The organism is Paenarthrobacter sp. NEAU-H11 (assembly GCF_050573415.1).
In the GTDB taxonomy this organism is placed as follows: domain Bacteria; phylum Actinomycetota; class Actinomycetes; order Actinomycetales; family Micrococcaceae; genus Arthrobacter.
The window spans coordinates 1-55770 of sequence record NZ_JBNZGA010000001.1 but is presented as its reverse complement, the minus strand read 5'-3'; the positions used below and the strand labels follow the sequence as shown (position 1 = coordinate 55770).

At 66.8% G+C, this 55770-nt stretch carries 54 protein-coding genes and 1 riboswitch (1 of these 55 only partly in view); of the genes, 40 read left to right on the top strand and 14 right to left on the bottom strand.

The features are described from left to right. Positions 1-838: the 3' end of a dynamin family protein gene (locus ACQ3DC_RS00270; protein ID WP_430751294.1), read on the top strand. The gene continues 956 nt to the left of window position 1, outside the view; 838 of the gene's 1794 nt are visible here — the last part of the coding sequence; the start codon falls outside the window, past its left edge; it ends in the stop codon at positions 836-838. After that, entirely contained in the window at positions 835-2451 is a 1617-nt protein-coding gene (locus ACQ3DC_RS00265; RefSeq protein WP_430751293.1) for a GTPase, read from the top strand. Before ACQ3DC_RS00270 ends, ACQ3DC_RS00265 begins: the two co-directional genes overlap by 4 nt. A 24-nt stretch (positions 2452-2475) precedes the next feature. Here ACQ3DC_RS00265 and ACQ3DC_RS00260 read toward each other — a convergent pair whose 3' ends face one another. Continuing rightward, complete coding sequence (locus ACQ3DC_RS00260) at positions 2476-3027, bottom strand: DUF1697 domain-containing protein (RefSeq protein ID WP_157241890.1); 552 nt, start codon at positions 3025-3027, stop codon at positions 2476-2478. Positions 3028-3082: 55 nt separating this feature from the next. Beyond that, the gene (locus tag ACQ3DC_RS00255; protein ID WP_009356552.1) at positions 3083-3802 is read right to left on the bottom strand and encodes an IclR family transcriptional regulator; all 720 of its coding nucleotides are present in this window, start codon (positions 3800-3802) and stop codon (positions 3083-3085) included. A gap of 113 nt (positions 3803-3915) precedes the next feature. On the opposite strand from ACQ3DC_RS00255, the gene leuC reads away from it, so the two are divergent. From leuC to ACQ3DC_RS00225, 6 genes are all read left to right on the top strand, one after another. After that, a complete protein-coding gene (leuC, locus tag ACQ3DC_RS00250; RefSeq protein ID WP_157241891.1) occupies positions 3916-5370 on the top strand; it encodes a 3-isopropylmalate dehydratase large subunit in 1455 nt (484 codons plus the stop codon). Between the two features lie 8 nt (positions 5371-5378). Continuing rightward, positions 5379-5990 (top strand): 3-isopropylmalate dehydratase small subunit, encoded by a 612-nt coding sequence (gene leuD / locus ACQ3DC_RS00245; RefSeq protein ID WP_157241892.1) that lies wholly within the window; start codon positions 5379-5381, stop codon positions 5988-5990. A gap of 140 nt (positions 5991-6130) precedes the next feature. Continuing rightward, on the top strand, positions 6131-7456 hold the full coding sequence (gene murA, locus ACQ3DC_RS00240; protein ID WP_157241893.1) for a UDP-N-acetylglucosamine 1-carboxyvinyltransferase: 1326 nt from the start codon (positions 6131-6133) through the stop codon (positions 7454-7456). Between the two features lie 9 nt (positions 7457-7465). Then, positions 7466-8239: a lysophospholipid acyltransferase family protein gene (locus ACQ3DC_RS00235; RefSeq protein ID WP_321213812.1), complete on the top strand. Its 774-nt coding sequence runs from the start codon at positions 7466-7468 to the stop codon at positions 8237-8239. Continuing rightward, a complete protein-coding gene (locus ACQ3DC_RS00230; RefSeq protein ID WP_323056515.1) occupies positions 8236-9288 on the top strand; it encodes an NAD(P)H-dependent glycerol-3-phosphate dehydrogenase in 1053 nt (350 codons plus the stop codon). The genes ACQ3DC_RS00235 and ACQ3DC_RS00230 overlap by 4 nt, the downstream gene beginning before the upstream one ends. A 2-nt stretch (positions 9289-9290) precedes the next feature. Next, the gene (locus ACQ3DC_RS00225) at positions 9291-10439 is read left to right on the top strand and encodes a D-alanine--D-alanine ligase family protein (protein ID WP_321213810.1); all 1149 of its coding nucleotides are present in this window, start codon (positions 9291-9293) and stop codon (positions 10437-10439) included. A 17-nt stretch (positions 10440-10456) separates the two neighbouring features. On the opposite strand, the gene ACQ3DC_RS00220 is transcribed toward ACQ3DC_RS00225, so the two are convergent. After that, on the bottom strand, positions 10457-10960 hold the full coding sequence (locus ACQ3DC_RS00220) for a DUF3515 domain-containing protein (RefSeq protein ID WP_157241895.1): 504 nt from the start codon (positions 10958-10960) through the stop codon (positions 10457-10459). 229 nt (positions 10961-11189) lie between these two features. Between ACQ3DC_RS00220 and thiL the strand changes: the two genes are divergently transcribed. From thiL to rsmD, 4 genes are read left to right on the top strand one after another with little or no spacing between them, the layout of a single operon-like run. Continuing rightward, the gene (gene thiL / locus ACQ3DC_RS00215) at positions 11190-12140 is read left to right on the top strand and encodes a thiamine-phosphate kinase (protein ID WP_430751441.1); all 951 of its coding nucleotides are present in this window, start codon (positions 11190-11192) and stop codon (positions 12138-12140) included. Between the two features lie 22 nt (positions 12141-12162). Then, positions 12163-13149 (top strand): DAK2 domain-containing protein, encoded by a 987-nt coding sequence (locus ACQ3DC_RS00210; RefSeq protein WP_430751292.1) that lies wholly within the window; start codon positions 12163-12165, stop codon positions 13147-13149. Next, positions 13139-15406: an ATP-dependent DNA helicase RecG gene (locus ACQ3DC_RS00205; protein WP_430751291.1), complete on the top strand. Its 2268-nt coding sequence runs from the start codon at positions 13139-13141 to the stop codon at positions 15404-15406. The genes ACQ3DC_RS00210 and ACQ3DC_RS00205 overlap by 11 nt, the downstream gene beginning before the upstream one ends. A gap of 45 nt (positions 15407-15451) precedes the next feature. After that, on the top strand, positions 15452-16075 hold the full coding sequence (gene rsmD / locus ACQ3DC_RS00200; protein ID WP_157241898.1) for a 16S rRNA (guanine(966)-N(2))-methyltransferase RsmD: 624 nt from the start codon (positions 15452-15454) through the stop codon (positions 16073-16075). Between the two features lie 30 nt (positions 16076-16105). Here the strand turns inward: rsmD and ACQ3DC_RS00195 are convergent, their stop codons facing one another. Then, the gene (locus tag ACQ3DC_RS00195; RefSeq protein ID WP_430751290.1) at positions 16106-16894 is read right to left on the bottom strand and encodes a spermidine synthase; all 789 of its coding nucleotides are present in this window, start codon (positions 16892-16894) and stop codon (positions 16106-16108) included. Further along, positions 16894-18123 (bottom strand): aminotransferase class I/II-fold pyridoxal phosphate-dependent enzyme, encoded by a 1230-nt coding sequence (locus ACQ3DC_RS00190; RefSeq protein ID WP_197432494.1) that lies wholly within the window; start codon positions 18121-18123, stop codon positions 16894-16896. The genes ACQ3DC_RS00195 and ACQ3DC_RS00190 overlap by 1 nt, the downstream gene beginning before the upstream one ends. Positions 18124-18166: 43 nt before the next feature. On the opposite strand from ACQ3DC_RS00190, the gene coaD reads away from it, so the two are divergent. The 7 genes from coaD (at position 18167) to ftsY (ending at position 26251) form a co-directional block, all read left to right on the top strand. Further along, a complete protein-coding gene (gene coaD / locus ACQ3DC_RS00185) occupies positions 18167-18667 on the top strand; it encodes a pantetheine-phosphate adenylyltransferase (RefSeq protein WP_157241901.1) in 501 nt (166 codons plus the stop codon). Positions 18668-18790: 123 nt separating this feature from the next. After that, positions 18791-19315 (top strand): YceD family protein, encoded by a 525-nt coding sequence (locus ACQ3DC_RS00180; protein ID WP_157241902.1) that lies wholly within the window; start codon positions 18791-18793, stop codon positions 19313-19315. Positions 19316-19351: 36 nt separating this feature from the next. Further along, positions 19352-19555 (top strand): 50S ribosomal protein L32, encoded by a 204-nt coding sequence (gene rpmF / locus ACQ3DC_RS00175; protein ID WP_009356569.1) that lies wholly within the window; start codon positions 19352-19354, stop codon positions 19553-19555. A 21-nt stretch (positions 19556-19576) separates the two neighbouring features. After that, positions 19577-20299: a ribonuclease III gene (rnc, locus tag ACQ3DC_RS00170; protein ID WP_321213802.1), complete on the top strand. Its 723-nt coding sequence runs from the start codon at positions 19577-19579 to the stop codon at positions 20297-20299. Between the two features lie 4 nt (positions 20300-20303). Further along, positions 20304-21284 carry a bifunctional DNA-formamidopyrimidine glycosylase/DNA-(apurinic or apyrimidinic site) lyase gene (gene mutM / locus ACQ3DC_RS00165; RefSeq protein WP_430751289.1) on the top strand — a complete coding sequence of 327 codons (981 nt, stop codon included), beginning with the start codon at positions 20304-20306 and terminating at the stop codon, positions 21282-21284. A 94-nt stretch (positions 21285-21378) separates the two neighbouring features. Beyond that, positions 21379-24966: a chromosome segregation protein SMC gene (gene smc / locus ACQ3DC_RS00160; protein ID WP_430751288.1), complete on the top strand. Its 3588-nt coding sequence runs from the start codon at positions 21379-21381 to the stop codon at positions 24964-24966. Positions 24967-25042: 76 nt separating this feature from the next. Continuing rightward, positions 25043-26251: a signal recognition particle-docking protein FtsY gene (gene ftsY, locus ACQ3DC_RS00155; protein WP_321213799.1), complete on the top strand. Its 1209-nt coding sequence runs from the start codon at positions 25043-25045 to the stop codon at positions 26249-26251. 26 nt (positions 26252-26277) lie between these two features. Here ftsY and ACQ3DC_RS00150 read toward each other — a convergent pair whose 3' ends face one another. Further along, complete coding sequence (locus ACQ3DC_RS00150) at positions 26278-27519, bottom strand: MFS transporter (RefSeq protein WP_430751287.1); 1242 nt, start codon at positions 27517-27519, stop codon at positions 26278-26280. 233 nt (positions 27520-27752) lie between these two features. On the opposite strand from ACQ3DC_RS00150, the gene ACQ3DC_RS00145 reads away from it, so the two are divergent. Both ACQ3DC_RS00145 and ACQ3DC_RS00140 read left to right on the top strand, forming a co-directional pair. Further along, positions 27753-29102 carry an ammonium transporter gene (locus ACQ3DC_RS00145; protein WP_321213797.1) on the top strand — a complete coding sequence of 450 codons (1350 nt, stop codon included), beginning with the start codon at positions 27753-27755 and terminating at the stop codon, positions 29100-29102. Further along, on the top strand, positions 29099-29437 hold the full coding sequence (locus ACQ3DC_RS00140; RefSeq protein ID WP_013601408.1) for a P-II family nitrogen regulator: 339 nt from the start codon (positions 29099-29101) through the stop codon (positions 29435-29437). The genes ACQ3DC_RS00145 and ACQ3DC_RS00140 overlap by 4 nt, the downstream gene beginning before the upstream one ends. 122 nt (positions 29438-29559) lie before the next feature. On the opposite strand, the gene ACQ3DC_RS00135 is transcribed toward ACQ3DC_RS00140, so the two are convergent. Next, on the bottom strand, positions 29560-30963 hold the full coding sequence (locus ACQ3DC_RS00135; protein WP_157241906.1) for a glucose-6-phosphate dehydrogenase: 1404 nt from the start codon (positions 30961-30963) through the stop codon (positions 29560-29562). Between the two features lie 118 nt (positions 30964-31081). On the opposite strand from ACQ3DC_RS00135, the gene ffh reads away from it, so the two are divergent. Beyond that, complete coding sequence (gene ffh / locus ACQ3DC_RS00130) at positions 31082-32665, top strand: signal recognition particle protein (protein WP_321213795.1); 1584 nt, start codon at positions 31082-31084, stop codon at positions 32663-32665. Positions 32666-32770: 105 nt separating this feature from the next. Further along, the gene (locus ACQ3DC_RS00125; protein ID WP_157241908.1) at positions 32771-33502 is read left to right on the top strand and encodes an alpha/beta fold hydrolase; all 732 of its coding nucleotides are present in this window, start codon (positions 32771-32773) and stop codon (positions 33500-33502) included. A 4-nt stretch (positions 33503-33506) separates the two neighbouring features. Here the strand turns inward: ACQ3DC_RS00125 and thiC are convergent, their stop codons facing one another. Next, a complete protein-coding gene (thiC, locus tag ACQ3DC_RS00120; protein WP_321213793.1) occupies positions 33507-35327 on the bottom strand; it encodes a phosphomethylpyrimidine synthase ThiC in 1821 nt (606 codons plus the stop codon). After that, positions 35322-35429: riboswitch (TPP riboswitch) on the bottom strand. It overlaps the preceding gene by 6 nt. A gap of 79 nt (positions 35430-35508) precedes the next feature. Here thiC and ACQ3DC_RS00115 point away from each other — a divergent pair. From ACQ3DC_RS00115 to ACQ3DC_RS00035, 17 genes are all read left to right on the top strand, one after another. Beyond that, positions 35509-36591, top strand: a complete 1083-nt coding sequence (locus ACQ3DC_RS00115; protein ID WP_430751286.1) for an amidohydrolase family protein — start codon at positions 35509-35511, stop codon at positions 36589-36591. A gap of 99 nt (positions 36592-36690) precedes the next feature. Next, positions 36691-37566 carry a VOC family protein gene (locus tag ACQ3DC_RS00110; protein ID WP_157241911.1) on the top strand — a complete coding sequence of 292 codons (876 nt, stop codon included), beginning with the start codon at positions 36691-36693 and terminating at the stop codon, positions 37564-37566. A 165-nt stretch (positions 37567-37731) separates the two neighbouring features. Continuing rightward, entirely contained in the window at positions 37732-38172 is a 441-nt protein-coding gene (locus ACQ3DC_RS00105; RefSeq protein WP_197432591.1) for a hypothetical protein, read from the top strand. A 217-nt stretch (positions 38173-38389) separates the two neighbouring features. Beyond that, positions 38390-38812 (top strand): 30S ribosomal protein S16, encoded by a 423-nt coding sequence (gene rpsP, locus ACQ3DC_RS00100; protein ID WP_321213791.1) that lies wholly within the window; start codon positions 38390-38392, stop codon positions 38810-38812. Between the two features lies 1 nt (position 38813). Further along, positions 38814-39056 carry an RNA-binding protein gene (locus ACQ3DC_RS00095; protein WP_018759999.1) on the top strand — a complete coding sequence of 81 codons (243 nt, stop codon included), beginning with the start codon at positions 38814-38816 and terminating at the stop codon, positions 39054-39056. A 110-nt stretch (positions 39057-39166) separates the two neighbouring features. Next, positions 39167-39715: a ribosome maturation factor RimM gene (rimM, locus tag ACQ3DC_RS00090; protein ID WP_157241913.1), complete on the top strand. Its 549-nt coding sequence runs from the start codon at positions 39167-39169 to the stop codon at positions 39713-39715. Beyond that, a complete protein-coding gene (trmD, locus tag ACQ3DC_RS00085; protein WP_157241914.1) occupies positions 39716-40540 on the top strand; it encodes a tRNA (guanosine(37)-N1)-methyltransferase TrmD in 825 nt (274 codons plus the stop codon). A 270-nt stretch (positions 40541-40810) separates the two neighbouring features. Then, on the top strand, positions 40811-41170 hold the full coding sequence (rplS, locus tag ACQ3DC_RS00080) for a 50S ribosomal protein L19 (RefSeq protein ID WP_050054723.1): 360 nt from the start codon (positions 40811-40813) through the stop codon (positions 41168-41170). Positions 41171-41255: 85 nt separating this feature from the next. After that, positions 41256-41933 (top strand): signal peptidase I, encoded by a 678-nt coding sequence (lepB, locus tag ACQ3DC_RS00075; RefSeq protein ID WP_430751285.1) that lies wholly within the window; start codon positions 41256-41258, stop codon positions 41931-41933. Further along, positions 41934-42761, top strand: coding sequence for a signal peptidase I (gene lepB / locus ACQ3DC_RS00070; protein ID WP_430751284.1), 828 nt, complete (start codon positions 41934-41936; stop codon positions 42759-42761). It begins immediately after the preceding gene. A gap of 2 nt (positions 42762-42763) precedes the next feature. After that, the gene (locus ACQ3DC_RS00065; RefSeq protein ID WP_157241917.1) at positions 42764-43564 is read left to right on the top strand and encodes a ribonuclease HII; all 801 of its coding nucleotides are present in this window, start codon (positions 42764-42766) and stop codon (positions 43562-43564) included. 50 nt (positions 43565-43614) lie between these two features. Next, positions 43615-43941: a DUF2469 domain-containing protein gene (locus ACQ3DC_RS00060; RefSeq protein WP_157241918.1), complete on the top strand. Its 327-nt coding sequence runs from the start codon at positions 43615-43617 to the stop codon at positions 43939-43941. 138 nt (positions 43942-44079) lie between these two features. Next, positions 44080-44436, top strand: coding sequence for a YraN family protein (locus ACQ3DC_RS00055; protein WP_430751283.1), 357 nt, complete (start codon positions 44080-44082; stop codon positions 44434-44436). After that, a complete protein-coding gene (locus ACQ3DC_RS00050; protein WP_430751282.1) occupies positions 44437-45981 on the top strand; it encodes a YifB family Mg chelatase-like AAA ATPase in 1545 nt (514 codons plus the stop codon). After that, positions 45978-47177, top strand: a complete 1200-nt coding sequence (gene dprA / locus ACQ3DC_RS00045) for a DNA-processing protein DprA (RefSeq protein ID WP_430751281.1) — start codon at positions 45978-45980, stop codon at positions 47175-47177. The genes ACQ3DC_RS00050 and dprA overlap by 4 nt, the downstream gene beginning before the upstream one ends. 90 nt (positions 47178-47267) lie before the next feature. Then, complete coding sequence (locus ACQ3DC_RS00040; protein ID WP_321213784.1) at positions 47268-48194, top strand: tyrosine recombinase XerC; 927 nt, start codon at positions 47268-47270, stop codon at positions 48192-48194. A 242-nt stretch (positions 48195-48436) separates the two neighbouring features. Continuing rightward, positions 48437-48940: a DUF3145 domain-containing protein gene (locus ACQ3DC_RS00035; protein ID WP_157241921.1), complete on the top strand. Its 504-nt coding sequence runs from the start codon at positions 48437-48439 to the stop codon at positions 48938-48940. A gap of 88 nt (positions 48941-49028) precedes the next feature. Here the strand turns inward: ACQ3DC_RS00035 and ACQ3DC_RS00030 are convergent, their stop codons facing one another. From ACQ3DC_RS00030 to ACQ3DC_RS00005, 6 genes are all read right to left on the bottom strand, one after another. Then, positions 49029-50264, bottom strand: coding sequence for a beta-ketoacyl-[acyl-carrier-protein] synthase family protein (locus ACQ3DC_RS00030; RefSeq protein WP_321213783.1), 1236 nt, complete (start codon positions 50262-50264; stop codon positions 49029-49031). 162 nt (positions 50265-50426) lie between these two features. After that, the gene (locus tag ACQ3DC_RS00025) at positions 50427-50672 is read right to left on the bottom strand and encodes an acyl carrier protein (protein WP_009359314.1); all 246 of its coding nucleotides are present in this window, start codon (positions 50670-50672) and stop codon (positions 50427-50429) included. 79 nt (positions 50673-50751) lie between these two features. Then, positions 50752-51813 (bottom strand): beta-ketoacyl-ACP synthase III, encoded by a 1062-nt coding sequence (locus tag ACQ3DC_RS00020; protein ID WP_157241923.1) that lies wholly within the window; start codon positions 51811-51813, stop codon positions 50752-50754. After that, positions 51810-52739: an ACP S-malonyltransferase gene (locus tag ACQ3DC_RS00015; RefSeq protein ID WP_370460683.1), complete on the bottom strand. Its 930-nt coding sequence runs from the start codon at positions 52737-52739 to the stop codon at positions 51810-51812. The genes ACQ3DC_RS00020 and ACQ3DC_RS00015 overlap by 4 nt, the downstream gene beginning before the upstream one ends. 88 nt (positions 52740-52827) lie before the next feature. After that, complete coding sequence (locus ACQ3DC_RS00010) at positions 52828-54072, bottom strand: PucR family transcriptional regulator (RefSeq protein WP_157241925.1); 1245 nt, start codon at positions 54070-54072, stop codon at positions 52828-52830. Positions 54073-54226: 154 nt separating this feature from the next. Then, positions 54227-55770: transketolase-like TK C-terminal-containing protein (locus ACQ3DC_RS00005; RefSeq protein WP_430751280.1), on the bottom strand; the 1544-nt coding region annotated here is incomplete at its 5' end.

The following is a 55770-nucleotide window of genomic DNA, read 5'->3' as shown; positions in this document are numbered from 1 at the left end:
GGAGCGTGTCTCTGCCGTTGCGCAGGCAGCACGGGAGCAGCAGCATGCGGCCGCGAACCTGGAGGGCGCCGCCGTCTCCGCCTATGAGGCCGCTGCGGACCGCATCCTGGACGCGACAAGGGATGGCGCGCTCCTGAGGGGCGAAGTGCTGGCCCGCTGGCAGGACTTCGTGGGCACGGGAGAATTTTTCCGGGCCCTCGAACAGAATGTGGGCCGCTTCCGTGACAGGGTGGGTGCCTTCTTCCGGGGTGAACCGGCGCCCGCGGTAAGGGTGGAAGCAGCCATCGAGACTGGCCTGCAGGCTGTCATTGTTGACGAAGCAGCCAACGCCGCCGAGGACACGGACCAGCGCTGGCGCAACGACCCCGCCGGCCGGCAGCTGCTGGGGACTGATGATCTCTCCGGCACGATGCCGGGCTTCGAGGACCGCGCGGCCGCCGAGATCCGGGCGTGGCAGGAAGCACTGATGGAACTGATCCGCACCGAGGGCCAGGGCAAGCGGACCCAGGCGCGCTGGCTGTCCTTCGGCATCAACGGGCTGGGCGCCGCGCTGATGATCGTGGTGTTTTCGATGACGGCGGGACTCACCGGACTGGAGGTGGGCGTAGCAGGAGGCACCGCCGTCGTGGGCCAGCGGCTGCTCGAAGCGGTTTTCGGCGAGGACGCCGTCAGGCGGATGGCCGAACAAGCGCGCAAGGACCTGCACGCCCGCTGCCAGCGGCTGCTGCAGGAGGAGAGACGCAGGTTCCTCGCCCGGCTGCCGGAATACGACGGAAGCGCGCCCGAAGCCCTCGCCGCCCACGCCGCATCACTGCTCCGGCTGGCGGACAAGGCATGAGCCGCCACAGCGATACCCGCGAGTCGTCCCGGCTTGACCGGCGGCTCTCAGCCCTCAACGATGCGCGGGAACTTGGCGAAGGAGTCCTTCCGGATGAGTCCCTGCAGGAGGTCTTTAGCGTCCTGGAACGCGCAAGTTCACGGCGCTCCCTCTCCGCCGACCACACCGTGGTGGGCTTCTTTGGCGCCACAGGAAGCGGAAAGTCCTCCCTCTTCAACGCGGTCAGCGGCGCGGAAATTGCGACGGCGGCAGCCCGCCGTCCCACCACATCGGAACCTTTGGCAGGGGTGTGGGGGGCGGAAGGCAGCGAGCCGCTGCTCGACTGGCTCGAAGTCCGCAACCGCCATCACGCCGCCGCCGTCGATGGGTTCGCGGACGAAGGCACTGGCCTGATCCTGCTGGACCTGCCGGACTTTGACTCCACCAAGGCGTCCAACCGCGAAGTGGTGCAGCGGATGGTGGGGCTGGTGGACGTGCTGGTGTGGGTCCTTGACCCCCAGAAGTACGCGGACGCTGCCGTGCACAACGACTTCCTGTCCCGCCTGGCCTCCCACGGAGCCGTGACCCTGGTGGTCCTCAACCAGGTGGACAGGCTGCCGGAGCGCGATGTGCAGCCCGTCCTGGAATCCCTGCGCTCCATCCTTGCCCGGGACGGACTTGGCAAGGTCCAGGTGCTTGCGGCCTCCGCCTTGACGGGGGCCGGGGTGGACCAGGTCCGTGCGGCCATCCGTGGTGTTGCGGTCAAGCGGAAAGCCCAGGCCCAGCGGCTTGCAGCGGATATCTCAAAGGCGTCGGCCGACCTTGGTGCCGTGTCGGGCGAGGGGACTGCTGCCGGTGTCCGGCCTGCAGCCAGGACACGCCTGGCTGATGAGCTGGCCATCGCAGCGAACGTGCCGGTGGTGGTGCAGGCGGTGGCGCAGTCCTACCGGCTGGAGTCAGTGAAGCGCACGGGGTGGCCGGTGACCCGGTGGTTGTCCAGGTTCCGTGCGGATCCGCTGCGCCGGCTCAACCTGCGCAGCGCGGCGCCGTCGGAGTTGAACCGGACGTCGCTGCCGCCGGCAGGGGCGCCGGAACGGGCGCGCACGGACGCAGCGGTGCGGGAGTTCGCCGACGCCGCCAGTGCCGGTGCCCCCGGCCCCTGGCGTGCAGCCATCCGGGGGGCCGCCCGGGAAGGCAGGGAGCGGTTGCCTGATGCCCTGGACCAGGCCATCGCCGGAACGGACCTCGCCGCGAACCGTAAATCCTGGTGGTGGGGAGTCTTTAACGTGGTGCAGTGGCTGGCCCTGCTGACTGTGCTGGGTGGCTTGGGCTGGCTAGGTGTCCTGGCGGCACTGGGATACTTCCAGATGCCCGTGCCGGAGGTGCCCCGGGTCGAAGGATGGCCTGTGCCCACGCTGATGATCGCTTTTGGGGTGGCCTTGGGGATCTTCCTTGCCATCACGGGCCGCATTATTGCAGCCGCCGCGGCCAATGCACGGGCGGCGAGGGCACGGAAGCGGTTGAATGCCGCAGTGGCCGCGGTGGCGCAGGAACTCGTCGTGGAACCCGTGGAGGTGGAGGTCAGCCGGCTGGCCGGCTTTAACTCCGCGCTCCGGACGGCTGCGGCCGGATAGGGCCTGCGCGGCCGGGCAGGCGAGCTAAGCCCCGCTCGCCGCGAGTTCGGCGGCGGCGTCCCTTACCTTGAGCAGGGTGCGCAGGTTGCGCGTAGTGGTCGCGGCTTTGAATTTGGCTTTCGCGGAAATCTTGCTGAAGGGGCTGTCCAGCGTTCCGCCGGCCGGTGCCAGCCAGGCGAGGGCCTCCGGACCCAGCCTCTCCTGTTCGTTTCCCTCCAGCGCCGCCCCTGCCGCATCGAGTTCATCGAGGACCCCCGTGTCCGAGGAGAGCGTGATGTAGCTGTGGGTGGTTTTGTCGTCCTCGGGGTAGGGGCAGGCGGCCACGAGGTCCGACAGCCGGGCTGACTCGAGGACCACCACCCAGGCGTCATAGCCGAACGTGTCCCGCAGGCATTTTTCGCATTCGCGTTTGACGGCGTCCGCGTCCAGGGGGCTGGCCAGGACCACATTTCCGCTGGCAAGCAGGGTGCGGGCGTCAGCAAAGCCTGCGGCCTTGAGCGCCTCCCGCAGATCAGCCATCTTGATGTTGATGCCGCCCACGTTGATGCCGCGAAGAAACACTGCGTAGCTGCCCATGCCGAAAATCCTAGCCCGACGGCGCCGGTACGGGCCGCCGGTTGGTGTCAGCGCGTCAGTCGTTGTTCTTCCGCAGGGCCTCGGTGAGGATGCGGCCGGCATTGCAGACCACTTCCGCATGCAGCCTGCCGGGCTGGCGGGTGAGCCGCTCGATGGGTCCGGAAATGGAAACTGCCGCGATCACCCGGCCGGACGGCCCGCGCACCGGCGCCGAAACTGAGGCCACCCCGGGCTCGCGTTCGCCGAGGCTCTGGCCCCAGCCCCGCCGTCGTACACCAGCCAGGACGGTAGGCGTAAAGCGGGCTGACTGCAGCCCCTCGAGCAGGCGGTCGTGGTCCTCCCAGGCGAGCAGCACCTGGGCGGCTGATCCTGCCTTCATGGACAGCTGCGTGCCTACGGGAATGGTGTCACGAAGGCCGATGGGCCGTTCGGCCGACGCCACGCATACCCGCCAGTCACCCTGGCGGCGGAAAATCTGGGCGCTTTCGCCGGTGGCGTCGCGCAGCTGCATCAGGACGGGCCCGGCGGAGGCGATCAAGCGGTCCTCGCCCGCGGCGGAGGCCAGTTCAACCAGCCGGCTCCCCAGGACGAACCGGCCTTGGATATCACGGCTTACCAGCCGGTGGTGCACCAGGGCGAGGGCAAGCCGGTGCACAGTGGGGCGGGCCAGGCCGGTGGCCGCCACGAGCTGCGCGAGGGTGGTGGGGCCGGCTTCCAGTGCATCAAGCACCTGGGCCGCTTTATCAATGACACCGACTCCACTAGAATTGTCCATGTAATGATATTGCCGTCTCAATATCTGAGATGCAAATCTTTCGGCTGGCGCAGTGCGGAGCCGTCCTGATTCAGTTGATCTCATCAGCCAAACAGCAGTGAAGGGAGATGGCCATGGCAAAGACATTGGCCGAGAAAGTCTGGGACGCACACGTGGTGCGCAAAGGTGATGGTGATGGAGCCAACGCCCAGCCCGACCTTCTCTTCATCGACCTCCACCTGGTCCACGAGGTCACGTCTCCGCAGGCATTCGAAGGCCTGCGGCTGGCCGGCCGCAAGCTGCGCCGGCCGGACCTGACCATCGCGACGGAGGACCACAACACTCCCACGCTGGACATCGACAAGCCTATCGCCGACCTGACCAGCCGCACCCAGATCCAGACGCTGCGCAACAACTGCGCAGAGTTCGGTGTGCGGCTGCACAGCCTCGGCGACGCCGAGCAGGGCATCGTCCACGTCGTGGGCCCGCAGCTGGGCCTCACCCAGCCGGGCATGACCGTTGTCTGCGGTGACTCGCACACCTCCACCCACGGTGCCTTCGGTGCGCTGGCCATGGGCATCGGCACTTCCGAGGTGGAGCACGTCATGGCCACCCAGACCCTCTCCCTGAAGCCGTTCAAGACGATGGCCATCAATGTCGAGGGAACGCTGCGTCCCGGCGTGACGGCGAAGGACATCATCCTGGCCGTGATCGCCAAGATCGGCACCGGCGGCGGCCAGGGCTACGTCCTGGAATACCGCGGCTCCGCCATCCGGGCGCTGTCCATGGACGCGCGCATGACCATCTGCAACATGTCCATCGAAGCGGGTGCCAGGGCCGGCCTCGTTGCGCCGGACCAGACCACCTACGACTACATGAAGGGCCGCCCGCACGCGCCGGAAGGCGCGGACTGGGATGCCGCCGTCGAGTACTGGAACACCCTGCGGACCGACGACGACGCCGTCTTCGATGCCCAGGTGGACCTGGACGCCGACACCCTGGAGCCGTTCGTCACCTGGGGCACCAACCCTGGCCAGGGCGTCTCCCTGTCCGAGTCCGTCCCGTCTCCGGAGGATTTCGGTGACGAGAACGCCAAGGCAGCGGCCGAGCGGGCACTGCAGTACATGGGCCTCAAGGCTGGCACGCCGATGAAGGACATCCGGGTGGACACCGTGTTCCTGGGTTCCTGCACCAACTCCCGGATGGAGGACCTGCGTGCCGCGGCGGACATCATCCGCGGGCGCCGGAAGGATCCCAACATCCGCATGCTCGTGGTGCCGGGGTCGGCACGCGTGCGGCTGGAAGCGGAGGCCGAAGGCCTGGACCGCGTGTTCAAGGATTTCGGCGCTGAATGGCGCTTTGCCGGCTGCTCCATGTGCCTCGGCATGAACCCGGACCAGCTGGACGTGGGGGAGCGCTGCGCGTCCACCTCCAACCGCAACTTCGAAGGGCGCCAGGGCAAAGGCGGCCGCACCCACCTGGTCTCCCCGGTGGTTGCCGCAGCCACTGCCATCCGAGGCACGCTGAGTTCGCCGTCGGACCTCGATCCGGCTCCCGAATCCGCCGCCATCCGCACCGACGCAGCCTAGGACACGCCATGGAAAAGTTCACCACCCACACCGGAATCGGCGTCCCGCTGCGGCAGAGCAACGTGGACACGGACCAGATCATCCCCGCCGTCTACCTCAAGCGGATTACCCGGACCGGCTTCGAGGACGCGCTGTTCTCGGCGTGGCGCAAGGACCCGTCCTTCATCCTGAACAAGGAGCCGTTCAACGCCGGGTCCGTCCTGGTCGCAGGCCCGGACTTCGGAACAGGATCGTCCCGCGAGCACGCCGTCTGGGCGCTGAAGGACTACGGCTTCAAGGCCGTCCTCTCTTCCCGCTTCGCCGACATCTTCCGTGGGAATTCCGGCAAGCAGGGCCTGCTGGCCGCCGAGCTCTCCCAGGATGACATCGAGCTGATCTGGAAAGAACTGGAGAACGCTCCGGGGACCGAAGTCACTGTGGACCTGGTGTCCAAGACCGTGGTGTGCGGAAACATCGTTGCGCCCTTCGAGATTGACGACTACACGCGCTGGCGCCTGCTCGAGGGCCTGGACGACATCGGGCTGACCCTGCAGCATGAGGCGGACATCACGGCCTACGAGGCGACCCGTCCTTCGTTCAAGCCGAAAACCCTGCCGGCACGCCTTTCCTCCAACGGCTGAAGCAGCCGCGCAGGGCCGACGGCGGCACGCCACGCCCTGCCGCCGTCGCCCGCGTATTTCGGTTAGGTAACGCAACCTCCTATGCTTGGTTGGAGCCTTTGCAAGGATTTGGGGGCGAGTGATCGTAAGGAAACCGGTATATGAGTAGTGTTCTGACAATCCGCGGCGGAGTCCCGCTTACAGGCCGCGTCAGCGTCCGGGGAGCAAAGAACCTTGTTCCCAAGGCGATGGTGGCAGCGTTGCTGGGCAACGAACCGTCGGTGTTGCGGAACGTGCCGGAGATCAAGGACGTGGAGGTCGTCACCTCCCTCCTGCAGCTCCATGGCGTGACCGTGGTGAAGGACCCGGTGACCGGCGACCTCACGCTGGACCCCAAGGCCGCCAAGACGGCGTCCAGCACCGCCATCGACGCCCACGCGGGCGACTCCCGGATCCCCATCCTGCTTTGCGGGCCGCTGATCCACGCGATCGGCGAGGCGTTCATCCCCGACCTCGGCGGCTGCAAGATCGGCGACCGGCCCATTGACTACCACCTGGACGTCCTGCGCCAGTTCGGTGCCGTGGTGGAGAAGCGGCCCGGCGGCATCCACATCTCAGCCCCCAAGGGCCTGCACGGCGCCAAGATCTCCCTGCCCTACCCTTCCGTGGGCGCCACCGAGCAGGTGCTGCTGAGCGCCACGCGCGCCGAGGGCATCACCGAGCTGTCCGGTGCTGCAACAGAGCCGGAAATCATCGACCTCATCGCCGTGCTGCAGAAGATGGGCGCCATCATCAGCGTCCAGACTGACCGCACCATCCGCATCGAGGGCGTCCGCGACCTCGGCGGCTACAACCACCGGGCGCTTTCGGACCGCAACGAATCGGCGTCGTGGGCTTCTGCGGCACTGGTGACCAAGGGTGACATCTTCGTTGAAGGCGCCTCCCAGCGGGACATGATGACCTTCCTGAACACCTACCGCAAGGTGGGCGGCGGCATGGACATCGGTGAAGACGGCATCCGTTTCTACCACCGCGGCGGGAAGCTCAATCCGCTGGTGCTGGAGACTGACGTGCACCCCGGCTTCATGACGGACTGGCAGCAGCCGCTGGTGGTGGCCCTGACCCAGGCCGAAGGCGTCTCCATCGTCCACGAGACGGTCTACGAGAACCGCTTCGGCTTCACGGACGCGCTCATCCGGATGGGCGCCAGCATCCAGGTGCACCGCGAGTGCCTGGGCAGCGTGCCGTGCCGTTTTGGCCAGCGCAACTTCCTGCATTCCGCGGTGATCTCCGGACCCACCCAGCTCAAGGGCACCGACATCGATGTTCCGGACCTGCGCGGCGGCTTCAGCCACCTGATTGCCGCCCTCGCGGCCACCGGCACCTCCCGCGTCACGGGGATCGACATCATCAACCGCGGCTACGAGCGCTTCACTGAAAAGCTGGCCGGCCTTGGCGCCGACTTCGACATCACCACAGAGAAGTAGCAGGCAGCCGTGAAGGAACCGGCCAAGAGCCGCGCCACCCTCGCTGTGGTCGCCGGCATAGTCCGCCCCCTGTTCAACCTCATGATGGACAAGAAGTGGGAGGGCACGGAAAAGCTGCCTGCGGGCGGTTTTATCGCCGCGCCCAACCACTGCACCGAGATCGATCCCCTGATCGTCGGCCACCTCCTCTACAACCACAAGATTGCCCCGCACTTCCTTGCCAAGTCAGGGCTCTTCAAGGTTCCGGTGCTGGGCTGGGTCCTGCGGGCAACAAAGCAGATCCCGGTGGAACGTTCGTCCGCGGGGGCGAACCGCTCCCTGCAGCTCGCGCAGGAGATCGTTGCCGAAGGCGGGGCCATCATCATCTACCCCGAAGGCACCCTGACGCGTGATCCGGCGCTGTGGCCCATGAAAGGCCACACGGGTGCTGCGCGGCTTGCCCTGGAGGGCGGCATTCCGGTGGTTCCGATTGCCCATTGGGGCGCCCACGAAGTTTTCCCCCGTTACGGCAAGCGGTTCCACCTGTTCCCGCGCAAGAAGTCGACCGTAGTGGTGGGCGAGCCCGTTGACCTCAGCGCCTTCAGCGGCCGTCCGCTGGACAAGGCAACCCTTGCCGGGGCCACCGACGCGATCATGGATGCGATCACTGGACTTCTGGCCGAAATCAGGGGAGAAGAGCCTCCGGCTGAGCGGTGGGATCCGGCCAAGAAGCAGCAGGCCCGGCACGGCAGGTTCGTGGAGCGCGGGCAGCAGCAGACCGGTACCGGAACGGAAGCTCCGTGACCCCTGGGGGAAGGCAGACGGGCTCGGCCCGCTCCGTTGCTGTTCTCGGCGCCGGCTCCTGGGGAACAACCTTTGCGAAAATCCTCGCTGACGCCGCGGCTGCTGCGGGCGAGCCGCGCAGCATCAGGCTGTGGGGCAGGCGTGCTGAAGTGGTGGACCGGATTAATGCGGACCACCGCAACGAGCAGTACCTGAAGGACATCCCGCTGCCGGAGAGCATCTCCGCGTCAACAGACGTCGCCGCTGTCCTGGAGGGCGCTGACCTTGTGGTCATCGCGGTCCCGGCGCAGTCGCTCCGGCCGCAGCTGCGGGAGTGGAAAAGCCTGATCGCTCCGGACGCCATGGTTGTCTCGCTGATGAAGGGCCTGGAGCTCGGTACGGACGCCAGGATGAGCGAGGTCATCAGCGAGGAACTGGGCTTGCCCGCCGAGCGCATAGCCATTGTGTCCGGCCCCAACCTGGCCATGGAAATCGCCCGCGAAGAACCCACTGCCTCTGTGGTTGCCTGCACCGACTCCGCCGCCGCAGGCTGGATCGCCAGGAGCTGCACGGCCCCCTACTTCCGGCCGTACACCACCGCCGACGTCGTGGGCGTGGAGATCGGCGGGATCGTCAAGAACGTTATTGCCCTGGCCGTCGGCATTTGCGAGGGCAGGCAGATGGGGGACAACACCAAGGCGTCCGTCATCACCCGCGGACTCGCGGAAACGTCCCGCCTGGCCCTTGCCCTTGGCGGAGAAGCCAAGACGATGGCAGGCCTCGCAGGCCTGGGCGACCTTGTGGCCACCTGTTCCTCCCCGCTGTCACGCAACCACACCGCCGGGCGGCTCCTGGGGCAGGGCCTCACGCTTGAGGAAGTGGGCCAGAAGATGACACAGACCGCCGAAGGCATAAAATCGGGTCAGGCGGTCCACGAGCTGGCAGGCAAGCTGGGCGTGGAGATGCCCATTACAGCCGCCGTCGTTGCCGTGCTGGCCGGCAAGCTGTCCGTTGACCAACTGGGGCCCGTCCTGCTGTCCCGGGAACTGAAACCTGAAGGCGAATACTGACGATGTCCCATGAAAACCTGGCTGCAGGGGAGCCCGCGCGCAGGGCCAAACCCCGGGTGGCGGTCCTTTTCGGCGGCCGCTCGAGCGAGCACGCCGTGAGCTGCGTGACAGCGGCCGGTGTCCTCGGCGCGATCAACAAGGACAAGTACGAAGTAATTCCCATTGGCATCGCCAAAACCGGGCAATGGGTCCTCGCGTCAGCCGATACGGCCCAGTGGTCCCTCGCGGGAACATCCCTCCCTGAGGTGGCGCCTTCGCCGCAGACCGTGACCCTTGCCGAGATCGGGGGCGAGCACCAGCTGATCGTCACGGCCCCGAACGAGGTACCCCAGGAGCTCGGCACGGTGGACGTGGTTTTCCCGCTTCTCCACGGCCCGTTCGGGGAGGACGGAACCATCCAGGGGCTCCTGGAACTCTCGGATACCCGCTATGTCGGCGCCGGCGTCCTGGCCTCGGCCGTGGGCATGGACAAGCACTTCATGAAGGTGGTGTTCGAGGCTGCCGGGCTGCAGGTCGGTCCGTATGTCGCGGTGACGGACAGGCAGTGGCGCAAGGACCCGGAGTCAGTGCGCAAGCAGGTGGACCGGCTGGGATTTCCCGTCTTCGTCAAGCCGGCGCGGGCAGGATCATCCATGGGTATCTCCAAGGTGGATTCCCTGGAACTCCTCGATGCAGCCATCGAGGAAGCCCGGCGGCACGACCTGAAACTGGTGATCGAGGCCGGCATCACCGGCCGGGAGATCGAATGTGCGGTCCTCGAAGGCAGGGGCACCGACGCGCCACGCACCTCCATGCCCGGTGAAATTTCCGTGGCGGGCGGAACCCACGAGTTCTACGACTTCAACGCCAAGTATGTGGAGGACGACGCCGCCTCCCTCAGCTGCCCTGCCGACATCCCCGAGGAAGCCATAGCCCGGGTCCGGGAGCTTGCCGCGGCGGCGTTCGACGCCGTGGGGGCCGAGGGCCTGAGCCGGGTGGACTTCTTCTACACGCCCGCCGGGGAACTCATCATCAACGAGATCAACACCATGCCCGGCTTCACGCCCAAGAGCATGTATCCGCAGATGTGGGCGGCTTCCGGCCTGGGTTACGCCGACCTCATCGACGAACTGATCTACCTCGCGCTGAACCGCAAAACCGGGCTGCGCTGAGAGTCAGCCGCCACCGCCTACTGGCTCGGCGGCAGGTTCTGGAGATCCTCCTGCCCCACGCAGTTCCTGGCGGCCGGCACCTTGCCGGCCGCTGCCGCAAGGTCGGCAAGGACAGTGGCTGAACTGATTTTGTCAGGGTCCAGGAGGATCTCCGTTGCCGGTTCGCGGCCGTAGGTTGTCAGGGTCCACACCGGATCCCCTTCCTTGATGACCCAGTCGATCCCGTTCACGGTCACGCAGCGGTCCGTGGTGGGCCCGGGCACATTCACGCCGCAGCGCAGGATCACCAGGGACGGATCGCCCCACGCGGCCGTGGCCTGGCTGTTTGTCTTTCGCAGCGCGTACTCGCCGATGGCATCAGGCAGGCCCACCATCATGGGCGCGCACGCCGGGTTGGCCGCGTCCTTGGCCGCCGGAACATCCACGGCAGGCGAGCACGAGGTTAAAGAAACGGCCGCAAGGCTCCCAATCAGTGCCAGCCTGGCAACGCGGGCGGGCAGGGAAAGCTGGGGACGGTGCATGTCTCCAGCCTATCGCCGCGGTGGGCTCCGCCCTGACGCGGCACCGTGGGCCGGCAATGTCGGAGTACCGCGATAGCGTAGTGGAGTGCCTGAGAATCCCATCACCCACCACGGGCGGCCCCACCCTGAAGGCGCTGCCGCCGTCGGGGAGCCGCAGACCGTCTCCGCCCTGACCGTCTCTGCGCTCTCCGAGGCCGGGCTGCTGGCCCGGATTTTTCCGCGCCTGGCCATGGACGGCGCGCACAGCGACGCTACGTTGCTCGGCCCGGGGGACGACGCCGCCATAGTGGCTTCTCCTGACGGCAGGACCGTCATCAGCATCGACACCCAGGTCCAGGACCAGGACTTCAGGCTGCAATGGCCCAACGGCTACCGGACTACCGGCTTCGACGTCGGCTGGAAAGCTGCGGCGCAGAACCTGAGTGACATCAACGCCATGGGTGCGCGCGCCACGTCGATGGTGGTAAGCCTTACCCTTCCGCCCGAAACGGCTGTGGGCTGGGTGGAGGACCTGGCGGACGGCCTCACCGCGGGCATCAGGGAACTGGGCGCGGCATCCTGCTCGGTAGCGGGCGGGGACCTGGGGCGCGGGCGCGAAATCTCCGTCACGGTGGCCGTGCTGGGAACGCTCGACGCCGGCGCGCCGGTCCTCCGGTCCGGGGCCAGGCCGGGGGACGTCCTGGCCCTTGCGGGCACCGCCGGCCATGCTGCCGCAGGCCTTGCACTGTTGGAGTCGGACGTGCCTGTTGATGCCCTCAGCGACGGTCAACGCGCCTTGGTGGAACTGCAGTGCAGGCCACGGCCGCCCCTGGCGTCAGGGCCCGCCGCGCGTGCCGCCGGCGCCACCGCCATGCTGGACGTCTCAGACGGGCTGCTGCGCGATGGGCTGAGGCTGGCAACAGCCAGCCGTGTCGCCGTCGACCTCAATCCAGGCCCGCTGAAGCGGCTGGCGGACGCCCTTCGGCCGGCCGCTGAGCTGTTGGGCATGGACCCTGGAGAGTGGGTCCTCGGCGGCGGGGAGGACCACGGACTGCTTGCCACCTTCCCTCCTGGTTCGCCGCTGCCTCACGGATTCACTGCGATAGGCTCAGTACAAGCACTGGGAATCAATGAAGGCCCGGGCGTCAAAATTGCGGGCCGGTCCGCGGACACCGGGGGATGGGATCACTTTGCACACTAAGGTTGCCGCTAACGCGCAAGCGATGAAGAGATGGTTGGGCAAGGCTGAGACCGCCATTGGCAACCACAGCGACCGCCTGAATGCCATCAACATCTTTCCCGTGGCCGACGGCGACACCGGCACCAACCTCTACGTCACCGTGCGCGCCGCAGCCCGTTCCCTCGCTGCCACGGGTGACCACCCCGCGCAGATGGACGTCGGTGCCGTCCTTGCCGCCGCGGGCCAGGCCGCCATGGAGGAAGCGCGGGGCAACTCGGGGACCCTTTTCTCGGTGTTCCTGTGCGCAGCCGCCGAGCCGCTGGCAGGCCACACCCGGCTGACCTCCACCCTGCTGGCGGCAGCCCTCAACCGTGCCCAGATCCGTGCCTGGTCGGCATTGAGCGATCCCGTGCCGGGAACCATGCTGTCCGTCATGGAAGCGGCAGCCCGGGCCGCGGCCGCTGTCGACGCCGGACAGAACGGGGACGACAGCAACCACGCCCTGGGCCTTGCCCTGGACGCCGTTGTGGAGGGCGCCCTCGCCGCGGTGATCCACACCGAAGACCAGTTGGACGTTCTGACGACCGCCCATGTGGTTGATGCGGGCGGAGTGGGGATGCTGCTGATCCTCGATTGCCTTCGCTCAGCGATCCTGGGTGAAGAGCTCCAAAGCGAACTCCTTGACGGCCTGCACGGCTACGACGTGTCTGACCCGCACATCCATACGGCCATGCCGGATGACGACGGCGTGGAAGTCATGTGCACCATCAGCCTGTCACCCCTCAACGCGGCAACCCTCCGCCAGCGGCTGGACGAGGTGGGCGAGTCCGTGATCATGAGCCAGGTTGGCAGCGTGCCCGATTCCGACGGCAACTACCGGTGGCGCGTCCACGTCCATGTCCCCGAGGCGGATCCCGCCGTCCACATCATCCGGTCCCTGGGGGAGCCGGCCAACATCAGCATCAGTGAACTCGCGCTGCCGCGGGACCCTGCAACGGATGCAGTGAACTCCAGTGGGCATGAGCGCTGAACTGGACCTGGCGCTGGAACGGCGGCTTGGCAAGCGTTCCGCAGCGGTCATAGAAAAGCATCTGGGCATCACCACAGTCGAGGGGCTGCTGAATTACTACCCGCGCCGCTACATGAGCCGGGGAGAGCTGACGCCCATCAGCGAGATTCCCCGGGACGAAGAAGTCACCCTGATCGCCCGGGTGCTCTCCAGCAACACCCGCCGGATGCAGGCGCGCCGCGGCACCATCACCGACGTCGTGGTTTCCGACGACGACGGAAGACAGGGCCTCCGGGTGGTAGGCGGCACGGAGTACCGGGGCAAAGCGCCGGGTACGCTCAAGATCAGCTTCTTCAACGGCTACAAGGCCCAAGCGGACCTGCTCCCTGGCCGCCGGGCGCTGTTTTCCGGCAAGGTCACGTTCTTCAAGGGATCCCTTGGACTCACCAACCCCGACTACCAGCTGCTGGACGATGATCCGTTCAGCGAGGGCGGCCGGGATCCGGAAAAGCTGGCCGCCATGCCCATTCCCATCTATCCGGCCACCGCCAAGCTTCCCAGCTGGAAGATCCAGAAGGCTGTCTCAACCCTGCTCGAAACTGCTGACCTTGGCTCCCTGCCGGATCCCGTGCCACCCGCCATCGCGGCCCGGGAGAAGTTCCTGCCGATCGCCGAAGCCTACCGGCTGATCCATGAGCCGGAGTCGGCCACGGACTGGCAGCAGGCACGTCGCCGCTTCCGTTACCAGGAGGCACTGGTGCTGCAGTCCGCCCTGGCCCGCCGCCGTGCACAGCTGGCCTCGGAAGAAGCCACCGCCCGCCGGCCCGCTCCGGAGGGCCTGCTGGCCAGTTTCGACCGGAGCCTTCCGTTCACGCTCACGGCCGGGCAGGCCGCCGTCGGGGAAACCCTGGCGGCAGAACTCTCCCGGGACGTCCCCATGAACCGGCTGCTGCAGGGAGAAGTGGGCTCCGGCAAGACCATCGTGGCGCTCCGTGCCATGCTGCAGGTGGTGGATGCCGGCGGGCAGGCGGCCCTGCTGGCGCCCACGGAGGTCCTCGCTGCCCAGCATTTCGAATCGATCCGCCGGACCCTGGGCCCTCTCTCCGGAGACGGCCTGCTGGGCGGGATGGACGGCGCTTCCGTCCAGGTTTCGCTGCTCACTGGCTCCCTGCCGACGGCGGCGCGCCGGCAGGCCCTGCTTGATGCCGCCTCGGGGACGGCCGGGATCATCATCGGGACCCATGCCCTGCTGAGCGACAACGTCTCATTCTATGATCTCGGCCTGATCGTGGTGGATGAGCAGCACCGCTTCGGGGTGGAACAGCGCGATGCCCTGCGCGCCAAGGCGCGGAAGCCGCCGCATCTGCTGGTGATGACGGCCACGCCCATCCCGCGGACCGTCGCGATGACAGTTTTCGGCGACCTCGAAACGTCGGTCCTGGACGAACTGCCGGCCGGCCGTGCCCCTATCGCCACCCACCTGGTGGGACTTGCCGAGAACCCGGCCTGGGCAGGCCGCATCTGGGCCCGCGCCCGGGAGGAGATTGACAGGGGCCATCAGGTGTACGTCGTCTGCCCCAGGATCGGAACGGACGACGACGGCGACTTCAGCCCCGGGGAGGCGGAGCCTCCGGCGGGGGATGCGGAAGGGGACGGCAGCCGGGAGCTCGCCTCGGTGACGGCCGTCGTCGAGCATCTGCGGGAAGAGACCACACTGTCCGGAGTTCCCCTGGCGCCGCTCCACGGACGGCAGGAACCGGACGTGAAGTTCGGCGTCATGGAAGACTTTGCGGCCAACCGCATCAAGCTGCTTGTCTCCACTACGGTGATCGAGGTGGGCGTGGACGTTCACAACGCAACCCTGATGGTCATTCTGGATGCGGACCGGTTCGGTATTTCCCAGTTGCACCAGCTCCGCGGCCGGGTGGGCCGGGGCGGGCTGCCAGGGACCTGCCTGCTGGTCACCGCCCTTGAACCCGGGCATCCCAGCCGCCGCCGGCTGGATGCCGTGGCGGCGACTACCGACGGCTTCGTCCTGTCCGAAGAGGACCTGAAGCTGCGGCGCGAGGGCGACATCCTGGGAGCCTCGCAATCAGGCGGTCGCTCCACCCTGAAGCTGCTCCGCGTCCTGGAGCATGGCGACGTCATTGCGCGGGCAAGGGAAGACGCCCAGGAGATTGTGCGCGAGGACCCTGCCCTGTCCGCTCGCCCGGAGCTTGCCGAAGCGATCGACAAATACCTCAATCCCGAGAAGGAGGCGTTCCTTGAACGCGGCTAGCATGGTGGGTGCCGGATATCCTGGCGGCCAAGACAGGAGCGTTGAATGAGCCGGATTATTGCAGGTGCCGCCGGCGGCACTCCTTTGACCGGCGTCCCGGGATCCCTCACCAGGCCCACCACGGACCGCGTCAAGGAAGCGCTTTTTTCCCGCCTTGATGCCTTCAACGTCATTACCGGCGCCCGTGTGCTGGACCTCTATGCGGGTTCCGGCGCCCTGGGGGTCGAGAGCGGCAGCAGGGGCGCCCGGACAGTGGACCTGGTGGAGTCCGATGGCAGGGCCAGCGCCGTTTGCCAGCGCAATGCCGATCTCGTCAACGGCGTCCTGGGCCGGAAAGTGGTAACCGTCCACCGCTCAAAGGTGGAATCCTTCCTGGAACGCGCATCGGAGGCGGCAGTCTGGGACCTTGTTTTCCTGGACCCGCCGTATTTGCTCGAGGAGGTTGGCTTGCAGGCAGTGCTCCTGAAGCTGTCCACCCACCTGTCGCCGGCGGCGGTGGTGGTGGTGGAGCGCTCCTCCCGCTCGCCCGAGCCCCGGTGGCCCGAGGCCCTCACCCGGTTTGCGGAGAAGAAATACGGGGAGACCAGGCTGTGGTTCGCGGAGCCTTTCGTGCCCGATGCAATCGACGATGACGACATTCCCGAGGCGCCGGAACCGGCCGGACGCTAGCCCGGGCGCGGGAACTTTGGCCTCCCGGAGTCATCCTGCAAAGGGGTCGAGGTCCACTCCGGCCAGCACTTTTGCCGGGTGCGGCCCGCGGGCGGTCAGTTCAGTGGTCCATTCCGGCGGCCACGGGGTGAGGGTGCCGGCGAGGATGATGTTGCCGGGGTAGCGGCCTTCGAACATGCCTGTTTCCGCGACGGCGGCCACATCCGCCATGGCCTGCCGCATGGCGGACACCTGGCTTCGGACCAGGGTCAGGCCCGGCTCGTCGCCGACATTGACGATCAGCAGTCCTGCAGGGTTGAGCCGCTCCCTCACCTCCCGGTAGAACGCGCCGGTGGTCAGGTGCGCGGGCGCGTCCGGCCCGGAAAAGATGTCCAGGCTGACGACGTCGAACCGGACTTCGGGGTCAATCCGGACAAGTGACTCCCGGGCATCGCCGATGATGGTCTGCAGGTCCGTCCCCTCGGGCAGGGGCAGCTCCCGCAGGACGAAATCGAGCAGCTCACGCTCCAGCTCCACCGCATACTGCACCGACCCGGGCCTGGTGGCCTGGATGTACCGGGCCAGGGTCAGCGCTCCCGCGCCCAGGTGCAGCGCACTGACCGGAACCCCGGGGCTTGCCGCCAGGTCCACCAGGTGTCCGATCCGGCGCAGGTATTCGTAGAAGATCTCCTCGGGCTGCAGCAGGTTCACGTGGGACTGTTCCGCGCCGCCGATGCTGAGGACGTAGCTGCCGGCTGTGAAGGCGTCGGGTTCTATGGACGCGTGCTGTCCGGTGGTGCGCAGGAACCGGGACGCCCGGACTTCCCGCCCGCCGGGCATCAGAGCCTGCCGCTGAGTGCAGCCAGCCGCCCGGCAGCCTCTTCCAGGACCTCGGCCTTCTTGCAGAAGGCGAAACGGAGCAGGCTTCGGGTGCGCTCCGCTCCCTCGGCGTGGCAGAAAACCGGGACAGGGATCGCGGCCACGCCCACCAGTGCCGGAAGCTTCCGGGCCAGGTCCACGGAGTCGCTGATGCCCAAGGGGGCGGTGTCCACATTGACGAAGTACGTGCCCTGCGGCGAGAAGACCTCGAACCCCGCGGCACGCAGGCCTTCACTCAGGATGTCCCGCTTGTGCTCAAGGGACGCCGCGATGCCCTCATAGAAGGAGTCCGGCAGGGCCAGGCCCGTGGCGATGGCCGACTGGAACGGCGTGCCCGAACTGTAGGTGAGGAACTGCTTGACCGTCCGGGCGGCCGACACCAGCTCTTCGGGTCCCGTGAGCCAGCCGACCTTCCAGCCAGTCAGGGAAAAGGTCTTGCCGGCCGAGGAAATGGTGATGGTTCGGTCCGCCGCTCCGGGCAGGGAAGCCACCGGTACGTGCCGGACGCCGAACGTGAGGTGCTCATAGACCTCGTCCGTGATGATGATGCTGTCATGCCTGCGGGCCAGGTCAACGACCCGTTGGAGCACGTCCCGCGGGAAGACCGCCCCGGTGGGGTTGTGGGGGTTGTTCAGCAGCACCACCTTCGTCCGCGCGCTGAAAGCGGCCTCGAGGGCGGCCATATCCGGCATGAAGTCCGGGGCCAGGAGCGGTGCAGTCACGTGCGTCGCACCGGACAGGCCGATCACGGCGCCGTAGGAATCGTAGAAAGGCTCCAGGGTGAGGACCTCGTCGCCGGGACCGGCGAAGGCCAGGAGCGAGGCCGCGATGGCCTCGGTGGCTCCGGTGGTGATGATGACTTCCGTCGCCGGGTCGGGGGAGAGGCCGTAGAACCGCTGCTGGTGGGCCGAGACTGCCTCCCGCAGTTCCGGGATGCCCTTGCCGGGCGCATACTGGTTCGCGCCCGCCAGGATGGCAGACCGGGCGGCCTCCCTGATTTCCGCCGGGCCGTCCTCGTCCGGGAACCCCTGGCCGAGGTTAATGGCGCCTGTCTGCACGGCCAGGGTGGTCATCTCTTCGAAGATGGTGACGCCCAGGCCTCCGTCGGGGGCAAGGAGGTTTGCTCCGAGGGCGGCGCGCTGCCACGGAGCAGGGGCCATGGGGGTGGAAAGTTCCCGTGGTGGATGCATCCAGTCATGGTATCCCGGTGTTCCCATGGGGTAGGTTCGGAGCATGAGACGCGCTGTCTGCCCCGGATCCTTCGACCCTATCCACAACGGCCATCTCGAGGTTATTGCACGTGCCGCCGGCCTCTTTGACGAGGTCATCGTGGCCGTGTCCACCAACCAGGCCAAGCAGTACAGGTTCACCCTCCAGGAGCGCCTGGACATGGCACGGGAAACCCTCGCCTCACTCAAGGGCATCGTGGTGGAACCAGTCGGGGAGGGCCTGCTGGCAGAGTATTGCCGGCAGCGCGGTGTTTCGGCCATCGTCAAGGGACTCAGGTCGTCCTCGGACTTCGACTATGAGCTGCCCATGGCCACCATGAACCGGCAGCTCAGCGGCGTTGAAACGGTCTTCCTGCCTGCAGAGGCCCATTACCTCCACCTTTCCTCCACCCTGATCAAAGAGGTGGCCGGCCTGGGCGGAAATGTGTCCGAATACGTGCCCCGGTCGGTGCTGCGGCGGATGCTTGCGGGCGAGTCGGGCCCCGGCCAGCAGCCGAGGGGGTAGGCTGGTCCGGTACTTCGGCACTCCCTGCCGGCCGGTTTGAGTCCCTGTGGCTCTTCAGGCTAAGATAGTACGTCGGTCATATGTTCAACAGGAGTTCTCATTAAAAGAGATGCTGGTTCGCCCCTGGCGTTCGACGTCAAGGACCTCGGGCGCAGCCCGGGAAGCATGCGGACACTGAAGGAACATGTACCCGCGCCAGGTGATCTTGGCGTGGCGCTCATTGGCGTTCAGGAAGGCTCGGATATCGAGCTGGATCTGAGGCTTGAAGCCGTACACGAAGGAATTTTGGTATCAGGAACCGTGCTCACCGAGGTAACAGGTGAATGCGGCCGATGCCTGGATCCCCTTGCGTATGACCTCGAGGTCAATGTGCAAGAACTTTTCTTCTATGAGGGCGTGGAGCTCTCGGACGGAGAAGATGATGAAGAGCAACGTCGAGTCGAGCACGATGTAATCGATCTTGAACCGGTGTTGCGGGACGCAGTGGTGACCGCGCTGCCGTTCCAGCCGGTGTGCCGGGAAGACTGCCAGGGCCTTTGCTCCGAATGTGGAGTTCGCCTGGAAGACGAGCCGGGGCACCACCACGAGGTCTTGGATCCTCGCTGGGCTGCCCTAGCTGATATGGCTAAGCCTGACCGGCAAAATTGATTTGTACGTGTTTGTCTAGAGAGAAATGAGTTAGCCGTGGCTGTTCCCAAGCGGAAAATGTCTCGCTCGAATACCCGCGCCCGCCGCTCCCAGTGGAAGGCGACCGCCCCCCACCTGGTGAAGACCGTCGAGAACGGCCAGGTCACCTACAGCCTGCCGCACCAGGCAAAGGTCGTCACCGACTCGGCTGGCACTGCGCTGTTCCTTGAGTACAAGGGACGCAAGGTCGCGGACGTCTAATCGGCCCCTGAGGCTGACATGATGTCTTCAACTGAAGAGCTTCTGAAGCGTCTCGGTGTCTCTATAGACGCCGGGACGCTTCGTCTTGCGCTCACACACCGTTCCTACGCCTACGAAAACGGCGGCATCCCCACCAACGAGCGGCTCGAATTCCTGGGTGATTCCATCCTCGGGTTCTCCGTTACCGATGCCCTGTACCGGGACAACCCGGAACTGCCCGAAGGTGAGCTCGCAAAGCGGCGCTCCGCCGTCGTCAGCACCCGTGCGCTTGCCGGCATCGGACGCAGCCTGGGCATCGGGGAGTACATCTACCTTGGCCAGGGCGAAAAGCTCACCCACGGCAACAACAAGGCTTCCATCCTCGCCGACACCATGGAAGCACTGATCGGTGCCACCTACGTGTCCAACGACATCGAGACCGCACGCCAGCTGGTGATGCGCCTGATCGGCCCTTTGCTGAAGGACGCGGCCGCCCTGGGCGCCGGAACGGACTGGAAGACCAACATCCAGGAACTCGCTGCAAGCCGCCAGCTCGGCACCATCCACTACGCAGTGGACGGCTCCGGGCCGGACCATGCCCGCACTTTCACGGCTGTCCTCCATGTGGGCGGAACCGCCTATGGCAAGGGTTCCGGCCACTCCAAAAAGGAAGCGGAGCAGGAAGCCGCCGCGGACGCGTGGCGGGTGCTCTCCGGAGCAGCAGCGGGAACAAAAAAGTCCGCCGGTTCCGTCCCCGCCAAGTAGCGCCATGCCTGAACTTCCCGAGGTTGAGGTGGTACGCCGCGGCCTGGTGAGCTGGGTCCGCGGCCGGACCATCACCTCGGTGGAGGTCCTTGATCCACGGTCGGTGCGCCGCCACGCCCTGGGCGTGGAGGACTTTACCGGCAACCTGGAAGGCGCCACGGTTGCAGACGTCGTCCGGCGGGGCAAGTTCTTGTGGATGCCGCTGGTGGAAGGCGGCCACGGGGACGGCGCCGCCGGGGACGCGCCGGCGCCGGCCGTGGAACGCCCCCGCGTTGCCCTGATGGCCCACCTCGGGATGAGCGGCCAGCTCCTGATGCAGGACCGGGACGTCCGGGACGAAAAGCACCTGAAGGTCCGTTTCCGGCTCAGCCCCGGTGACGGCAAGCCGGAAGAACTGAGGTTCGTGGACCAGCGGATCTTTGGCGGGCTGTTCGTCACGGCGATGGTTCCCACGGACGACGGCGGCCCCGGCGGCCTCGCCGAATCGCCCCTGCCCTTGATAGCTGAGGAAGCGTCACACATTGCACGGGACCCCCTGGACCCCGCTTTCTCCTTCGACGTTTTCTACCGGCGCCTCCGCAAGCGCAAAACCGGCCTGAAGCGGGCGCTGCTGGACCAGGGACTGGTCTCCGGGATCGGAAACATCTACGCGGACGAAGCGTTGTGGAGCGCCCGGCTGCACTATGCCCGGCCCACCGACACCCTGCGCCGTGGCGATGCGGAAAGGGTGCTCGCCAGCGCCCGGCAGGTCATGCTGGATGCCCTCGCGGCCGGCGGAACGAGCTTCGACTCGCTGTATGTGAACGTCAACGGCGCCTCCGGGTACTTTGACCGGTCCCTTAACGCCTATGGCCGGGAAGGTCAGGCCTGCAAACGCTGCGCCGCAGCTGGAATCCACGCCGTCATCCGCCGCGAGCAGTTCATGAACCGGTCCTCGCACACCTGCCCCGTCTGCCAGCCCCGTCCCCGGAACGGGCGCTGGTGACAATGCCCGCGGGAATCCCGGATATTGGGCCCCCACGCAGTAGATTGAGGACAGCGAAGCAGCCGCCTCAGCCACTCAGGAGATCCGAAAAGCCTTGCACCTCAAAAGCCTGACCGTCCGGGGGTTCAAGTCATTCGCGTCCGCCACCACCTTCAATTTCGAGCCAGGGGTCACCGCGGTGGTTGGCCCCAACGGATCCGGGAAGTCCAATGTGGTGGACGCCCTGGCCTGGGTCATGGGCGAACAGGGGGCCAAAACGCTCCGCGGCGGAAAGATGGAGGACGTCATTTTCGCCGGGACGTCAGGCCGGCCGCCCCTTGGCCGGGCCCACGTTTCCCTGACCATAGACAACACTGACGGCGCCCTGCCCATCGAGTACACCGAAGTGACCATTTCGCGGACGCTTTTCCGTACGGGCGGATCGGAATACGCCATCAACGGCGCAGGCTGCCGCCTGCTGGACATCCAGGAACTGCTGTCCGATTCCGGGCTGGGCCGCGAGATGCACGTCATCGTCGGCCAAGGCCAGCTGGACCGCGTCCTCCATGCCACGCCGGAGGACCGGCGGGGCTTCATCGAGGAAGCGGCCGGAATCCTGAAGCACCGCCGGCGCAAAGAACGGACCGTGCGCAAACTGGAGGCCATGCAGGCCAACCTCCAGCGCCTCACGGACCTCACGGGAGAAATCCGGCGCCAGCTCACGCCGCTGGGGAAACAGGCGGAAGTGGCGCGCCGGGCCCAGCGGGTCCAGTTCGATGTCCGCGATGCCCGCGCCCGTTTGCTGGCCGACGATCTGGTCCAGCTCCAGCTGGCACTGGAACAGGACGTGGCGGACGAAGCCGCCTTGAAAGAACGGCGGGCCCTCGCCGGCCGGGAGCTTGAGGCCGGCCGCCGCCAACAAGCCGAGCTGGAGCAACTCGCAGCTGAAGCAACCCCCCGGCTGAATGCCGCACGGGACGCCTGGTACCGTCTGTCCGCTGCCAGGGAGCGGCTGCGTTCACTGGGCTCCCTGGCACAGGAACGCAGCCGCCTCCTCGGTTCCGTGGAGGCACCGCCGCCGGGCCGGGACCCGGAACAACTGGAACGCCAGGCGGCCAGGGTCCGCGAGGAGCTGGTTGAGCTCGAGCGCAGCATCCTTGACCGGCGCAGCGCCCTGGACACAGCAAGCGCCGCAAAGGCCGAGGCTGAGCATGCCGCGCTCGAAGAGGACAAACGGCTCACGGCAGAGCTGCGGGCCGCAGCTGACCGGCGCGAAGGCCTGGCCCGGCTGGCAGGCCAGGTTGCGGCGGCGAGGTCCCGCGTTGAGTCCGCCCAGGCGGAACTGGGCAGGCTCCGTGAATCCCTTGCGGCGGGGACCGAACGCCGGGCACGTGCCCAGGCCGAATTCACGGCACTGGAAAACCAGGTGGCCGGTGTGGAGGAGGGAGAGGAATCCCTTGACGCCGACTACGAGGCCGCCAATGAGGCCCTCGACACCGTGGTCCAGGAAATCGCCGGCCTGAAGTCAGCCGTCAGTGAGGGGGTCCGGAAGCGCGACGCCCTGGCGGCGCGCCGTGACGCGTTGAAGCTGGGCCTGGAACGGAAAGACGGGGCGAGGCACGCGCTGCACGCGGGCCTCGATGGAATCCTCGGAACCCTGGCTGCCGGGCTCACGGTGGAAGCCGGCTTCGAGACTGCGATAGCCGCGGCATTGGGGGAGGCCTCCGAAGCAATCGTGGTGCGGGACGCGGAGACGGCAACGGCGGTGCTCCAGCTCCTCAAGGACGACGACGCCGGGCGGGCGTCACTGCTCCTCGGATCGGCAGGGGCTGCAGCTGGACCCACAACCGGCACCGACATGTCCCTCCCCCCGGGCGCGCGCTGGGCCGCGGACCTCACCAGCTGCGACGCCTCCTCCGCCAGCCTGGTTGCGGACCTGTTGGCCGGCACTGCCGTTGTCCCGGACATCCAGGCAGCGGCCGCCCTGGTGGCGGAACACCCCGGGCTGACGGCCGTCACCACCGGCGGAGACGTTTTCACCGCAGTGTCGGTCACCGGCGGCTCGGCCAAGGCACCGTCGCCCCTCGAGGTGCAGGCGGCGGTGGACGACGCCGAGAGCCGGCTTGCGGCGGTCACGGCAGCCTTGGAGCGGAACAGGTTCGCCCTCGCGGCCACCGAGGCAAAGCGCGCGGAGGCGCAGGATCGGGCCGACGCCGCCCTGGAAAGGCTGCACGAATCCGACGCGAAGCTGGCCGCCGTGGCTGAGCGCCTCGGCCACCTGAACTCCGTGCTCCGCAGCGCCGTCGGCGAAAGCGACCGCCTGGCGTCATCGCTGGCCAGGGCGGAGGAGAACGTGGCGGCAGAGGAGGAAGCGCTCGCAGCTGTGGCCGCACGCCTGGCGGCGGCACAGGAAGCGCCCGCGGAGCAGGAGCCGTCAACTGAACACCGCGACGCCCTGGCCCAGGCGGCGGCCCACGCGCGCGCTGCAGAGGTTGAGGCACGGCTGGCGCTTCGCAGCGCCGAAGAGCAGCTCTCAGCCACCAGGAACCGGGTGGCCTCACTGGAGCGGGCGGCCGCCACTGAGCGCCGGGCCCGGGAGGAAGCCGCCGAGCGCGCCCGTGTCCGCCGCATCCAGGCGCGGCGCGCAGCCGCCGTGTCCGCCGCCGTCGACGTGGCGCTCCGCCACGTTGACGTGTCCGTGGATCTGGCACGGCATGAACGTGACCTTGCCGAAGACAACCGTGAGCAGCGGGACCAGGCACTTGGGGAAATCCGGACCGCCAATGAACTCCTGGCGAGGAAACTGGCCGACCTCACGGACAACGTCCACCGCGACGAACTCGCCCGGGCCCGGCAAAGGGCGCAAATCGACGCACTGGAAACCCGCTCCATCGACGAACTGGGCATCACCCCGGACGCCCTGGCAGCCGAGTACGGACCGGACGTTCCCGTTCCCGTTCCGGCCGAAGAAAGCGGCGACAAATGGGCTGCCCTTCGTGCTCCGGTGGACGGCGCCGGCGCGGAAATCGTCGAGGGAAAGCCTTACGTCCGCGAAGAGCAGGAGAAGCGCCTGCGGAAGGCTGAACGCGACCTCGCCAGCCTGGGCCGGGTGAACCCCCTGGCACTGGAGGAATTCGCCGCACTCGAGGAGCGCCATCAGTTCCTCAGCACCCAACTCGAGGACCTGAAGGCCAGCCGGAAGGACCTGCTGGACATCATCAAGGAGGTGGATGACCGCGTCCAGCGCGTCTTCACCGAGGCCTTCGAAGACACCCAGGCCCAGTTCGTCAGGGTCTTCGCCCGGCTCTTCCCGGGCGGGGAGGGGCGGCTGGTGCTCACCGACCCTGCCGACATGCTCACCACCGGTATCGAGGTGGAAGCCCGTCCCGCCGGAAAGAAGATCAAGCGGCTCTCGCTCCTGTCCGGCGGGGAACGCTCGCTGACTGCGGTGGCGCTGCTGGTGGCGATCTTCAAGGCACGGCCCTCGCCCTTCTACGTCATGGACGAGGTGGAAGCTGCCCTGGACGACACCAACCTGGGCCGGCTCATCACCATCTTCGAGGAACTCCGGGAATCCAGCCAGCTCATTGTCATCACCCACCAGAAGCGGACCATGGAAGTGGCGGACGCGCTGTACGGCGTCACCATGCGCGGCGACGGCGTCTCCACAGTGATCAGCCAGCGGCTCGGGGCCGACGTATGACCGGCCGGGTGTAACGGCAGGTCAACTGCACGCCTGCCCCGGAAGGCCGCCCCCGCGCGTATGAGAAGCTAGGGGAGTGAATGACATCCTTCCCATAATCCTGTCCATTCTTGCTGCCCTGGTGGTTATCGGCGGGCTGATTCCGGTCCTGATGAAGACCCGGAAGAACATCACCCGGTACCCTGGCACACGCGATGCCAACGACCCCGTACTGCCGCAGGGCGGGAGCACTGCCGTTGAGGACAGGCCCGGCGCGGTTGCGGACCGTACGGCCCCGGGCCCGGTGGACCTGGAGGGGCTGGAAACCGCTGAGGTCCCGGATAACGCCGCGGGGCTGGAGGTCATTCCGGTTGAGACTCCGCTTCCCGTGGCGGGCCGGCTGGTCCGCCTGCGCGAGCGCCTGGTCCGGTCCAACAACATCATGGGCAAGGGACTCCTGGCGCTGCTCTCAAGCGACAAGATCGACGAGAACGTGTGGGACGAGGTGGAGGAGACCCTCCTCCTGGCGGACCTGGGCACCGAACCCACCATGCAGCTCGTGGACGCCCTCCGTGAACGGGTCAAGGTCCTGGGCACCCGGACCCCCGAGCAGGTCAAAGAGCTGCTCCGCGAAGAACTCATCAAGCTCGTGGACCCCACCATGGACCGCTCCCTCAACGTCCAGCGCCACGCGGACAAGCCGGCCGTCATGATGGTGGTGGGCGTCAACGGCGTGGGAAAGACCACCACCGTGGGCAAGCTCGCCCGCGTCCTGGTTGCGGAGGACAAGGATGTCCTCCTCGGCGCTGCGGACACCTTCCGCGCCGCGGCCGCCGAACAGCTGGCCACGTGGGGCCAGCGGGTTGGCGTTCCCACTGTGAAGTCGGACATCGACGGCGCCGATCCTGCCTCCGTTGCCTACGAGGCAGTCAAGGCCGGCATTGACCAGGAAGTGGACGTGGTCATGATCGACACTGCCGGCAGGCTGCAGAACAAAGTGGGCCTCATGGACGAACTGGGCAAGGTCAAGCGCGTCATTGAGAAACTGGCCGAGGTGGACGAGGTCCTCCTGGTGCTGGATGCTACTACCGGCCAGAACGGCCTGAACCAGGCCCGCGTCTTCTCGGAGGTCGTGAACATCACGGGCATTGTCCTGACCAAGCTGGACGGAACCGCCAAGGGCGGCATCGTCGTCGCCATCCAAAAGACCCTCGGAGTCCCGGTCAAGCTGATCGGCCTGGGTGAGGGAGCGGATGACCTCGCCCCCTTCGACGCAGAGGCCTTTGTGGACGCGCTGCTGAACTAGCCCGCTGCTGAACTGGCCCGGAGGACTTAGGACCGGGCTGTCCGCAGGGTTTCCCGGGTGGCGGCCCAGGCCACCGCGGCCACGAGCATGATGCCGCCGGTCACCCCGAAAGCCCAGCCGTAGCCCAGCCGGTCGGCCAGCACACCTGCCAGGACGGGCCCAACGATCGCGCCGACGTCGGACGTCATCTGATATACGGCCAGGACCTTGCCCCCGGACCGGCCGTTGCCGATCACGTCCGCGACGGCGGCCTGCTGGGCCGGGCCGAAGAGGCCGGAGCCGGCCCCGGCCAGGGCCGATGCCGCAAGGAACCAGCCCAGCCCGGACGTAAAACCGATGGCAGCGGTCGCGGCCCCGGCAACAATCAGTCCGGCAATCATCATGGGTTTGCGGCCCAGGGTGTCAGCCAGCCGGCCCGAGAAGGTAAGGGCTGCGGCGTTCCCGGCAGCAAAGACTGCCAGTGCAAACCCGGCCGCCTCGGGTCCGGCTCCGAGGGCCGCCACCGCGAAGAGCGGAACAGTGGCCATCCGGACCCCAAAAGTCGCCCAGCCGTTCACGAAGCTGGACAGCACGGCGGTCCGGTAGGTGCCCATGGCAAGCGCTTCGCCCAGGGGCATGTCCGGTGCGCGGTCCTGCCCGTCCCCGCCGCCCCGGCGCTGGTGGCTGAGCTGTGTCTGGACCACGACGGCGGCCATAACCAGGGCGGCCGCGTACGCCAGGAAGGGAACGCGCAGGCCGAAGCCGGCCAGCAGGCCGCCGACGATCGGGCCGCACACATTTCCGATGAGGAAGGCGGACGCGTAGGCGCCGGAAACGCGGCCCCTGCTCTCCGGCGGCGCAAGCCGCACCACCAGCGCCATCGAAGCGACCGTGAACATTACCGATCCGGCTCCGCCAAGCCCGCGGAAGAGCAGGAGCTGCCAATAGTCCTGGGCGAACGCGCAGGCAGCGGTGGAGGCGGCGACGATCAGCAGGCCCATGACGTAGACGGGCCGTTCGCCGATCCTGCCGATGAGGGCACCGCCGGCGGGCGCGAAGACCAGCCGCATGAACGCGAAGATCGCCACGATCACCGAAGCTTCGGTATTTCCCACGCCGAAGGTTGTGGCGAACTGTGGCAACACGGGCGCAACAAGACCGAATCCAAGGGCAATAAGGAAGGCCGCGGCCAGCATCACCTTGATGTCGCGCGGCAGCTTTTGCCTGCCGGGACGCAGCAGGGAAAAAATCCGCGCTGTGGCGCGGCTCACGCGGGGTTCTGCCGTCATGGTCGAGGGGTCCTTGCGTACTTGTCCGAGGGGCGTCGGCGGGAGAGGTGAAACATAACCGTAACAAGCCAGATATGCACCATTTACTTCCTAGAGGTTGTTGTAACAGCCCCGCAATAAAAAACCTCCGCGGCCGAAACACAGCGCCGACACACTCGTTACAGGACGCAAAAGGCGTTGGCAGGCGGATCATCTCCGCAATTTCGACCAATTCGATAAGAGAGGCGTGCACCATGGAACTTACCGCAGGTCACGTATGGATCATGGTGTCGGCGGCGCTTGTGCTGTTCATGACACCGGGTCTGGCATTTTTCTACGGCGGCATGACCCGGGCCAAGGCCGCGCTGAACATGATGATGATGAGCTTCATCTCCATCGGCATGGTTGGCGTTGTCTGGGTCCTCTGGGGCGCCTCCATGAGCTCCGGCGAGGGCTTCTTCCAGATTGTGGGCAACCCGTTTGCCACGTTCGGCCTTGAGGGCATCGACACCCCGGACGGACTGATCAAGGTCGGCTACGCCGCCACCTTCGCCATCATCACCGTCGCACTCATCAGCGGCGCCATCGCTGACCGCGCCAAGTTCGGCGCCTGGTCTGTCTTCGTGCCCGTCTGGGTCACGCTTGTCTACTGCCCGCTGGCCTACATGGTGTGGGGCGGCGGACTGTTCGGTCCTGAAGGTGCAGTGGGCCAGGCCCTCGGCCCGGCCATCGACTTCGCCGGCGGCACCGTGGTCCACATCAACGCGGGTGTTGCAGCCCTGGTCCTGGTCCTCATCATCGGCAACCGCAAGGGGTTCGGCAAGGACCCGAACCACCGCCCGCACAACATCCCGTTCGTTATGCTCGGCGCAGCCATCCTCTGGTTCGGCTGGTTCGGCTTCAACGGCGGTGCCGCCACCACCGCTGAGCAGGGCGGCCTCATCTGGGTGAACACCCTTGCCGCCCCGGCCGCCGCGATGCTCGGCTGGCTGGTCACCGAGCGCATCCGCGACGGCCACCCCACCTCCCTGGGTGCCGCCTCCGGTGTTGTTGCCGGCCTCGTCGCCATCACCCCGGCCTGCGCCAACGTGAGCCCCGTCGGTGCCCTCGGCCTCGGCATCGTGGCCGGCGTGGCTTCCGCCCTCGCGGTGGGACTGAAGTTCCGCTGGGGCTTCGATGACTCACTGGACGTTGTCGGTGTCCACCTTGTCTCCGGCATCATCGGCACCGTGGCCCTGGGCTTCATTGCACTGCCCACCGACGGCGTGGGCGGCGGCCTCTTCTACGGCGGCGGCATGACCCAGATGTGGGCGCAGCTCGCAGCGGCCGGCATCGCCATCGCCTACTCCGCCATCCTGACGGCGATCATCGCCCTGGCCATCCACAAGACCATGGGCTTCCGTGTCTCGCAGGAACAGGAAACGGTGGGCGTGGACCTCAGCCTGCACGCCGAGACCGCCTACGAGTTCGGCGTCGGGGGACACGGCGGAAGCTTCCAGCCCCTGCACGACATGATCACCGGCAAGACCCAGTCGGACGCGGCACAGAAATCAGGAGCCGCGAAGACCGAATCAGCAACAGGTAAGGAAAGCGTGGGGGCATGAAACTGATTACTGCGATCGTCCGGCCGGAAAAGCTCGAGGCCATCCGTGAGGGGCTGGAGGCCTACGGCGTACAGGGCCTGACGGTCAGCGCGGCGAGCGGCTACGGCCGGCAGCGCGGCTACACCGAGGTCTACCGCGGCGCGGAGTACAACGTGGACCTGCTGCCCAAAATCCGCGTGGAGGTCCTCGCCACGGACGAGCAGGCAGACGACATCCTGGATGTCATCATCGCCAGCTCAAACACCGGCCGGGCCGGCGACGGCAAGGTCTGGACCGTGGATGTCTCGGAGGCGGTGCGGGTCCGCACCGGTGAACGGGGCGTTGCGGCAATCTAGGCCGGCAAAGCACTAACTAAAAGACGGAGCGGGCAGGAAAACCGGAAGGTGTTCCTGCCCGCTCCGCTGTGCTGTCCGATACCCCGCCGCCAGCGTGGATGCAGCTGCGGCGGAAGCTGGCCTTAGTCTCCCGGCACCGTGCCAGGCCAGCCCGCGGGGCCGGCCGATCCGGCGTCGTACTCTTCCAACGGGACAGAATCCTGCTGCCAGGCCTTGAGCACAGGCTCAACAATGCGCCAGCATTCTTCCGCGGTGTCGCCGCGGACGGAAAGCAACGGGTCGCCCGCGAGGACGCCTTCCAGGACTTCACCGTAGGGGAGGAGGTCCGAAGCGCTCAGTTCCGCGCCGAGGGTGATGCGGCCCAGGCTGAAGATGTTGCCGGGACCATTGACATCGACGTCGAACGCCAGGGTGTCCGGCCCGAAGCCGATCCTTAGCTTGTTCGGCGAGTCAACGCCGGTAAAGCCCCGGGGAAGGTGGGGCACCGGGCGGAACGTGACCACGGCTTCCTTGCGCTTAACGCCCAGCGCCTTGCCGGAACGGAGGATGAAGGGGACGCCCTTCCAGCGCCAGTTGTCGATGTTCACCTGGATCTCGGCCAGGGTCTCGGTGCCGCGTGCCGCGTCCACACCGTCCTCCCGCGCGTAGTCCGGGACCTCCTTCCCCGCCAGTTCACCCGCCGTGTAGCGCGCCCTGCGGCTGGAACCGGCGTAGGGCTCCGGGACGCTGCTGGCGCGCAGGACCGTGGAAATGGCGTCGCGCAGGTCCCGTTCGCCGATCGTGGCCGGCGGTTCGATGGCCATCAGCGCCATGATCTGCAGGAGGTGGCTCTGGATCATGTCCCGGAGCGCGCCGGCGCCGTCGTAATAACGGGCGCGTCCCTCCAGCGCGAGGTCCTCGTCAAAGATGATTTCCACTTTTTCCACGTGGTGGCGGTCCCAGACGGGTTCCAGGAAGTTGTTGGCGAACCGCAGGCCCAGGATGTTCAGCACGGTGGCCTTGCCCAGGAAATGGTCCACCCGGTGGATGTGGTCTTCCGGAACCAGCCGGACCAGTGTCTGGTTGAGCGACCGGGCAGACTCCTCGCTCGAGCCGAAGGGTTTTTCCATCACCAACCGCGTGCCGGCCGGAACCTGGTCGGGCCTGAGCGCTTCACAGGCGAGCTGGCTGATCTTGGGCGGGAGGGCGAAATAGACGGCCGTTGGGCCGTCCAGCGCAGCAAGGAGCGAGGCCAGGGCGCCGTCGGCGGTGACATCCAGCTGGTGGTAGACCGTCTCCTTTTCAAGGGACTGCAGGGCGTCCTTTCCCTCGGGACCTGCGGGCCCGGCTGCTGCTTCGAAGGAGGTGTGAACCCTTTCCCGCCACTGTTCCGGGGTCCAGGGATCTGACCCGGCACCGACGAGCCGGAGATCCGTGGCGTGGCCCTTCGCCACCAGGCGCGCCAGGCCCGGCAGGAGCAGCCGGCCCGTCAGGTCCCCGGAAGCGCCGAGGATGAGGAGGGTTTTCACAGATGCTTGGCTCGTCATTTTGCCAGCATGCCACCTTGGGGGTCCGACTTGGTACCCTAGATAGTCGAGTCCCGATCATCCACAGCCTTTGATTATTCATAGCCTTTGATCATCCACAGAAAGAAGTGCACGTCGCGTGTTCAATTCACTCTCTGACCGGTTGACAGCAACCTTTAAGAATCTGCGGGGTAAAGGCAGGCTCTCCGAGGCCGACGTCGATGCCACAGTCCGCGAGATCCGCCGTGCCCTCCTGGATGCCGACGTTGCCGTTCCAGTTGTCCGTGAATTCACCGGCCGGGTACGGGAACGCGCCCTGGGTTCCGAGGTGTCCGGTGCGCTGAACCCGAGCCAGCAGATCGTCAAGATCGTCAACGAAGAACTGGTGGAGATCCTCGGCGGTGAAACCCGCCGGATCCGCCTCGCCAAGAACGGCCCCACCATCATCATGCTGGCCGGCCTCCAGGGTGCCGGTAAGACCACCCTCGCCGGCAAGCTGTCCAAGTGGCTGAAGGCCCAGGGCCACAGCCCCATGCTGGTGGCATGCGACCTGCAGCGCCCCAACGCGGTCACCCAGCTCCAGGTGGTGGGCCAGCGCGCCAAGGTGCCGGTGTTCGCGCCGCACCCGGGAGCCACGTCCTCCGAACTCGAGCACCCTGCCGGCGACCCCGTGGCCGTTGCCCGCGCCGGTGTGGAGGAAGCCCGCCAGAAGCTGCACGACGTCGTCATCGTGGACACCGCCGGCCGGCTCGGTGTCGACGCCGACATGATGGAGCAGGCGCGCCAGATCCGCCGCGCCATCGTGCCCAACGAAGTCCTCTTCGTCATCGACTCCATGATCGGCCAGGACGCCGTGAACACGGCGCTCGCCTTCGATGAGGGCGTCAACTTCACGGGCATCGTGCTCTCCAAGCTCGACGGCGACGCCCGCGGCGGTGCCGCGCTCTCGGTGGCGTCCGTCACCGGCAAACCCGTCATGTTCGCCTCCACCGGCGAAGGCCTTGACGACTTCGAGCTGTTCCACCCGGACCGGATGGCATCGCGCATCCTGGACATGGGTGACGTCCTGACGCTGATTGAGCAGGCGGAGAAATCCTGGGACAAGGACGAAGCCGCCCGGATGGCGAAGAAATTCGCCGACCAGGAAGACTTCACCCTTGAGGACTTCCTGGCCCAGATGCAGCAGATCCGCAACATGGGCTCGATGAAGAAAATGCTCATGATGATGCCGGGTGCGCAGAACATCCGCCAGCAGCTGGAGCAGTTCGACGAACGCGAGATCGACCGCGTCGAGGCCATCGTCCGGTCCATGACCCCGCACGAGCGTGTTGCGCCCAAGATCATCAACGGCTCCCGCCGCGCCCGTATTGCCCGCGGCTCCGGCGTCCACGTCTCCGAGGTCAACGGCCTCCTGGAGCGCTTCGCCCAGGCCCAGAAGATGATGAAGAAGATGGCCCAGGGCGGCATGCCGGGCATGCCCGGGATGCCAGGCATGCCGGGTGCCGGCGGCGGGGCGCGGAAGAACGCCAAGAACGCCCCCAAGAAGAAGGCGAAGTCAGGCAACCCCGCCAAGGCTGCCCAGGAGCGGAAGGACGCCGAGGCCCGCCGGGCCAACGCGGCCAAGGCTCTGCCGACCGGCGCCGCCTTCGGCCAGCAGCCGGGCGACTTCGATCCGTCCCAGCTGAACCTGCCCAAGGGCTTCGACAAGTTCCTCGGCAAGTAAGCACGCCTGGCCCAACTAAGTAGCGCCAAGTGTCGTTTTGACGGTTCATAACGACACTTGGCGCTACCTAGTTGGGATGTCGGGGCTGTGGATTAGGGTTGGGTCATGTTCAAGCAGAGGGTAGTGTTCGTGCACGGCGCGGGCAGCTTCGGCGCCGCGGCCTGGCCCCGCCAGCATGGCCTGGCACTGTCCTATGACGCACTGTTCCTGCGCCGCCACGGCTACGATCCCGTGGCAGAGCCGGTGGAATCATCCTTCGAAGAGGACGCGGGGATCCTGCTGCGGTCACTGGCCGACGACGGCAGGGGCGCCGTCGGCGGGCACGTCGTGGCACATGCCCAAGGCGCCGTCGCAGCGATGATGGCCGCCGTCGAACGCCCCGACCTTGTCTACTCGCTGACGCTGGTGGAGCCGGCCTGCCTATCGCTGACCGCGGAACTGCCGGCGACGGCGGCGCACATTGCGCTGATGAAGCCGCTCCTGGACGTCCGGCACCAACTCGGCGACGAGGACTTCCAGCGGGAATTCGTGCGCCGGGTCTACGCCACGGACCTGCAGCACCCGGTCACCGTGGAAGAGAAGCGGTCCGCCCGGCGGCTCCGGCTGCAGGTGCCGTCGTGGGAAGCTCCGCTGCACATCGTGCCGGGCGTGCCTACGCTCGTCCTCACGGGCGGCTGGGAGCCGCTCTACGAAGAGATCGCGGGCTACCTCCGGGAGACCGGCGCCCTCCACCGCACTGCGGCGGGAGGGCACCGGCCCCAGGATTCAGTAGAGGGGGACCGCATCATCCGCTCGTTCATCGGCGATGCCAGCCGGGTCCGGGCACGCGCCTCCTGACGCCCTAGCTTCCGGCGGCAACACGGGGCTCCGGCAGGTACACCTTGCCGCCGGCTGCCCGGAATTCCTCGCTTTTCCCCTTCATCCCCGCGGCCGCCGCCAGGGCCGCCTGCGACTCCGCCGAGCCAAATTCGTCCCGGATGTCCTGGCTGATCCTCATGGAGCAGAACTTGGGACCGCACATGGAACAGAAGTGCGCGGTCTTGGCAGGTTCTGCGGGCAGGGTCTCATCATGGAAGGCTTCCGCCGTGACCGGGTCCAGGGACAGCGCGAACTGGTCGCGCCAGCGGAATTCGAAGCGTGCCTTGGACAGCGCATCATCGCGCTCGTGCGCCCCCGGGTGGCCCTTGGCAAGGTCTGCCGCGTGTGCGGCGATCTTGTAGGTGATCACCCCGGTCTTGACGTCGTCCTTGTTGGGCAGCCCCAGGTGTTCCTTCGGGGTGACATAGCAGAGCATGGCAGTGCCGTAGCGTGCGATCTCCGTGGCACCGATGGCCGAGGTGATGTGGTCGTAGCCCGGTGCAACGTCGGTAACCAGGGGCCCGAGTGTGTAGAACGGCGCACCCTTGCACAGCTCCTGCTGGCGCTCTACGTTCTCGCGGACCAGGTGGAACGGGATGTGCCCCGGACCTTCCACCATCACCTGCACGTCGAATTCCCAGGCGCGCGCCGTCAGCTCAGCCAGTGTGTCCAGTTCGGCGAACTGGGCAGCGTCGTTGGCATCCGCCGTCGCCCCTGGCCGCAGCCCGTCACCCAGGGAGAAGGCGACGTCGTACTTCGCGAAGATTTCGCACAGCTCATCGAAGTGCGTGTAGAGGAAGTTTTCCTGGTGGTGGGCCAGGCACCAGCCTGCCATGATCGAACCGCCGCGGGACACGATGCCTGTCACCCGGTTGGCTGTCAGGGGCACGTAACGCAGCAGGACGCCGGCGTGGATGGTCATGTAATCCACACCCTGCTCGCACTGTTCAATGACGGTGTCGCGGAAGATCTCCCAGGTAAGGGCATTGGCTTCCCCGTTGACCTTCTCGAGGGCCTGGTAGATGGGGACGGTGCCGATGGGGACGGGGGAGTTGCGGAGGATCCATTCGCGGGTGGTGTGGATGTCATCGCCGGTGGAAAGGTCCATGACGGTGTCGGCGCCCCACTGCGTTGCCCACTGCAGTTTGTCCACCTCCTCCGCGATGGAACTGGTAACGGCCGAGTTGCCGATGTTGGCGTTGATTTTCACCAGGAAGGCCTTGCCGATAATCATCGGCTCGGACTCGGGGTGGTTGATGTTGCTGGGGATGATGGCGCGGCCCGCGGCCAGCTCGCTGCGGACCAGTTCAACATCGCAGTTCTCGCGCAGCGCCACAAAGCGCATCTCCGGGGTGATCACGCCCTGCCGCGCGTAGTGCATCTGCGTCACGGTCCTGCCGTCGACGGCGCGGCGGGGCACCGGGCGCGCTCCCTTCCACTCGGCGCTGGCGGCGCCGCGGCGGACAGCCGAGCGGCCGTCGTCGAGCAGGTTCCGTTCCCTGCCGCTGTACGCCTCGGTGTCTCCGCGTGCTTCGATCCAGTCCGTCCGGAAGGGCGGGAGGCCGATGACGGGGTCGCTGCCAGGTCCCGCCGTCCGGTAGGTCCGGAACGGCCTGTTCGGCGTCCCGTTCGGGGAAGGTTCCAGCGCAATCTCCGTCACCGGGACCCTGATCCCCGTGCCGGCATCCTCAAGGTAGGCCAGTGAATGGGATTTCAGGGACTGGGTCACCGGTGGCTGGTTGCCGGCTGCTCCCATGGCCGGACGGTCTTGGGCAGGGTTCAGCTGTGCATTTTGTGTACTCAAGGAATACTCACTTCCTTCGCCGGCATTACCCGGACAGGTTCAACGGTCGCAGGCTGCGTCAGCCCGATCTCAGCCCCTGCAGGGGCACCCGTGTGGTCAAGATGTAAGCTACCACACGCCCCCGGAAGGGCGGCGTCACATTTGCGGGTGCTAGCCTGACCGGGCATCGAAAGGAAGCCCGATGGCAGACATCATTCACTTTCGCGGACCCGTCCTGACCGCACCGGACCGGGTACGCCATGGACTCTGGTCGGTGGACGGCAAGCTCACGTTCAGCCGGCCAACTGCCCCTCCGGCGCGGGAGCTCGGCGGCTGGGTGCTGCCGGGATTCGCTGACGCCCACTGCCACATCGGACTGGGCCCCGCCGGCCCGGTCGAACCCGCCCTTGCACGGGAACAGGCGCTGGCTGACCTCAACGCCGGAACCCTGCTGGTCCGCGACGCCGGCTCACCTGCCGATACCCGCTGGATGCAGGGCGGCCGGGACTTTCCGGTGCTGATCCGGGCAGGACGGCATGTGGCCCGCACGCGCCGCTACCTGCGCGGCTTTGCGGCGGAGGTCGAACCCGACGGGCTCGTGGAGGCCGTGCGGAAGCAAGCACGCGACGGCGACGGCTGGGTCAAACTGGTGGGCGACTGGATCGACCGGAGCGCCGGCGACCTCGCGCCCTCCTTTCCTGCCGCCGTCGTCCGTGACGCTGTCCAGGCTGCCCATGATGAAGGTGCCCGGGTCACGGCGCATTGCTTCGCCGAGGACACCCTGGACCAGATGCTGGACGCCGACATTGACTGCATTGAGCACGCCACGGGGCTGCTGCCCCGCCACCTGCCCCGGTTCGTGGAGCAGGGCGTGCCGATCGTGCCCACCCTCATCAACATCGCTACCTTTCCTGACATAGCGGAGCAGGCAGACGCCAAGTTTCCGCGCTACGCCGCCCACATGCGCGCCCTGTGGGAACGCAGGCTGGAACGGGTGGCGGAGGCCCATTCCGCCGGCGTACGCATCTTTGCCGGGACGGACGCAGGCAGCGTGGTCCGCCACGGGAGGATCGCAGATGAGATCCTCGCCCTGCACGGGGCCGGCCTGCCCATGCCTGCGGCCCTGGATGCCGCCTGCTGGGCAGCCCGCACGTGGCTGGGAGCGGACAACCTGGAGGAAGGCGCGCGGGCCGACGTCGTGGTGTGCCGCGAAGACCCGCGGACCACCCCGGAAACGATCAGGGCGCTGGAACACGTGGTGCTGGGCGGCCGCATCATCCGCTGAGTTATTTTAGGCCGCCACTTGGAATAAATTGAAGCTTCAAGTAATTTTAATATGTGACAGGCCGCCGACGGGACGGCCTCCAATACAAGGAGCCTTCAAATGACCGACGCAGCCGCCCGCCAGGATCTCCTTCCTGCCGACCTCGCCATGGGCACCGTGATGCTCAAGGTGGGCGACATGAAGGTCATGACCGATTACTACCAGCGGGCCCTCGGCCTGGAGGTCGTCGCGGAGCAGGACGGCGGGCTCTACCTCGGCCGGCTGCAGAAACCGCTGGTGCACCTGGCTCCCGCTCCGGGCCTGACGCTTCCGGGCCGGGGAGAGGCCGGCCTCTTCCACACCGCGCTGCTGTTCGAGAACCAGGCAGACCTGGCCGCGACCATCGCCACGGCCGCGCAGTTTGAACCCCGTTCCTTCACCGGCAGCGCAGACCACCTTGTCAGCGAGGCCTTCTACTTCACCGACCCCGAAGGCAACGGGATCGAACTCTACTGGGACCGGCCGCGCAGCAGTTGGTCCTGGAACGGCACTGACGTGGTGATGGACAGCCTGGCCCTTCCGCCGCAGCGCTATTTGGAGCAGCACCTCACTGAGGAGTCCCTGGAACGCCAGCGGGGAACCGTTGCGGGCGTGGGCCATGTGCACCTCCAGGTGGGCGACGTCCAGACCGCCCGCGACTTCTACGTGGGGACCCTCGGCTTCGAAAAGACCGCAGGCTGGCACGGCCAGGCCCTGTTCGTCTCGGCGGGCCGCTACCACCACCACATGGCAATGAACGTATGGAACAGCCGCGGCGCGGGGCCGCGCAAGGACACCCTCGGCCTGGGTGAGGTCCTCATCGAAGTGCCGTCGGGGGACGACGTCGGCGCCCTCGCCGACCGGCTCAAGGTTGCCGGTGTTGCCGCCCACCACACCGGAGCCGAACTCCGGTTCGAGGATCCGTGGCGCAACAGGATCCGGGTGGCAGTCCGCTGACCGGCGCACTCCCGGACAGGGGCTGCGTGCCGCCGCAGGGGTTGTCCGCCGGCTGGTACCGCCGGGAAAGCCCGGCGGTACCTGTACTAGGCTGAAACCGAACTGCCGGGCAGCGCGCGCTGCATCCCGGCGGGCCGCACCGTCAACGGAATGAGGGCACTTCCCATGGGCTTCACCGAAATCTTTGTTGCCACCCACGACGCCGCACTGAAGCGCGGCGGCATCCTGGACAAGGGCGGCAGCGCCCCTGCCGGCGACGCGGTCCGGATCCCGGGAATCAGCGACTTTGAAGTGGAGCAACTGGGCGACCTGGCCGGCACTGCCGTCCATGCCGGCGGGGCAGACTATGAGCTGACCATGGTGGACGTGGCGAGCGATTCGCTCCTTGCGGTTCCGCCCGCGATGGTGCGTGCCCTGGCCGACCTGCTCTCCTATGAAACCGAAGGGGAGGGCGACGTCCTCGACGACGTCGCTGAGCAGTGGGCGGCGCAGGATGACATGCCCTTCGATGCCGCCCAGGCGCGCACCTACGTGCGGCAGCTCGCTGAAATGGCCAGCGGAATCGCCGACTCGGAACGCACCGGCCTCTACGTCTGGTCCGCCTGAGCCGTTCCTGCCCCGTCTGTCCGGGCGGGGCGGGGCCGCGCCAGGACGTGTCAAGTCGAAATCCGAACGCTGATCTGGCACAATAAACAGGTACTCGATCTGCGTGGCCCCTCTCTCCGCGTCAGGATCCTGTCCTTCGAGCCCGCAAGTATGGCCCGCCCCACGGGTGCAGAAAGCCGGGTTCACCCCCTTTTCTGAAACAGGAGTGACCACAACAGTGGCCGTAAAGATTCGCCTTAAGCGCTTTGGCAAGATGCGCGCACCGTACTACCGCATCGTCGTCGCGGACTCACGCACCAAGCGTGACGGCCGTGCCATCGAAGAAATCGGCAAGTACCACCCCACCGAAGAGCCCTCATTCATCGAGGTCAACTCCGAGCGTGCGCAGTACTGGCTGTCCGTCGGCGCCCAGCCGTCCGAGCAGGTCGCCGCGATCCTCAAGATCACCGGTGACTGGCAGAAGTTCAAGGGCCTGCCGGGCCAGGAAGGCACCCTGAAGACCAAGTCTGAGAAGGCTGCCTTCGTTGCCCCGGAAAAGGGTTCCGTGATCATCCCGGAAGCCATCACCAAGAAGGCATCCAAGTCTGATGCAGCCGAAGCACCCGCCGAGGCCGAAGCAGAGACCACCGAGGCTGAGTAGATTGCTGGCAGAAGCGCTGGAACACCTGGTCCGCGGAATCGTTGATTCCCCGGATGACGTCAAGGTCAGCTCCAAGAACAACCGCCGCGGGGACACCCTCGAAGTGCGTGTTCACCAGGACGACCTCGGACGGGTGATTGGCCGCCAGGGCCGCACGGCGCGTGCACTGCGCACCGTGGTGGCAGCCCTGGCCGGCGGGGAGCCGGTGCGGGTCGACGTCGTCGACACCGACCGCCGCCGCTGAGCGCTCGGCAATATCAGTTTTAGCTCCGGCCCCTCCACCAACGCGGTGGAGGGGCCGGAGTGCTTTCACCAGAACACCGTGGATTAACCACAACCCGAACAGAGGAACACATGCAGCTTCAGGTGGCACGAATCGGCAAACCCCATGGCATCCGCGGGGAAGTAACGGTCCAGGTCCTGACCGATGCCCCTGGGGACCGGTTTGTCCCGGGCGCCGAGTTCACGGTTGAACCGGCGGCCGTGGGCCCGCTCACCGTGAACAGTGCCCGCTGGAACAAAGACATCCTGCTGCTGGGCTTCGACGGGATCGAAACCCGCAACGAAGCGGAAACCCTCCGCGGTGCCAAACTCTTCATCGAAACCGAGGAGCTGGAGGAGGACGACGACGAGGGCTGGTACGAGCACGAGCTCGTCGGCCTGGAGGCCCGGGTGGGCTCAACCGTTGTGGGCAAGGTTGCCGCCCTCAACACCGGTACCGCGCAGGACCTGCTGATGGTCACCACTCCGGAAGGCGGCGAGATCCTGGTTCCGTTCGTCGAACAGATTGTTCCGGAAGTCAATATCGAGGAGGGCTACATCCTCCTGACGCCGCCGGAGGGTCTTTTCGAGCTGAACGCGGAGGCCGAAGCAGCCCCTTCGGAGCCGGAAGGCAAAGCGTAGATGCGGATCGACGTCGTCAGCATCTTCCCGGAGTACCTGGCACCGCTGGAACTGTCGCTGATCGGCAAAGCCAGGCAGGACGGGATCCTGGACCTGCGTGTCCACGATCTCCGCTCCTTCACCACGGACCGGCACCGGACGGTGGATGACACCCCCTACGGCGGTGGCGCCGGCATGGTCATGAAGCCCGAACCGTGGGCGCAGGCCCTGGCCTCGATTGCCGAAGACCGCCCGGAAGGGGCGGCCCGGCCGGTATTGATAGTTCCCTCGCCCGCCGGGGAGCGCTTCACCCAGGCGCTGGCCTATGAACTGGCGGAACAGGAGCACCTGGCGTTCGCCTGCGGACGCTACGAGGGCATTGACGAACGCGTCATCGAGTGGTCCAGGGAGCATTTCGACGTCCGTCCCGTCAGCCTGGGGGACTACGTCCTGAACGGCGGCGAGGTGGCAGTCCTGGCCATGGTGGAGGCCATCGGCCGCCTCCTGCCGGGCGTGGTGGGCAATCCCGAGTCCCTTGTGGAGGAATCCCACTCCGACGGGCTCCTGGAGTATCCCGTCTATACGAAACCGTCCGTGTGGCGTGACCGTGAAGTGCCGGCCGTCCTGTTGAGCGGCAACCACGGCAAGATCGCGCAGTGGCGCCGGCACGAACAGTTCCGCCGGACGGCGGAGCGCCGGCCGGACCTCCTTGAAACGTTCGACGCCGGAAAGCTGCCGCGCGCGGACCGCGCCGAACTGCAGGAGCTGGGGTACGACGTCGTCGACGGGCGCCTGCGCCGCCGCCCCGGTGCTGAAGGCGCCCAGGCGGACTCATCCAGGTCCTAGGGCGGGCGGCGGGGCAGCCATTTTTCGGCGGTGGCCCCGGGGATTGGCTGTAGCCTCCGCAATGTGGCAAAATTAGTCCTTGTGTCTGCTGGGTCCGCACCTGCCACAGGGGGAGCGCAACCAACAGCCAAGACAACCGGCCCCGTCAACCAGTGAAGCGGCCGGACCACTTAACTTTCGGCAGCAATTTCCGGGTACGCCACCAGCGTCCGGGCTTGCCTGCCGTGACCCAAAGTGAATGACCTGTGGCGTTCACCAGGAGTGCACATTATGCATATTCTCGATTCCGTCGATGCAGCCTCGCTGCGTACCGATGTTCCCGCGTTCCGCGCCGGTGACACCCTCAAGGTTCACGTGAACATCATCGAAGGCAAGAACACCCGTGTCCAGGTATTCCAGGGCTTCGTCCTGGGCCGCCAGGGCGAAGGCGTCCGCGAAACCTTCACCGTCCGCAAGGTGTCCTTCGGTGTCGGCGTGGAGCGTACCTTCCCGGTTCACTCCCCGATCATCGAAAAGATCGAGGTCGTTACCAAGGGTGACGTCCGCCGCGCGAAGCTTTACTACATGCGTGCACTGCGCGGTAAGGCTGCGAAGATCAAGGAAAAGCGCGACTTCAGCACCGCCAAGTAAGTCCCTTCGGACCTACAGAGGCTGGGCCGCAGCCGTATCCGGCCAGCGCCGGAGCCATCCAGCACCAGCGCCCAGGATACGGACCATGGACCAGACAAAACGCCAGCCCCGAAAAACGGGCTGGCGTTTTGCGTTCCTCGCCGTCTTCCTGGCCGTTGCCGTCAGCGGGCTGGTCCGCTCATTGTGGCTCGATGTCTATTTCATCCCGTCTGCCTCCATGGAGCCCGGGCTGGAAGGCGGGGACCGCATCCTGGTTTCCCGGACCGACTTCCGGGACGAACCGGTCCGGCACGGGGATATCGTCGTCTTTGACGGCCGGGGTACCTTCGCCCCGCTCAAGAGCGGCAACGGCCCCTTCATGGATGCGGCGGCCGCCATTACCCAATGGGCCGGCCTTACCGGCAGCGACACAACCTACGTCAAAAGGGTCATCGGCATGCCGGGCGATTCGGTAGCCTGCTGCGACGCCGGCGGCAACGTGACGGTGAACGGCGAGCCCTTGGAGGAGCCGTACATTTTCAGCGGTGACGCCCCCAGCACCCAGAAGTTCAGCGTCGTGGTCCCGGAGGGGCGCCTCTGGCTGATGGGTGATCACCGGTCGCTGTCCGCCGATTCCAGAAGCCTGCTCGGTGCCCCCGGCGGCGGCATGGTCCCGCTGGACAGGGTTATCGGCAGGCCGGTCCAGATCATCTGGCCCCTTGATAGATTTGCTTCAGTACCACGTCCGCCTGCGGCAGGACCAACAACAGAGAACGGACAGTAGATGCCCGAGAACCACGCGCGGATTCCTGAACCACGTCAGGACGGGGCTTCGGGCACACCCGCCGATGCGGTTCCGGTGACGGCCGCCCGGGATCCCGAGGCGCCTGCCCCCGCGGCCGCGGACAGCCGCTCTGCCGCCAAGGCAGCCGGGAAATCCGCTGGCAGCCCGGTCCTTGCCTGGCTGAAGGAAATCGCCACTGTGGTGGTGATCGCCGTCGTGCTGTCCTTCCTCATCAAGACGTTCCTGTTCCGGGCGTTCTTTATCCCGTCCGAGTCCATGGTCAATACGCTGGACGTCGACGACCGGATTTTCGTCAACCTCCTGGTGCCTGAACCGTTCTCGCTTAGCCGCGGCGACGTGGTGGTTTTCCGGGACACCAAGGGCTGGCTGCCTGCCGCGCCGGAAAAGGAGCAGGGGCCCTTCACCTGGATCCAGGACGGCCTGACCTTCGTCGGCCTGCTGCCGGACAACTCTGAACAGCACCTGGTCAAAAGGGTCATCGGACTGCCGGGGGACCATGTGGTCTGCTGCGATGCCGGCGGTAAACTGACCATTAACGGGACGGCAATCAACGAAAGCTACGTCAACCCCGCCGAGGTTCCGCAGATCCGCACCTTCGATGTAGTTGTCCCTGAAGGGAAGGTGTGGGTGATGGGCGATAACCGGAACCACTCCGCCGACTCCCGTGCCCACATGGATTCCGACGGCGGGTTCATCGACCTCGACGACCTCGAAGGCAAGGCGGCGGTCATTGCCTGGCCGCTGAACCGCATCACCACCCTTGGCAATTACCCGGACGTGTTCCGGAACGTGACGGCGGCGCCCTGACCATGTCCACGGCAATCAAGCCCGGGACGGGTCCCGCCAGGCCGCCCGCGCGCGCAAAGGCCCCTACGTTGAGGCACGAGCGGACCTTCAAGGCACAGGGGATACGGTACCTCGCAGGGGTGGACGAGGTGGGGCGGGGCGCGCTCGCCGGCCCGGTCAGCGTGGGCATTGCCGTGGTGGACCTGGAACGCCAGAAGCCGCTGGCCGGCGTGCGGGACAGCAAGCTCCTGAGCCCCGCCGAACGGGAGCGGCTCGAACCGCTGGTGCGCCGTTGGAGCGTGGCTTCGGCAGTGGGCCATGCCTCCGCCCAGGAAATTGACTCCATCGGCATCATTGCCGCGCTGCGCCTCGCCGGAACACGGGCCTGGCGGGAGGTTCTTGAGGCAGGCATCCGTCCGGAGGCGGTGCTCCTGGACGGCAGCCACAACTGGCTTTCCCCCGCGGAGCAGCTGTCATTGTTCGACGAACCCGTTGTCGAGGCCAGCTGTGACGCCCCCGTGCATACCAAGATCAAAGCTGACATGCAGTGCTTGAGCGTCGCTGCGGCAAGCGTCATCGCCAAAGTTGAACGGGACAGGATGATGCGGGAACTGCACGTCGAGTTCCCCGACTTTGGCTGGGACATCAACAAGGGCTACGCCACGGCCCTGCACCGCGACGTCCTCCGCGCTGCCGGGCCGACGCCCTACCACCGGGTCAGCTGGCGCCTGCTTGGCGGAGACCTGCTCGACGGCGGGCTGCCGGACGGGCAGGATCCGGACGGTGAAGATCCGGATGGCGAGGATCCCGCCGTCGACGCCTGAGTGCTCCGGCGCGGGCAGCGGCTGCCCCGCCGATGGTGCAAGATGGAAGCATGAGTGCTGAGGATCTTGAAAACTACGAAACCGACATGGAGCTCCAGCTCTACCGTGAATACCGGGACGTGGTCGGATTGTTCAGCTATGTTGTCGAAACCGAACGCCGCTTCTACCTGGCCAACCATGTCGACCTGCAGGCGCGCAGCGCCGACGGCGAAGTCTACTTCGACCTCACCCTGCAGGACGCGTGGGTGTGGGACGTCTACCGCTCGGCCAGGTTCGTCAAGAGCGTCAGGGTCCTCACGTTCAAGGACGTCAACGTCGAAGAGCTGCCCCGCAACGAGGAACTTTCCCTTCCCAAGGACGTCGACCTGGGCAACTAGCTCCGTTCCGCCGGCCGGACCCTCCCTGCAAAGCGGACTCCTCCTGCACAGGGGCACCTGACCGGATTTAATCCACATAGGCGGTCATCGTCCTGTCCTCCGTGCTCCAGCCACCACAGGCTGGTTGCGGAGGTAGAAATGAAATCGAAAGACCTGTTGGGCCGGCACGGCGAGGACCTCGCCGCCGGCTATCTTGAAACCCTGGGCATGCTGGTGGTTGAGCGTAACTGGCGCTGCACCGAAGGCGAAATAGACATAGTTGCCCTCGACGGCGACGCCCTGGTCATCGCCGAAGTAAAGACCCGCCGCACTTTGAACTACGGCCATCCCTTCGAAGCCGTGGGCCCGGAAAAACTTGCGCGGCTCCACCGGCTTGGGGCTGCGTGGTGCAGGGACCGGGAGCTGCGGATGCCGCTGCGGCGTGTTGACGTCATCGCGGTGATAGACGGCGGCGGCGGGACACCCCTGGTGGAACACCTCAAGGGGGTGGGATAAGTGCCACTGGGCCGCACCTACTCCATTGCCCTGGTGGGGCTGAACGGGTACATGGTGGAGGTTGAGGCCGACATCGGCCAGACCCTCCCGGCGTTCGTCCTCCTCGGCCTCCCCGACGCTTCCCTCAACGAGGCGAAGGAGCGCATCCGGTCCGCCGCGAAGAACTCCGGGATTCCCCTGAGCCGGAGGAAAATCACCGCCAACCTTATCCCCGCCTCGTTGCCCAAACGCGGTTCGGGATTCGATCTTGCCGTCACCATGGCAGTGCTCCGCGCCGCCAATGACATCAAACCCACGGGGCGGACCGTGTTCATCGCGGAGCTTGGGCTCGACGGCAGGCTGCGCCCGGTCAGGGGCATCCTGCCGGCCGTGATGGCCTCGGTGCAGGCCGGGTATCCGGACATCGTCGTGGCACAGGCGAACTTCGCGGAGGCGGCCCTGGTCCCCGATGCCAAGGTGCGGGGGTACAGCACGCTGGCCAGGCTGGCACTGGACTTCGGTGCAGACCCCCAGGAGCTCGCGCTGGATTTCGAACCCGAGGACGCGGACAGTGCCGACGAGGCAGCCGGCGAATCGGGGGTGTACCCCGATATGGCCGATGTCTCGGGCCAAGGCGATGCACGGCGTGCGCTGGAGGTGGCGGCCGCCGGGGCGCACCATCTCCTCCTGACGGGTCCGCCGGGCGCCGGAAAAACCATGCTGGCGGAACGCCTGCCCGGGCTCCTGCCCGATCTTGGCGACCATGAGTCCATGGAGGTTACAGCCATCCATTCGCTGTGCGGGCTGCCTTCCTCCTCAGTCCAGCTGCTCCGGCGGCCGCCGTTCGAAAGCCCGCACCACTCGGCAACCGCGGCTGCCATCATCGGCGGCGGCTCCGGGCTTCCCCGGCCGGGGGCGGCCTCCCGGGCACATCGGGGCGTCCTGTTCCTTGACGAGGCCCCGGAGTACGAGCGCCGGGTGCTGGACGCGCTGCGCCAACCGCTGGAAAGCGGCGAGCTGGTGATCCACCGGTCAGCCGGAACCGCCGCCTATCCCGCCCGCTTCCAGCTCGTCCTCGCGGCAAATCCCTGCCCCTGCGGCAAAGCTTCCGGAAAGGGACTCGAGTGCACCTGCACACCCATGATGCGTCGGCGGTATCTCGCCAGGATGTCCGGGCCGCTCCTGGACCGCGTGGACATCCAGCTGCAGGTGGAACGGGTCTCCCTGGCCGACTTCGGACAAGCCGGAGCGGAGGAAGATACCGCCACCGTGGCGTGCCGGGTGCGCGGCGCACGGGGGCGGCAGCTCGAGCGGCTGGCACGCTACGGGCTGGAGACCAATGCACAGGTCCCGGGCCGCATCCTGCGGGGTGAGCTTAGGCTGCCGGCGGCCGTGACCCGCATCCTGGACCATTCGCTGGAACGGGGCGTCCTCACGGCCCGCGGCTACGACCGGGTGCTCCGGCTGGCCTGGACCCTGGCAGACCTCGGGCACCGGGAACAGCCGGACACCAACGACATCGGGCAGGCCCTGGGCCTTCGGCAGGCAGCGGCGGCCGCGGCATGACTCAAGTAGCCAGGGACATCGAACGGCGTTCCCGTGCCGCCCTCTCGCGATTGATGGAGCCGCAGGACGCGGCAGGTCTGGCCCTTGTGCAGGTGGCCGGGGCGGTGGACGCACTGCGGATCGCTACCGGCGACGTGGCGGCAGGGCCGGATATGGAGCGGGAGATTACCGCACTCCTCACGGACGGCGGTTCGGCCGCGGTCTGGGCCGGGATGGCCAACGCCCTCAAACGCTGGAAGCCCCGCGTCCCCGATCTCGCTCCCGAACGCGACCTTGAAACCATGGCACGGCTCGGCGGGCGCCTGATCATTCCGTCGGACGGGTTATGGCCTGCCCAGCTGGCAGACCTCGGAATCCAGGAGCCTATCTGCCTCTGGTGGCGGGGCCAGGAACAGAGGCTTCCCGATGCGGCCACAGCCGTTGCCATTGTGGGGTCCAGGGACAGCACGAGCTATGGAGCATCGGTCACGGGCGATATGGCCTACTCCCTGGCCCAGCGCGGATTCACCGTGGTGTCCGGCGGCGCCTACGGCATAGACGCGCATGCCCACCGGGCAGCCCTTGCCGGTGCGTCGGATTCCCTGCCGACCATTGCGGTGATGGCCGGGGGAGTGGACCGTTTCTACCCCTCGGGAAACGAGGACCTCCTGCGGGCCGTGTGCAACCAGGGCGCAGTCCTCGCCGAGGTTCCCCCGGGGTCCGCCCCCACCCGCTACAGGTTCCTCCAGCGCAACCGCATTATTGCCGCGCTGTCAGCCGTTACCGTCGTTGTCGAGGCAAGGTGGCGGTCCGGGGCACTGAACACCGCCCACCACGCCGAGACCCTCGGCCGTGCTGTCGGTGCTGTTCCCGGATCCGTGCACAGCGCCAACTCGGCCGGCTGCCACCGTCTTCTTCGGGATGGCGGGGCCGTTTGCGTGACGGACGCCGCCGAGGTTGCCGAACTGGCGGGACCCAGCGGTTCTGCCCTCCCTGACGCGCGCCAAGGCCAGGCCGCCGTTCAGGACGGACTGACCCTGGAGGATCTGATTCTTCTGGACGCCCTGCCGCTGCGCTCCACCACGTCCGTCGAAAAGCTCTCCACGGTCGCGGGCCTGGGCCAGGAATCCGTCCGGGCCGGCTTGGGCCGGTTGGGATTGCTGGGGCTGGCCGTCTCGGAGCGGGGCGGCTGGAAACGCGGAAAGGCAACCAGCTGATGCGCCTGATCCGCCGTTGTGGGCGTACGGGCCGGGACGGGAGGTGCGTGTCAGCGCTCCTTTCGGCGCTGGAACTGAGACAGTAGGGGGGTGGAAAATGAGGAACTGCCCGCGGAGCTTCGCGCGGCGCTTGAGGCCTTCGCGCGGTACCTGTCCGCCGAGCGCGCCGTTTCTCCACACACGCTCCGAGGGTACCTGGGCGACGTCCGGAGCCTCCTGTCCCATGCCTCGGCTGAAGGCGCCATCCGCCTTGGGGACCTGGAGCTTGGAACGTTCCGGCGCTGGCTGGGGGACCAGAGCCAGGCCGGCGCCGCACGGGCAACCCTCGCCCGTCGGTCCGCCTCCGTAAGGGTCTTCACGGCCTGGGCGCTGGCGGAGGAGCTCATCGTTGCGGATCCCGCACTGCGTCTCACGGCCCCCAAGCGGGAGCAAGCTTTGCCCGGCGTCCTGCAGGCCGCACAGGTGACCCGGCTGCTGGCCACCCTGGACGATGCGGCGGCCGAGGGCGCGCCGCTTTCCCTGCGGAACCGTGCCATCGTGGAACTGCTCTACGCCACCGGTGTCCGTGTGGGCGAACTGGCAGGGCTGGACATCGATGATTTGGACCCCGACCGCCGCACCCTGCGCGTCATCGGCAAGGGCAACAAGGAACGCACGGTGCCCTACGGTGTTCCCGCTGCCCTGGCCGTGGACGACTGGCTGCGGCGGGGCAGGCCCCTGCTCGCCAAGGGCAGCAGCGGGCGGGCGCTCTTCCTGGGCGCCCGCGGCGGCCGGGTGGACCAGCGCCAGGTCCGCGCGATGGTCCACGACCTCTTCGCAGGGCTTGGCGATACCTCGGCATCGGGGCCGCATGCCCTGCGGCATTCGGCGGCCACGCATCTGCTGGACGGAGGGGCCGATCTCCGCGCCGTACAGGAAATCCTTGGCCACAGCAGCCTGGCCACCACCCAGATCTACACCCATGTCTCGGTGGACCGGCTCCGGCAGAGCTACCAGCAGGCCCACCCGAGGGCGTAAGCCAGCACCGCCATGAATCGCACTGGCGTAATTTCGTGGGGTACGGCACAATGAGAGTCACGTCCGGTAACTTTCAAGTCCTGCGTGAAGCTTGCGGCTTTTCGCGTCACAGCAAGTCCGGACACAGCTTTATCTGATACATCTGAATAGGCAGGCAGGAACGCCGCCGCAGTGCAGGCACCAGCAGTTCCATCCAGGCAGAGGTCGTTGGGGAAGACGTACCTAGAGCTATGGAGGATGGAATGTCTGATGCAATGACCCGCGGTGTGCTGTTCGTTCACTCGGCCCCTACGGCCCTGTGCCCTCATGTTGAGTGGGCCATCGGATCCGTCGTGGACAAGCGGACGGATCTTGAGTGGACCCCTCAGCCTGCCGCGCCCGGAATGTTCCGGGCAGAGCTGTCATGGACCGGCGCCCCCGGGACAGGATCCAAGCTTGCGTCGTCCCTGCGCGGGTGGGCGCACCTTCGGTATGAGGTCACGGAGGAGCCAAGCCAGGGCGTTGACGGCGGGCGGTGGTCGCACACCCCTGAGCTTGGGATCTTCCACGCCGTCACCGACGTCCACGGCAACATCATGGTGTCCGAGGACAGGATCCGTTACGCCTACGAGTCGGGCGCCGGTGACCCCGCCGCCGTCTACCACGAACTCTCCCTCGCCCTGGGCGAAGCCTGGGACGAAGAACTCGAACCGTTCCGGCACGCTGCTGAAGGCGCTCCCGTGCGCTGGCTCCACCAGGTGGGCTGACCGCCGTCGAGCTGACGTTTTCCATAGCAAAGAGGAGGCCCCGCCAACCGGCGGGGCCTCCTCTCGTAAACGGATCAAATCCGGGGCGTTAGACGCTGCGGACGGCAATCACGGCGTTGTGGCCGCCAAAGCCGAACGAGTTGCTCAGCGCGACGATGCTGCCGGCGGGCAGGTCCCGGGCGGAGGTGACGACGTCGAGCGGGATTTCCGGGTCCTGGTTTTCCAGGTTGATGGTCACGGGTGCCTTCCGGTCGTACACGGCAAGCACCGTGAGTACGGCCTCGACGGCGCCGGAGGCGCCCAGGAGGTGCCCCATCTGGGACTTCGTGGCGGAGACGGCCACATTGTCCACATGGGATCCGAGGGCGGCGCGGAGGGCGGTGTATTCAGGCTTGTCGCCCACCGGCGTCGACGTGGCGTGCGCGTTGACGTGCACCACATCCTCGGGCTGGATCCTGCCGTCGAACATGGCGGCCTTCAGCGCACGCGTGGCGCCCAGGCCCTGGGGGTCGGGAGCGGTGATGTGGTACGCGTCGGCAGTGACCGACGTTCCGGCCAGTTCGCCATAGATGCGCGCACCGCGCGCCAGTGCGTGTTCCTCAGCTTCAAGGACCAGTGCGCCGGCACCCTCGCCCATGACAAACCCGTCACGTCCGGTGTCGTAGGGGCGGGATGCCCCCTGGGGATCGTCATTCCGGCGGGAAAGTGCCTGCATGGATGCAAATGCCGCCAGGGGCATCGGGTGGATGGCAGCCTCGGCGCCGCCGCACATGACCACATCCGCCTTGCCCGAGCGGATCAAATCCAGGCCCAGGTGCAGCGCCTCGGTACCCGAGGCACAGGCCGAAACAGGGGTGTGGGCGCCGGCGCGGGCACCGAGGTCCAGACTGACCGCAGCGGCGACACCGTTGGGCATCAGCATGGGAACGGTCATGGGCAGCACACGGCGGGGGCCCTTCTCCTTGAGCGTGTCCCAGGCGTCCAGCAGTGTCCAGACACCGCCGATGCCGGTGGCGAAGGCAACAGCGAGGCGGTCCTTGTCGAACTCGGTGATGCCGGAATCGGCCCAGGCCTCACGGGCCGCAATGACGCCGAACTGGGTGGAGGGGTCCATGCGCTTGGCTTCGACGCGGCTGAGCACGTCCAAGGCCGGGGTGCTGCAGCGCGCAGCGAAATGGACAGGCAGCTCGTACTTGGCCACCCAGTCGTCCTCCAGGGTGCGGGCACCGGAGACCCCCTTGAGCGCGTTGTTCCACATCGTGGGTACATCGCCGCCAATGGGCGTGGTGGCACCCAGACCGGTAATGACTACTTTGCGTGTCATGGGATCACTCTTTCGTCGGTGGGGAATCCGTCTTCCGGAGGTCCCGCGTTTTGATGATCGGCACCGTTCCAACGGGCGGAAGGTGCCGGAAAAATGCGGCGGGCTGCCGGTCCGGTCATCCGGACCGGCAGCCCTGCCATGCCGTAACGGCGGAAGCCTTGGCTAGGCCTGCGCTCCGGCAATGAAGCTGACGGCGTCGCCGACGGTCTTGAGGTTCTTGACCTCTTCGTCGGGGATGCGGACGCCAAACTTTTCCTCGGCGTTGACCACGATGGTCATCATGGAGATGGAGTCGATGTCCAGGTCCTCGGTGAAGGACTTGTCCAGCTCCACGGCCTCGGGGGCCAGGCCGGTTTCCTCGTTGACGATTTCAGCCAAGCCGGCCAGGATCTCTTCGTTGCTAGCCATTGATGGCTCCTTTTCTTGTATTGCCGGCAGGTGCTGCCGGAAATGGTCCGGGCCGCGGATGCGGCCCGTTGGGGCGTTCCTAGGGAAGGACAATTACCTGGGCGCCGAAGACCAGCCCCGCGCCGAAACCGATCTGCAGGGCCAGTCCGCCGCTTAGCTCCGGATTTTCCTGCAGCAGGCGGTGCGTGGCGAGCGGGATGGATGCTGCCGAGGTGTTGCCTGCGTCAGCGATGTCCCGTGCCACTGTAACGCTCTCCGGCAGCTTCAGCTTCTTCACCATCTCGTCGATGATGCGCATGTTCGCCTGATGGGGAATGAAGGCCACCAGGTCCTCCGCCTGGATGCCGGCGGCATCAAGGGCCTGCTGGGCAACCTTGGCCATTTCCCAGACGGCCCAGCGGAAAACGGTCTGGCCGTCCTGGCGAAGGGTGGGGTACAACTCCTGGGCCTCTTCCAGGAGGGCGAGGTCGCCTGTGGAATCGGACTGCCGGGCGGCCATGCCGAGGTCGCGGACATCCAGCATGGAACGGGTCATGCCGATCGCGTCCCATTTGCTGCCGTCGGATCCCCAGACAGAGGGGGCGATTCCGGGGGTGTCGGAGGGGCCGATGACAACGGCGCCGGCTCCGTCTCCGAGCAGGAACGAGATGGTGCGTTCCCTGTTGTCGATGACATCGGACAGCTTTTCGGCGCCGACCACCAGGACGTACTTGGCGGCACCGGAGCGGACCAGGGCGTCACCCTGGGCGATGCCGTAGCAGTATCCTGCGCAGGCGGCCGAAATGTCGAAGGCAGGAGCGGGGGTCGCCCCGAGGCGGTCAGCCAGGCTGGCTGCGGCGGACGGGGTGGCATACGGGTGGGTCACCGTGGACACAATGACGGCGCCGAGCTGGGAAGGTTCGATGCCGGCCTTTTCCATGGCCTCGCGTGCCGCACCCTCGGCCATGTCGATGACACTGATGTCCGCGGGGGCACGGTGGCGCGTCACGATGCCGGTCCGCTGGCGGATCCACTCGTCGGAGGAATCGATCCACTGGCAGACATCCTCGTTGGTGACGATGACGCTGGGACGGTAGGCGCCCAGTCCAAGGATGCGGGTGTGCTCCTGGATGGGAGCCTGCTTCAGCGTGGGAACGCTCATGCGTCTCCCTCCAGTTCTGCGAAGAGTGCCAGGGCGGCGGAAAGGTCGTCGGGGGTCTTGACGGCTACGGTCTTGACGCCGGGCATGCCCCGCTTGGCGAGGCCGGCCAGGGTGCCGGCGGGGGCAAGTTCAATGACGCCGGTGACGCCCCGGGCAACCATCGCCTCCATGCAGCGGTCCCAGCGGACGGGACGTGACACCTGGGCAATAAGGCTGTCGACGGCGGCGCTCCCGTCAGTGACTTCGCCGCCGTCGTAGTTGGACAGCAGCGGCACCTTCGGTGCCTGCGGCTTCAACTGCGGCTGCAGCGCCTTGAGGGCGCTGACGGCGGGGGCCATGTGGCTGGTGTGGAACGCGCCGGCCACCTTAAGGGGAATGACCCTGGCCTTCGCGGGCGGGTTCGCGGCCAAGGCGTTCAGCTGTTCAAAAGTGCCTGCTGCGACTGTCTGGCCCGCCCCGTTGACGTTGGCGGGGGTGGCGCCCGCGGCCGTGATGGCCGCAAGGACCTCGGCGGGGTCGCCGCCAACTACGGCGCTCATGCCCGTGGGAGTGACGGAGGCAGCCGCTGCCATGCTGTTGGCACGCTCGCGCACGAATGTCATGGCTTCCTGCTCCGTGAGCACTCCGGCGAGGGCGGACGCGGTGATTTCACCTACGGAGTGGCCCGCGAGGATAACCGGAAGGGAACTGAGCTCAACATCAAACAGCGAACCCGCGGCAACAAGGCCGGCTGCGACGATCAGGGGCTGCGCGACCGCGGTGTCCTTGATGGTTTCCTCATCCGAGGTGGTCCCGTGGGCGATCAGGTCAATGCCTGCGATCTCGCTCAAGGAGGCCAGTTGGCCTGCCACCGAGGGCAGTTCCAGCCAAGGGGCCAGAAAACCCGGGGTCTGTGAGCCCTGTCCAGGGCAAACTATTGCAAGCACGTATCCAGCTTTCCAAATTACTGTGTGCTCCAGCGGTGTTTGTCCGCACCAAGCTCACGGGGTCAGGTTGTAGGAAGTCTACAACGCCTTAGGCTTGATTCCGGGACGGCAGGCGCTCCGCGGCAGCTTTAGGCGGGGCGGAAAGACGCCCCACCACGAGCGCAGCCTGCAGGACAAAGGCTTCCCTGGGCAGGAGCGGATCCCAGCCTGTGACGTCACAGACACGCTTGAGCCGGTACCGGACGGTGTTGGCATGGACGAAGAGTTCCCGCGCCGTTGCCTCCAGCGAATGGCCCAATTCCAGGTAGGTTCCCAGGGTCTCCACCAGGCCGTTGGACGCCGCCAGCAACGGGCGGTAGATGTTCTTGACGAGGGAACGGCGCGCGGCGTCGTCCCCGGATATAACTCGTTCCGGGAGCAGATCGTCGGCGGCCACCGGACGCGGCGCGGCGGGCCATGCCCTGGCCGCGGTCAGCCCGGCGAAGGCCGACTGGGCCGATCCGCTGGCTTCCAGCAGGGAACCGGCCTCCGGGCCGTACACCACCGGCCCGGGCGCAAACATTTCGCTGAGCTTCACATACGCGGTTTCCCGGTCCTGGACGCCACCCAGGATCAGGATGAGCCGGTCGCCCTGGATGCCCACCAGGGCGTCCTCCGCATACCGGCCGGCCATCCGGCGCAGTTCGCTGACGTAGCTGGCGCTGGGCTCCGAGGGAGAATTGCCCACCATGACGGTGAAGCGCTCCTGCGCCTTCCAGCCCAGTGCCGCGATCCTGGAGCGCAGGGCGTCCGTGTTTTCCCCGCGCAGGATGGCGTCCACGATGAGGGCTTCGAGCCGGGTGTCCCAGGAACCGCGGGATTCGGCGGCCCGGGCGTAGACGTCGGCGGCAGCGAAAGCGACTTCCCGCGAGTACCTCAACACTGCTTCCCGCAGTGATGGCTGGTCGGCTTCCGGCGCAATCACGGGAACCTGGTCCTCCACCACCTCGACGACGATCCGGATCAGCTGCAGCGCCTTCTGCAGGCTGATGGACCGGGTCAGTTCGGTGGGCGCGGTGCCGAAGACGTCCGTGAGGATCCAGGACGGCGAGCTTGGCCGCTCGTACCAGGTGACAAAAGCGGCGATGCCGTTCTGGGCCACCATGCCCAGGGCCGAGCGTTCGTCCGAGCTGAGCCGGCTGTACCAAGGCAGCGACTTTTCCAGCTCGCGCATGGTGGTGGTGGACAGCTGGCCCACGTTTGCCCGCAGTTTCTTCAGCGTCTCGGATTTCTCCGGCGTGACCCTGGGCGTGGACGGTTTGCGCTTGGCGGACGGGGTGGCAGGTGCTGGCATTCTCTGAGCATACGGGCCCCGCCGCGCAACCTCCATTTGTGCAAAGGCTACAATGCGCATTGGCCTGCGTCACAGGACACTCCTGCCGAAACGGACGACGGCGGCCCCCGCCTTTCGGAGGGAGCCGCCGTCGCGGTTCTACTGCGGGGAGGTGCTAAGCCTCGCCGCCGGCGTTGCCGGTGGTGCCGGCATTGACGTTGTGGAGCCTGTACTTCTCAATCGCCTTGATCGGAGCCTGGGAATCCACCTCACCGCGGCGCGCGAGCATCTCCAGTGAACGCACCACGATGGAGTGGGTGTCGTTCTTGAAGAAGCGGCGGGCGGCGGCGCGGGTGTCGGAGAAGCCGAAGCCGTCCGCGCCGAGGGTGGCGAATTCGTTGGGCACGAATTGCCGGATCTGGTCCGGGACGGCTTTCATGTAGTCGGACACGGCGACGACGGGTCCGGTGGCTCCTTCGAGCTGCCGGGTGACGAAGGGGACGCGTGCGGGTTCGCCGGGGTTGAGGAAGGCTTCCTCTTCGGCGGCGAGGCCGTCGCGGCGCAGTTCGTTCCAGGACGTGACGGACCAGACGTCTGCTGACACGGACCAGTCTTCTGCAAGGATCCGCTGGGCTTCGATGGCCCATGGCACCGACACGCCCGAGGCGAGGATCTGGGTCCGGGGACCGTCGATCTTTGCCGGGGCGAGCAGGTAGATGCCCTTGATGACTCCCTCGACGTCGAGTTCCTCGGGTTCTGCGGGCTGGGTGATCGGCTCGTTGTACACGGTGAGGTAGTACATCAGGTTCCGGTCTTCCGAGTCCGGCCCGTACATGCGTTCGATGCCGTCGCGGATGATGTGGCCCATTTCGTAGCCGTAGGCGGGGTCGTAGGTGACGACGGCGGGGTTGGTGGAGGCGAGCAGGGGGGAGTGGCCGTCGGCGTGCTGGAGGCCTTCGCCGGTGAGGGTGGTCCGTCCTGCGGTGGCGCCGATGATGAAGCCGCGGGTCATTTGGTCGGCTGCGGCCCAGAAGGCGTCGCCGGTGCGCTGGAAGCCGAACATGGAGTAGAACACGTAGACCGGGACCAGGGGCACGCCGTGGGTGGCGTAGGCGGTGCCGGCGGCGGTGAAGGCTGCGACGGCGCCGGCTTCGTTGATGCCGGGGTGGATCAGCTGGCCTTGGGCGGATTCCTTGTACGCCAGGACGAGGTCGCGGTCCACGGAGAGGTAGTTCTGGCCCTTGGGGTTGTAGATCTTGGCCGTGGGGAAGAACGCGTCCATGCCGAACGTGCGGGCCTCGTCGGGGATGATCGGGGCGATGTGCTTGCCGAAGTTCTTGTCCCGCATCAGGTCCTTGAGCAGGCGCACGAAGGCCATGGTGGTGGCGGCCTGCTGCTTGCCCGAGCCCCGCTTGGCGACCTCGTAGGACTTCGCGTCCGGCAAGGTGATCTCGGCGTGCTTGGACCGTCGTTCCGGGACGGCCCCGCCCAGGGCTGCGCGGCGCTCCATCATGTATTTGATTTCGGGAGCGTCGTTGCCGGGGTGGTAGTACGGGGGCTGGTACAGGTCTTTTTCGAGCTGTTCGTCCGTGATAGGGATCCGCAGGTGGTCGCGGAATTTCTTCAGGTCATCCAGGGTGAGTTTCTTCATCTGGTGGGTCGCGTTGCGGCCCTCGAAGTGCGGTCCGAGGCCGTAGCCCTTGACGGTCTTGGCCAGGA

What these genes read in the sequence shown, in the direction of transcription:
- thiL (WP_430751441.1), top strand. Translation starts at nt 11,190, where the DNA reads ATGGACGGCGCGCACAGCGACGCTACGTTGCTCGGCCCGGGGGACGAC.
- ACQ3DC_RS00135 (WP_157241906.1), bottom strand. Translation starts at nt 30,963, where the DNA reads ATGACGAGCCAAGCATCTGTGAAAACCCTCCTCATCCTCGGCGCTTCC.
- ACQ3DC_RS00220 (WP_157241895.1), bottom strand. Translation starts at nt 10,960, where the DNA reads ATGCACCGTCCCCAGCTTTCCCTGCCCGCCCGCGTTGCCAGGCTGGCA.
- ACQ3DC_RS00030 (WP_321213783.1), bottom strand. Translation starts at nt 50,264, where the DNA reads ATGACACGCAAAGTAGTCATTACCGGTCTGGGTGCCACCACGCCCATT.
- rnc (WP_321213802.1), top strand. Translation starts at nt 19,577, where the DNA reads ATGTCTTCAACTGAAGAGCTTCTGAAGCGTCTCGGTGTCTCTATAGAC.
- ACQ3DC_RS00065 (WP_157241917.1), top strand. Translation starts at nt 42,764, where the DNA reads ATGTCCACGGCAATCAAGCCCGGGACGGGTCCCGCCAGGCCGCCCGCG.
- murA (WP_157241893.1), top strand. Translation starts at nt 6,131, where the DNA reads ATGAGTAGTGTTCTGACAATCCGCGGCGGAGTCCCGCTTACAGGCCGC.
- ACQ3DC_RS00025 (WP_009359314.1), bottom strand. Translation starts at nt 50,672, where the DNA reads ATGGCTAGCAACGAAGAGATCCTGGCCGGCTTGGCTGAAATCGTCAAC.
- ACQ3DC_RS00205 (WP_430751291.1), top strand. Translation starts at nt 13,139, where the DNA reads ATGAGCGCTGAACTGGACCTGGCGCTGGAACGGCGGCTTGGCAAGCGT.
- ACQ3DC_RS00190 (WP_197432494.1), bottom strand. Translation starts at nt 18,123, where the DNA reads ATGCATCCACCACGGGAACTTTCCACCCCCATGGCCCCTGCTCCGTGG.
- rimM (WP_157241913.1), top strand. Translation starts at nt 39,167, where the DNA reads ATGCAGCTTCAGGTGGCACGAATCGGCAAACCCCATGGCATCCGCGGG.
- ACQ3DC_RS00035 (WP_157241921.1), top strand. Translation starts at nt 48,437, where the DNA reads ATGTCTGATGCAATGACCCGCGGTGTGCTGTTCGTTCACTCGGCCCCT.
- ACQ3DC_RS00145 (WP_321213797.1), top strand. Translation starts at nt 27,753, where the DNA reads ATGGAACTTACCGCAGGTCACGTATGGATCATGGTGTCGGCGGCGCTT.
- trmD (WP_157241914.1), top strand. Translation starts at nt 39,716, where the DNA reads ATGCGGATCGACGTCGTCAGCATCTTCCCGGAGTACCTGGCACCGCTG.
- ACQ3DC_RS00115 (WP_430751286.1), top strand. Translation starts at nt 35,509, where the DNA reads ATGGCAGACATCATTCACTTTCGCGGACCCGTCCTGACCGCACCGGAC.
- ACQ3DC_RS00060 (WP_157241918.1), top strand. Translation starts at nt 43,615, where the DNA reads ATGAGTGCTGAGGATCTTGAAAACTACGAAACCGACATGGAGCTCCAG.
- ACQ3DC_RS00225 (WP_321213810.1), top strand. Translation starts at nt 9,291, where the DNA reads ATGTCCCATGAAAACCTGGCTGCAGGGGAGCCCGCGCGCAGGGCCAAA.
- ACQ3DC_RS00195 (WP_430751290.1), bottom strand. Translation starts at nt 16,894, where the DNA reads ATGCCCGGCGGGCGGGAAGTCCGGGCGTCCCGGTTCCTGCGCACCACC.
- ACQ3DC_RS00110 (WP_157241911.1), top strand. Translation starts at nt 36,691, where the DNA reads ATGACCGACGCAGCCGCCCGCCAGGATCTCCTTCCTGCCGACCTCGCC.
- lepB (WP_430751284.1), top strand. Translation starts at nt 41,934, where the DNA reads ATGCCCGAGAACCACGCGCGGATTCCTGAACCACGTCAGGACGGGGCT.
- leuC (WP_157241891.1), top strand. Translation starts at nt 3,916, where the DNA reads ATGGCAAAGACATTGGCCGAGAAAGTCTGGGACGCACACGTGGTGCGC.
- coaD (WP_157241901.1), top strand. Translation starts at nt 18,167, where the DNA reads ATGAGACGCGCTGTCTGCCCCGGATCCTTCGACCCTATCCACAACGGC.
- lepB (WP_430751285.1), top strand. Translation starts at nt 41,256, where the DNA reads ATGGACCAGACAAAACGCCAGCCCCGAAAAACGGGCTGGCGTTTTGCG.
- ACQ3DC_RS00105 (WP_197432591.1), top strand. Translation starts at nt 37,732, where the DNA reads ATGGGCTTCACCGAAATCTTTGTTGCCACCCACGACGCCGCACTGAAG.
- ACQ3DC_RS00140 (WP_013601408.1), top strand. Translation starts at nt 29,099, where the DNA reads ATGAAACTGATTACTGCGATCGTCCGGCCGGAAAAGCTCGAGGCCATC.
- ACQ3DC_RS00210 (WP_430751292.1), top strand. Translation starts at nt 12,163, where the DNA reads ATGAAGAGATGGTTGGGCAAGGCTGAGACCGCCATTGGCAACCACAGC.
- ACQ3DC_RS00260 (WP_157241890.1), bottom strand. Translation starts at nt 3,027, where the DNA reads ATGGGCAGCTACGCAGTGTTTCTTCGCGGCATCAACGTGGGCGGCATC.
- dprA (WP_430751281.1), top strand. Translation starts at nt 45,978, where the DNA reads ATGACTCAAGTAGCCAGGGACATCGAACGGCGTTCCCGTGCCGCCCTC.
- rsmD (WP_157241898.1), top strand. Translation starts at nt 15,452, where the DNA reads ATGAGCCGGATTATTGCAGGTGCCGCCGGCGGCACTCCTTTGACCGGC.
- ACQ3DC_RS00055 (WP_430751283.1), top strand. Translation starts at nt 44,080, where the DNA reads ATGAAATCGAAAGACCTGTTGGGCCGGCACGGCGAGGACCTCGCCGCC.
- ACQ3DC_RS00020 (WP_157241923.1), bottom strand. Translation starts at nt 51,813, where the DNA reads ATGAGCGTTCCCACGCTGAAGCAGGCTCCCATCCAGGAGCACACCCGC.
- ACQ3DC_RS00010 (WP_157241925.1), bottom strand. Translation starts at nt 54,072, where the DNA reads ATGCCAGCACCTGCCACCCCGTCCGCCAAGCGCAAACCGTCCACGCCC.
- leuD (WP_157241892.1), top strand. Translation starts at nt 5,379, where the DNA reads ATGGAAAAGTTCACCACCCACACCGGAATCGGCGTCCCGCTGCGGCAG.
- ACQ3DC_RS00125 (WP_157241908.1), top strand. Translation starts at nt 32,771, where the DNA reads ATGTTCAAGCAGAGGGTAGTGTTCGTGCACGGCGCGGGCAGCTTCGGC.
- ACQ3DC_RS00265 (WP_430751293.1), top strand. Translation starts at nt 835, where the DNA reads ATGAGCCGCCACAGCGATACCCGCGAGTCGTCCCGGCTTGACCGGCGG.
- mutM (WP_430751289.1), top strand. Translation starts at nt 20,304, where the DNA reads ATGCCTGAACTTCCCGAGGTTGAGGTGGTACGCCGCGGCCTGGTGAGC.
- ACQ3DC_RS00150 (WP_430751287.1), bottom strand. Translation starts at nt 27,519, where the DNA reads ATGACGGCAGAACCCCGCGTGAGCCGCGCCACAGCGCGGATTTTTTCC.
- rplS (WP_050054723.1), top strand. Translation starts at nt 40,811, where the DNA reads ATGCATATTCTCGATTCCGTCGATGCAGCCTCGCTGCGTACCGATGTT.
- ACQ3DC_RS00255 (WP_009356552.1), bottom strand. Translation starts at nt 3,802, where the DNA reads ATGGACAATTCTAGTGGAGTCGGTGTCATTGATAAAGCGGCCCAGGTG.